This is a genomic window from Streptomyces sp. NPDC059832, assembly GCF_042731715.1.
In the GTDB taxonomy this organism is placed as follows: Bacteria; Actinomycetota; Actinomycetes; order Streptomycetales; family Streptomycetaceae; genus Streptomyces.
The window spans coordinates 323,342-379,774 of sequence record NZ_JBHWIY010000005.1; the positions used below are offsets into that span (position 1 = coordinate 323,342).

Annotated in this window: 51 protein-coding genes, 2 tRNA genes and 2 pseudogenes (2 of these 55 only partly in view); 41 read left to right on the forward strand and 14 right to left on the reverse strand. The window is 70.5% G+C overall.

Features of this window, described 5'->3' with window-relative positions; all coding sequences use genetic code 11:
- The 3 genes in view from ACFV8T_RS11660 to ACFV8T_RS11670 are tightly spaced (at most 42 nt apart) and all read left to right on the forward strand, a layout consistent with a single transcriptional unit that may run on beyond the window.
- Positions 1 to 659 carry the 3' portion of a chorismate-binding protein gene (locus tag ACFV8T_RS11660; RefSeq protein ID WP_385326829.1) on the forward strand. The gene continues 376 nt to the left of window position 1, outside the view, so only the last 659 of its 1,035 coding nucleotides appear in the window; its start codon lies beyond the left edge, outside the window; the stop codon is at positions 657 to 659.
- Positions 659 to 1,480, forward strand: a complete 822-nt coding sequence (locus ACFV8T_RS11665) for an aminotransferase class IV (protein ID WP_385326637.1) — start codon at positions 659 to 661, stop codon at positions 1,478 to 1,480. The genes ACFV8T_RS11660 and ACFV8T_RS11665 overlap by 1 nt, the downstream gene beginning before the upstream one ends.
- A 42-nt stretch (positions 1,481 to 1,522) precedes the next feature.
- On the forward strand, positions 1,523 to 2,359 hold the full coding sequence (locus ACFV8T_RS11670; RefSeq protein ID WP_385326638.1) for a GNAT family N-acetyltransferase: 837 nt from the start codon (positions 1,523 to 1,525) through the stop codon (positions 2,357 to 2,359).
- 12 nt (positions 2,360 to 2,371) lie between these two features.
- On the opposite strand, the gene ACFV8T_RS11675 is transcribed toward ACFV8T_RS11670, so the two are convergent.
- Positions 2,372 to 2,887 carry a DsbA family protein gene (locus ACFV8T_RS11675; protein ID WP_385326640.1) on the reverse strand — a complete coding sequence of 172 codons (516 nt, stop codon included), beginning with the start codon at positions 2,885 to 2,887 and terminating at the stop codon, positions 2,372 to 2,374.
- 202 nt (positions 2,888 to 3,089) lie between these two features.
- Between ACFV8T_RS11675 and ACFV8T_RS11680 the strand changes: the two genes are divergently transcribed.
- The 3 genes from ACFV8T_RS11680 to ACFV8T_RS11690 all read left to right on the forward strand — a co-directional run bounded on the left by ACFV8T_RS11680 (position 3,090) and on the right by ACFV8T_RS11690 (position 5,230).
- Positions 3,090 to 3,551, forward strand: a complete 462-nt coding sequence (locus ACFV8T_RS11680; RefSeq protein WP_385326642.1) for a hypothetical protein — start codon at positions 3,090 to 3,092, stop codon at positions 3,549 to 3,551.
- Positions 3,552 to 3,780: 229 nt separating this feature from the next.
- Positions 3,781 to 4,800, forward strand: coding sequence for a LacI family DNA-binding transcriptional regulator (locus ACFV8T_RS11685; protein ID WP_385326643.1), 1,020 nt, complete (start codon positions 3,781 to 3,783; stop codon positions 4,798 to 4,800).
- Positions 4,801 to 5,074: 274 nt separating this feature from the next.
- The gene (locus ACFV8T_RS11690; RefSeq protein ID WP_266421860.1) at positions 5,075 to 5,230 is read left to right on the forward strand and encodes a hypothetical protein; all 156 of its coding nucleotides are present in this window, start codon (positions 5,075 to 5,077) and stop codon (positions 5,228 to 5,230) included.
- Positions 5,231 to 5,234: 4 nt separating this feature from the next.
- Here the strand turns inward: ACFV8T_RS11690 and ACFV8T_RS11695 are convergent, their stop codons facing one another.
- Both ACFV8T_RS11695 and ACFV8T_RS11700 read right to left on the reverse strand, forming a co-directional pair.
- Complete coding sequence (locus ACFV8T_RS11695) at positions 5,235 to 5,822, reverse strand: CGNR zinc finger domain-containing protein (protein WP_385326645.1); 588 nt, start codon at positions 5,820 to 5,822, stop codon at positions 5,235 to 5,237.
- A gap of 310 nt (positions 5,823 to 6,132) precedes the next feature.
- Complete coding sequence (locus ACFV8T_RS11700) at positions 6,133 to 6,546, reverse strand: SsgA family sporulation/cell division regulator (RefSeq protein ID WP_003959770.1); 414 nt, start codon at positions 6,544 to 6,546, stop codon at positions 6,133 to 6,135.
- A gap of 190 nt (positions 6,547 to 6,736) precedes the next feature.
- Between ACFV8T_RS11700 and ACFV8T_RS11705 the strand changes: the two genes are divergently transcribed.
- On the forward strand, positions 6,737 to 7,225 hold the full coding sequence (locus ACFV8T_RS11705; protein ID WP_385326647.1) for a TIGR02611 family protein: 489 nt from the start codon (positions 6,737 to 6,739) through the stop codon (positions 7,223 to 7,225).
- Between the two features lie 55 nt (positions 7,226 to 7,280).
- Positions 7,281 to 7,352 (forward strand) — tRNA-Val (locus tag ACFV8T_RS11710).
- Positions 7,353 to 7,805: 453 nt separating this feature from the next.
- Here the strand turns inward: ACFV8T_RS11710 and ACFV8T_RS11715 are convergent.
- Complete coding sequence (locus ACFV8T_RS11715; RefSeq protein ID WP_385326649.1) at positions 7,806 to 10,364, reverse strand: SCO7613 C-terminal domain-containing membrane protein; 2,559 nt, start codon at positions 10,362 to 10,364, stop codon at positions 7,806 to 7,808.
- Between the two features lie 83 nt (positions 10,365 to 10,447).
- On the opposite strand from ACFV8T_RS11715, the gene ACFV8T_RS11720 reads away from it, so the two are divergent.
- Together ACFV8T_RS11720 and ACFV8T_RS11725 are read left to right on the forward strand one after the other, a co-directional pair.
- Positions 10,448 to 10,894: an SRPBCC family protein gene (locus ACFV8T_RS11720; RefSeq protein WP_385326651.1), complete on the forward strand. Its 447-nt coding sequence runs from the start codon at positions 10,448 to 10,450 to the stop codon at positions 10,892 to 10,894.
- Positions 10,895 to 10,933: 39 nt separating this feature from the next.
- Positions 10,934 to 11,005 (forward strand) — tRNA-Val (locus ACFV8T_RS11725).
- Positions 11,006 to 11,113: 108 nt separating this feature from the next.
- Here the strand turns inward: ACFV8T_RS11725 and ACFV8T_RS11730 are convergent.
- Positions 11,114 to 11,839, reverse strand: a complete 726-nt coding sequence (locus ACFV8T_RS11730) for a 3'-5' exonuclease (protein WP_385326653.1) — start codon at positions 11,837 to 11,839, stop codon at positions 11,114 to 11,116.
- 192 nt (positions 11,840 to 12,031) lie between these two features.
- Here ACFV8T_RS11730 and ACFV8T_RS11735 point away from each other — a divergent pair, with 192 nt between their 5' ends.
- From ACFV8T_RS11735 to thrS, 3 genes are all read left to right on the forward strand, one after another.
- Positions 12,032 to 12,598 (forward strand): DUF4365 domain-containing protein, encoded by a 567-nt coding sequence (locus ACFV8T_RS11735; RefSeq protein ID WP_385326655.1) that lies wholly within the window; start codon positions 12,032 to 12,034, stop codon positions 12,596 to 12,598.
- Entirely contained in the window at positions 12,598 to 13,863 is a 1,266-nt protein-coding gene (locus ACFV8T_RS11740; protein WP_385326656.1) for a hypothetical protein, read from the forward strand. The genes ACFV8T_RS11735 and ACFV8T_RS11740 overlap by 1 nt, the downstream gene beginning before the upstream one ends.
- A gap of 115 nt (positions 13,864 to 13,978) precedes the next feature.
- Complete coding sequence (gene thrS, locus ACFV8T_RS11745) at positions 13,979 to 15,955, forward strand: threonine--tRNA ligase (protein ID WP_385326658.1); 1,977 nt, start codon at positions 13,979 to 13,981, stop codon at positions 15,953 to 15,955.
- Positions 15,956 to 15,992: 37 nt separating this feature from the next.
- On the opposite strand, the gene ACFV8T_RS11750 is transcribed toward thrS, so the two are convergent.
- Positions 15,993 to 16,670 carry an ion channel gene (locus ACFV8T_RS11750; protein WP_385326660.1) on the reverse strand — a complete coding sequence of 226 codons (678 nt, stop codon included), beginning with the start codon at positions 16,668 to 16,670 and terminating at the stop codon, positions 15,993 to 15,995.
- A 66-nt stretch (positions 16,671 to 16,736) separates the two neighbouring features.
- On the opposite strand from ACFV8T_RS11750, the gene ACFV8T_RS11755 reads away from it, so the two are divergent.
- A complete protein-coding gene (locus tag ACFV8T_RS11755; protein ID WP_385326661.1) occupies positions 16,737 to 17,297 on the forward strand; it encodes an HIT family protein in 561 nt (186 codons plus the stop codon).
- 78 nt (positions 17,298 to 17,375) lie between these two features.
- On the opposite strand, the gene ACFV8T_RS11760 is transcribed toward ACFV8T_RS11755, so the two are convergent.
- Complete coding sequence (locus ACFV8T_RS11760) at positions 17,376 to 19,046, reverse strand: hypothetical protein (RefSeq protein ID WP_385326663.1); 1,671 nt, start codon at positions 19,044 to 19,046, stop codon at positions 17,376 to 17,378.
- A 147-nt stretch (positions 19,047 to 19,193) separates the two neighbouring features.
- Positions 19,194 to 21,419, reverse strand: a complete 2,226-nt coding sequence (locus ACFV8T_RS11765; RefSeq protein WP_385326664.1) for an elongation factor G-like protein EF-G2 — start codon at positions 21,417 to 21,419, stop codon at positions 19,194 to 19,196.
- Between the two features lie 265 nt (positions 21,420 to 21,684).
- Here ACFV8T_RS11765 and pgsA point away from each other — a divergent pair, with 265 nt between their 5' ends.
- The 15 genes from pgsA to ACFV8T_RS11840 all read left to right on the forward strand — a co-directional run bounded on the left by pgsA (position 21,685) and on the right by ACFV8T_RS11840 (position 37,010).
- A complete protein-coding gene (pgsA, locus tag ACFV8T_RS11770; protein WP_385326666.1) occupies positions 21,685 to 22,359 on the forward strand; it encodes a phosphatidylinositol phosphate synthase in 675 nt (224 codons plus the stop codon).
- Entirely contained in the window at positions 22,356 to 23,291 is a 936-nt protein-coding gene (locus ACFV8T_RS11775; protein ID WP_385326667.1) for a phosphatidylinositol mannoside acyltransferase, read from the forward strand. The genes pgsA and ACFV8T_RS11775 overlap by 4 nt, the downstream gene beginning before the upstream one ends.
- The gene (locus tag ACFV8T_RS11780; RefSeq protein ID WP_385326668.1) at positions 23,288 to 24,496 is read left to right on the forward strand and encodes a glycosyltransferase family 4 protein; all 1,209 of its coding nucleotides are present in this window, start codon (positions 23,288 to 23,290) and stop codon (positions 24,494 to 24,496) included. The genes ACFV8T_RS11775 and ACFV8T_RS11780 overlap by 4 nt, the downstream gene beginning before the upstream one ends.
- Before the next feature lie 61 nt (positions 24,497 to 24,557).
- Positions 24,558 to 25,103 carry a hypothetical protein gene (locus ACFV8T_RS11785; RefSeq protein ID WP_385326670.1) on the forward strand — a complete coding sequence of 182 codons (546 nt, stop codon included), beginning with the start codon at positions 24,558 to 24,560 and terminating at the stop codon, positions 25,101 to 25,103.
- Positions 25,104 to 25,272: 169 nt separating this feature from the next.
- Positions 25,273 to 26,193: a pyridoxal 5'-phosphate synthase lyase subunit PdxS gene (gene pdxS / locus ACFV8T_RS11790; RefSeq protein WP_266421896.1), complete on the forward strand. Its 921-nt coding sequence runs from the start codon at positions 25,273 to 25,275 to the stop codon at positions 26,191 to 26,193.
- Positions 26,194 to 26,199: 6 nt separating this feature from the next.
- On the forward strand, positions 26,200 to 26,793 hold the full coding sequence (gene pdxT, locus ACFV8T_RS11795) for a pyridoxal 5'-phosphate synthase glutaminase subunit PdxT (RefSeq protein WP_266421899.1): 594 nt from the start codon (positions 26,200 to 26,202) through the stop codon (positions 26,791 to 26,793).
- A 61-nt stretch (positions 26,794 to 26,854) separates the two neighbouring features.
- Entirely contained in the window at positions 26,855 to 27,607 is a 753-nt protein-coding gene (locus tag ACFV8T_RS11800) for a YebC/PmpR family DNA-binding transcriptional regulator (protein ID WP_072484508.1), read from the forward strand.
- 124 nt (positions 27,608 to 27,731) lie between these two features.
- Positions 27,732 to 28,304, forward strand: a complete 573-nt coding sequence (ruvC, locus tag ACFV8T_RS11805; protein WP_385326672.1) for a crossover junction endodeoxyribonuclease RuvC — start codon at positions 27,732 to 27,734, stop codon at positions 28,302 to 28,304.
- Positions 28,301 to 28,927, forward strand: a complete 627-nt coding sequence (ruvA, locus tag ACFV8T_RS11810; RefSeq protein ID WP_266421907.1) for a Holliday junction branch migration protein RuvA — start codon at positions 28,301 to 28,303, stop codon at positions 28,925 to 28,927. Before ruvC ends, ruvA begins: the two co-directional genes overlap by 4 nt.
- A gap of 84 nt (positions 28,928 to 29,011) precedes the next feature.
- Positions 29,012 to 30,085, forward strand: a complete 1,074-nt coding sequence (gene ruvB / locus ACFV8T_RS11815; RefSeq protein WP_385326673.1) for a Holliday junction branch migration DNA helicase RuvB — start codon at positions 29,012 to 29,014, stop codon at positions 30,083 to 30,085.
- 165 nt (positions 30,086 to 30,250) lie between these two features.
- The gene (yajC, locus tag ACFV8T_RS11820) at positions 30,251 to 30,730 is read left to right on the forward strand and encodes a preprotein translocase subunit YajC (protein WP_384755518.1); all 480 of its coding nucleotides are present in this window, start codon (positions 30,251 to 30,253) and stop codon (positions 30,728 to 30,730) included.
- A 145-nt stretch (positions 30,731 to 30,875) separates the two neighbouring features.
- Positions 30,876 to 32,615: a protein translocase subunit SecD gene (secD, locus tag ACFV8T_RS11825; RefSeq protein ID WP_385326674.1), complete on the forward strand. Its 1,740-nt coding sequence runs from the start codon at positions 30,876 to 30,878 to the stop codon at positions 32,613 to 32,615.
- Between the two features lies 1 nt (position 32,616).
- On the forward strand, positions 32,617 to 33,720 hold the full coding sequence (gene secF, locus ACFV8T_RS11830; protein ID WP_385326675.1) for a protein translocase subunit SecF: 1,104 nt from the start codon (positions 32,617 to 32,619) through the stop codon (positions 33,718 to 33,720).
- Positions 33,717 to 34,268, forward strand: coding sequence for an adenine phosphoribosyltransferase (locus ACFV8T_RS11835; protein ID WP_385326676.1), 552 nt, complete (start codon positions 33,717 to 33,719; stop codon positions 34,266 to 34,268). Before secF ends, ACFV8T_RS11835 begins: the two co-directional genes overlap by 4 nt.
- A gap of 168 nt (positions 34,269 to 34,436) precedes the next feature.
- Positions 34,437 to 37,010, forward strand: a complete 2,574-nt coding sequence (locus ACFV8T_RS11840; RefSeq protein WP_385326678.1) for a RelA/SpoT family protein — start codon at positions 34,437 to 34,439, stop codon at positions 37,008 to 37,010.
- Between the two features lie 76 nt (positions 37,011 to 37,086).
- Here ACFV8T_RS11840 and ACFV8T_RS11845 read toward each other — a convergent pair whose 3' ends face one another.
- Together ACFV8T_RS11845 and ACFV8T_RS11850 are read right to left on the reverse strand one after the other, a co-directional pair.
- Positions 37,087 to 38,316 (reverse strand): DUF349 domain-containing protein, encoded by a 1,230-nt coding sequence (locus ACFV8T_RS11845; RefSeq protein WP_385326680.1) that lies wholly within the window; start codon positions 38,314 to 38,316, stop codon positions 37,087 to 37,089.
- Positions 38,317 to 38,591: 275 nt separating this feature from the next.
- On the reverse strand, positions 38,592 to 39,386 hold the full coding sequence (locus tag ACFV8T_RS11850) for a peptidylprolyl isomerase (RefSeq protein WP_385326682.1): 795 nt from the start codon (positions 39,384 to 39,386) through the stop codon (positions 38,592 to 38,594).
- 150 nt (positions 39,387 to 39,536) lie between these two features.
- Here ACFV8T_RS11850 and ACFV8T_RS11855 point away from each other — a divergent pair, with 150 nt between their 5' ends.
- Both ACFV8T_RS11855 and hisS read left to right on the forward strand, forming a co-directional pair.
- Positions 39,537 to 40,223, forward strand: coding sequence for an MBL fold metallo-hydrolase (locus ACFV8T_RS11855; protein ID WP_385326683.1), 687 nt, complete (start codon positions 39,537 to 39,539; stop codon positions 40,221 to 40,223).
- Between the two features lie 13 nt (positions 40,224 to 40,236).
- On the forward strand, positions 40,237 to 41,499 hold the full coding sequence (hisS, locus tag ACFV8T_RS11860) for a histidine--tRNA ligase (protein ID WP_385326685.1): 1,263 nt from the start codon (positions 40,237 to 40,239) through the stop codon (positions 41,497 to 41,499).
- 93 nt (positions 41,500 to 41,592) lie between these two features.
- Here the strand turns inward: hisS and ACFV8T_RS11865 are convergent.
- Positions 41,593 to 41,856 (reverse strand): annotated as a pseudogene (locus ACFV8T_RS11865) (ABC transporter permease); the annotation flags it as partial.
- A pseudogene (locus ACFV8T_RS11870) lies at positions 41,853 to 42,708 on the reverse strand (ABC transporter ATP-binding protein). The pseudogenes ACFV8T_RS11865 and ACFV8T_RS11870, both read right to left, overlap by 4 nt.
- 148 nt (positions 42,709 to 42,856) lie before the next feature.
- Between ACFV8T_RS11870 and ACFV8T_RS11875 the strand changes: the two are divergent.
- Together ACFV8T_RS11875 and ACFV8T_RS11880 are read left to right on the forward strand one after the other, a co-directional pair.
- Positions 42,857 to 43,492 (forward strand): vitamin K epoxide reductase family protein, encoded by a 636-nt coding sequence (locus ACFV8T_RS11875; RefSeq protein WP_385326687.1) that lies wholly within the window; start codon positions 42,857 to 42,859, stop codon positions 43,490 to 43,492.
- A 70-nt stretch (positions 43,493 to 43,562) separates the two neighbouring features.
- A complete protein-coding gene (locus tag ACFV8T_RS11880) occupies positions 43,563 to 44,942 on the forward strand; it encodes a replication-associated recombination protein A (RefSeq protein ID WP_385326689.1) in 1,380 nt (459 codons plus the stop codon).
- Between the two features lie 24 nt (positions 44,943 to 44,966).
- Here ACFV8T_RS11880 and ACFV8T_RS11885 read toward each other — a convergent pair whose 3' ends face one another.
- On the reverse strand, positions 44,967 to 45,668 hold the full coding sequence (locus tag ACFV8T_RS11885; protein WP_385326690.1) for a DUF2470 domain-containing protein: 702 nt from the start codon (positions 45,666 to 45,668) through the stop codon (positions 44,967 to 44,969).
- A gap of 188 nt (positions 45,669 to 45,856) precedes the next feature.
- On the opposite strand from ACFV8T_RS11885, the gene rpsD reads away from it, so the two are divergent.
- Positions 45,857 to 46,471 carry a 30S ribosomal protein S4 gene (gene rpsD / locus ACFV8T_RS11890; protein ID WP_030918857.1) on the forward strand — a complete coding sequence of 205 codons (615 nt, stop codon included), beginning with the start codon at positions 45,857 to 45,859 and terminating at the stop codon, positions 46,469 to 46,471.
- Positions 46,472 to 46,488: 17 nt separating this feature from the next.
- On the opposite strand, the gene ACFV8T_RS11895 is transcribed toward rpsD, so the two are convergent.
- Complete coding sequence (locus ACFV8T_RS11895) at positions 46,489 to 48,690, reverse strand: ATP-binding protein (protein ID WP_385326692.1); 2,202 nt, start codon at positions 48,688 to 48,690, stop codon at positions 46,489 to 46,491.
- Between the two features lie 224 nt (positions 48,691 to 48,914).
- Between ACFV8T_RS11895 and ACFV8T_RS11900 the strand changes: the two genes are divergently transcribed.
- The 7 genes from ACFV8T_RS11900 to aroC form a co-directional block, all read left to right on the forward strand.
- Positions 48,915 to 49,352 carry a DUF948 domain-containing protein gene (locus ACFV8T_RS11900; protein ID WP_385326830.1) on the forward strand — a complete coding sequence of 146 codons (438 nt, stop codon included), beginning with the start codon at positions 48,915 to 48,917 and terminating at the stop codon, positions 49,350 to 49,352.
- A gap of 7 nt (positions 49,353 to 49,359) precedes the next feature.
- Positions 49,360 to 49,722, forward strand: coding sequence for a hypothetical protein (locus ACFV8T_RS11905; RefSeq protein WP_385326693.1), 363 nt, complete (start codon positions 49,360 to 49,362; stop codon positions 49,720 to 49,722).
- Positions 49,722 to 52,391: an alanine--tRNA ligase gene (alaS, locus tag ACFV8T_RS11910; protein ID WP_385326695.1), complete on the forward strand. Its 2,670-nt coding sequence runs from the start codon at positions 49,722 to 49,724 to the stop codon at positions 52,389 to 52,391. The genes ACFV8T_RS11905 and alaS overlap by 1 nt, the downstream gene beginning before the upstream one ends.
- Positions 52,388 to 52,873: a Holliday junction resolvase RuvX gene (gene ruvX / locus ACFV8T_RS11915; protein ID WP_385326696.1), complete on the forward strand. Its 486-nt coding sequence runs from the start codon at positions 52,388 to 52,390 to the stop codon at positions 52,871 to 52,873. The genes alaS and ruvX overlap by 4 nt, the downstream gene beginning before the upstream one ends.
- A 96-nt stretch (positions 52,874 to 52,969) precedes the next feature.
- Positions 52,970 to 54,736: an endolytic transglycosylase MltG gene (mltG, locus tag ACFV8T_RS11920; protein WP_385326698.1), complete on the forward strand. Its 1,767-nt coding sequence runs from the start codon at positions 52,970 to 52,972 to the stop codon at positions 54,734 to 54,736.
- Entirely contained in the window at positions 54,723 to 55,559 is an 837-nt protein-coding gene (locus tag ACFV8T_RS11925) for a shikimate dehydrogenase (protein WP_385326700.1), read from the forward strand. The genes mltG and ACFV8T_RS11925 overlap by 14 nt, the downstream gene beginning before the upstream one ends.
- 148 nt (positions 55,560 to 55,707) lie before the next feature.
- A protein-coding gene (gene aroC, locus ACFV8T_RS11930; RefSeq protein ID WP_385326701.1) for a chorismate synthase crosses the window boundary here: on the forward strand, positions 55,708 to 56,433 show its 5' portion. 459 nt of this gene lie beyond the right edge of the window; the window shows 726 of its 1,185 coding nt (coding positions 1–726); it begins with the start codon at positions 55,708 to 55,710; its stop codon lies beyond the right edge, outside the window.

The window sequence follows — 56,433 nt, forward strand, 5'->3', positions numbered from 1 at the left end:
CCCCGTACGCAGGAACGATTCGGCTTCCCGGGCACGGCGTGGAGATCGCCACCGCGTCCCCCGAACTCTTCCTGCGCCGCGACGGCCGGACCATCGAGTCGGGGCCGATCAAGGGCACCGGCCGCACCGAGGCCGATCTCCTGGAGAAGGACCACGCGGAGAACGTGATGATCGTCGACCTGGTCCGCAACGACCTGGGCCGGGTCTGCGCCACCGGATCGGTCACCGTCCCCGACCTCTGCGTGGTCGAGAAGCACCCCGGCCTGGTCCACCTCGTCTCCACCGTGCGCGGCGAGCTCGCCGAGGGCGCCGGCTGGCCCGAGCTCCTCGACGCCGCGTTTCCGCCCGGCTCCGTCACCGGGGCACCCAAGTCCAGCGCCCTGCGGATCATCGAGGAACTGGAGACCGCGCCGCGCGGGCCCTACTGCGGAGGCATCGGCTGGGTCGACGCCGACTGCCGCACCGCATCGCTTGCCGTCGGCATACGCACCTTCTGGATCGACCGGACCGGCACCGCCCCGGTCCTCCGCTTCGGTACCGGGGCCGGCATCACCTGGGGCTCGGACCCGGAGCGCGAGTGGGACGAGACCGAACTCAAGGCGTCCAGACTGCTCGCTGTAGCGTCGGGCGCTCACGAAGCAACCGGAAGGACCGCGTGATGAGGATTTGGGTCAACGGCGAACTGCGCGACGCCGAAGACGCCAGGGTGTCCGTGCTCGACCACGGACTCACCGTGGGGGACGGCATCTTCGAGACGGTCAAGACCGTCGGCGGCAGGCCCTTCGCCCTCACCCGCCACCTCGACCGGCTGACCCGCTCGGCCCGCGGCCTCGGACTCCCCGCCCCCGATGTCGACGAGGTCCGCCGTGCCTGCGCCGATGTCATCGAGGCCAACCCGATGGCACTGGGCAGGCTGCGCATCACCTACACCGGAGGACTCTCCCCGCTCGGCTCCGACCGCGGCGACGCCGGCCCCGGCCTGGTCGTCGCCCTCGGCGAGGCGGCCCGCCGTCCCGACACCACCGCCGTGATCACCGTCCCCTGGACGCGCAACGAACGCGGCGCGCTCACCGGGCTCAAGACCACTTCGTACGCCGAGAACGTCGTCGCCCTCGCCCGTGCCCACGAGCACGGTGCTTCGGAGGCGCTCTTCGCCAACACGGCCGGGCAGCTCTGCGAAGGAACCGGGTCCAATGTCTTCGTCGTCCTCGACGGTCAGCTGCACACCCCGCCGGTCGCCTCCGGCTGCCTGGCCGGGATCACCCGCGCGCTGGCCGTGGAGTGGACGGGCGCACAGGAGACCGAGCTGCCCTTCGACGTCCTGGAGCGGGCCGAGGAGATCTTCCTGACCTCGACCCTGCGCGATGTGCAGGCCGTCCACCGGGTGGACGGCCGCGAGCTGCCCGGCGGGCCCGGACCGGTGACCGCCAAGGCCATGCGGATCTTCGACGAGCGGGCCGGCGACGACCTCGACCCGTAAATCGGGGTGACGGGCCGGGCCCCAGCGGATAGAACATCTCCGATGACCACCACCCTCCGGCCGACCGGGCCGATCCAGCAAGGCACCGACGGTGCGAAGAACCGCGCGTACGACGTGTGCGACAACGGGCGGCCCGTCGGCTCCCTCGAGATCGGCACCGACGCCGCGTTCGGTACGGCCACCGGCGAGCTGCGCTCCCTGACCATCGACGAACCGAGCCGGCGCCGGGGCCGCGGCACCATCGCCGTGCTCGCCGCCGAGGAGGTGCTGCGCGGATGGGGCTGCGGCCAGGTGCACCTGTCGGTGCCGGAGGGCAACGAGGGGGCCGGGCGCCTGGCGGCCGCACTCGGGTACACCGAGCGCAGCCGCAACATGCTCAAGGGCCTCGGCCCGACGGCCCCCGTGCTCCCGGACGGTGCCGTGGCCAGGGAGATGACGGCCGAGGAGTTCGCGGCCTGGCAGCGCACCAGTGTCGACACGTACGCACAGTCCTGGATCGACCAGGGTGTTCCGGTCGAGCAGGCCAGGCACAAGTCCCGCTCCGACCACGCCCGCAACCTGCCGGCCGGAATGGACACCGAGGGCATGCACTTCCATGTCCTCGTCACCGGGGGAGTGGTCGCCGGCCATGTGTGGGTGTCGGTGCGCGAGGGTGAGGACGGCGAGGCGACCGGCTTCGTCTACGACGTGGAAGTGGACGAGGAGTACCGGGGCCGCGGCCACGGGCGTGCCCTGATGCAGCAGGCGGAGCACATCGCCCTGGCCGCGGGTGCCCGACGCCTCGGACTGCACGTGTTCGCCGCCAACACGCCCGCCCTGCGGCTGTACGAGTCGCTCGGATACCGGACGACTCAGTACAACCTGGCCAAGAACCTCTGAGGGCCGGGCCGCTCAGCCCCGCTCGGCGAGCAGCCGGTCGGCGATCTCCTCGATCCGTTCGCGCAGCCCGTCCTGGCTCCTGCCGCCGTCCAGCCGCTCGTCGCCGATCACATACGTCGGGGTGCCGGTGACTCCGATCGCCTTGCCCTCGGCCTGGTCGGCGTCGACGATCAGCATGTGGCGTCCGTCGATCAGCGCGGTGTCCATCTCCTCGGCGTCCAGGCCGAGTTCCCGCGCCACCTCGACCAGCAGCGGCTCGCCGGTGCGGGCGAGATCGGCGGTGCGGGCGAGCACCGCCTCGATGTACGGCCAGTCCTTGCCCTGGGCCGCCGCCTCCTCGGCGGCCTGCGCGGCGGCGTAGGCGTGCTTGTGCTTCTCCAGCGGGAAGTGCCGCAGCCGTACCTCCAGCCGGTCGCCGTACTTGGCCCGCAGGGCGTGCACATCGGAGAGGGCCTGGTGACAGTCGGGGCACTGGAGCTCGCACCAGATGTCGAGGACGACGGGGGCCGCAGGGGTGGTATTGCTCATGCGGCCAGTCTCCCAGGGCCCGCGCGAGCCTCCCAATCGGCACCCGGTCCGCCCCGGCTCCGTACGACCCGCGCACCGCCGATCGGCACCTGGGGAGGATCCCGGCCCTGAAATGTCCCTGATGCGGTCCCGGATCGTGGCCGCCGGGCCGGTCGCCGGTGCAGGATGGAAGGGACGTTTCCCCTTGCGCCTGGAGGCACCGATGCTTGCCGAGACCATCTGCTCCGCGGTGTCAGCGGCGGGCCTGGGCATCGCCGCCGTCACCGCGTGGCGAAAGCGCTTCCTCGCCGCGACCCGGATCGCCGCCTACTCCCTGGTCCCGATCGCACTGGTGCTGACCGGGGTCGTGGACTGGGTCGCCGGAATCGCCTTCAAGCCGAGCGTCTGGCTCGGTTTCGGGCTGCTCGCGGTGGCCTGGCTGCTGTTCACGACCACGCGCGCGATCGAGCGCCGGGGCGGCGGCACCCGCAAGGAGCGCAGGGCCGCCGCACGGGCGGCACAGGGCGAGGCGGTCGCCCCCGCGGCCTCGGCGCCCTCCCTGGGGGCGGGGCTCCCGGAGTCCCGACCCCAGGCGCGTCCGAAGGTGAGGTCCCGGCAGCAGTCCGACGCGCCGGGCGAGGACTTCAGCGACATCGAGGCCATCCTGAAGAAGCACGGCATCTGACCCCTGCCCCTGCCCCCGTCCCGGTCCGGGGGAGGGGGTGTCCATGGCGAGTGAATCGATTCATGGATGATTCTTGACGGTGCGTGGACGCAGGGCTAGCTTGTCCCGATCGGATTGAAACAATTCATTCCACGGGTGGGCGGCCCGGGAGGTCGGCCCGCAATGCCGTCCGTACGATGGGGGCACGTCGCGGACCGGTGCGGCCGAAGTCATCAGTGGGGCAGGGCAAGTGGCGCGTGTGGCAGGGATCAAGGATGTGGCCCGGCAGGCCGGAGTCTCCGTGGGCACCGTGTCCAACGTGATCAACCGGCCCGAGGCGGTGCTGCCGGAGACCCGTGCCCGGGTGCTCGCCGCCATCGAGGAACTCGGCTACGTGCGCAGCGAGTCGGCGCGCCAGCTCAGGGCGGGCCGCAGCCGGATCATGGCCCTGCTCGTCCTCGACATGGGCAACCCGTTCTTCGTGGACGTGGCCCGCGGCGCCGAGCGCGCCGCCCGTGCGGCCGGTCTCGGTGTCATGGTCTGCAACAGCGACCAGAGCCCGGCGGAGGAGGCCGAGTATCTCGGACTCTTCGCCGAGCAGCGGGTCTGCGGCGTCCTGGTCACCCCGGCCGACGCGACCGGCCGGAACCTGGAGACGTTCAGCCGCCACCGGATCCCCTTCGTGCTGGTGGACCGGGTGGCGTCCGGCACGGGGACCTGCGCGGTCTCCGTCGACGACGTCCGCGGCGGCGCGCTCGCCGTCGGTCATCTGGTCGCGGCCGGTCATCGCTCGGTGGCGTACGTGAGCGGACCGGGCGACCTCCATCAGATCAGGGACCGGCGCGAGGGCGCCCTGTCGGCCCTCGCCGACGCCGGGCTGCCGCCCGGGGCGCTCGTCGAGATCCCTTCCGACCGGCTGGACGTGGCGGCGGGCCGCGACGCCGGGGCCCGGCTGCTCGGCCTCGTGCCCCGGCCGACCGCGGTGTTCTGCGCCAACGACCTGCTCGCCCTGGGCGTGCTCCAGGCCCTGTACGCGGCGGGCGTCGGGGTGCCGCACGACATCGCCATCGTCGGCTACGACGACATCGAGTTCGCCGCCGCCGCTGCCGTCCCGCTCACCTCGGTCCGCCAGCCCGCGGTCGTGATGGGCAGGATGGCCGCGGAGCTCCTGCTGGAGGAGTCGGATGACGAGGACGGCACCCACGAGCACCGCAGTGTGGTGCTCCAGCCGGAGCTCGTGGTGCGGGCCTCCAGCTCGGCGCCACGCTGAGGCCGCGGCGCCGCATCCGGTCGCCTTCCTGCCCGTCGGATCCCGAATTCACCGTGTACGGGACGGTGTTGGCCGATCGGGTCGTTCGCGGTCGGCGTATCGGCCCTCGGCTCCGCGGAGTTGCGGCACGGGAGCGCTCCGGGCGCCGTACCGAATGTGTGGCGGCCGATCGGACGCCGGAGCGAATTATGACCGCTCGGGGTGGGTGAACTCCCGGTGCGAAAAGGCGTATTGATCGCCAACGGGGTCCCGAGTGAGTCATGATCGTCCCGAGATGGTGGACACCTCCCGGGGCGATGCCCCCGCACCCCCTGCCGAAGAGCCGCGCGGCTGCCTCTTCGCGCTTTCCCAGCCCCCTTTGATGATCTTCCTCACGGTGGTCGGCGGCCTGCTGCTGATGGCCGCGTTGCATGATCTCTTCATGCTGTGAGCGGTCAGCCGGCCGCTTCCTTGCGGCGTGCCCGGTACGCGGCCACATGCAGACGGTTGCCGCAGGTGCGGCTGGAGCAGTAGCGGCGGGAGCGGTTTCGGGACAGGTCGACGAAGGCGTGCCGGCAGTCCGGCGCCTCGCACCGACGCAGTCGTTCCTGCTCGCCCGCCACCACGATGAAGGCCAGTGCCATGCCGCAGTCGGCCGCGAGGTGGTCGGCGATCGACGCGTCGGGTGCGAAGTAGTGCACATGCCAGTCGTAGCCGTCGTGGTTGCTGAGCTGCGGCGTCGTGCCGGCGGCGGCGACGAGCGCGTTGACGAGGGAGGCGGCGGTCTGCGCGTCGTCCGTCGCGAAGATCTCGGCGAAGCGCGTCCGTACGTCCCGTACGGCCCGCAGGTCCTTCTCGTGGAGCTCGCCCACGCCGCTGATGCGATGGCGCCGCGCGAAGTCGTACAGCGCTGCGATGTGGGCGAGGCCGTCGCTCCGCTCGCCTTCCGGCTGCCCGCTCGACGGTGGTTCGCTCTCCGGTGCGGTGTTCACCAGGTCGACCACCGTGTCGAGGGCGATCCGGGTGTCGTGGGGGATCAGCACGCTTTCGCTCCCTGCCTCCGGCGGGCCGGTGTCCGCCGATGCGGGCTGACTCTACTGGCTCGGCCGCGGCGCACAGCGGCCCGAGAGGGCCCGCAGGGGGTGCGGGGAGCGGATACCGGCCATGGGCGGGTACCCATGGCCGATGGACGGCTGCCCGGGGCGTGAGGGGGCGCTACGGGCCCGGCACGCGCGCACCGGCGCCGTCACCACGGTGGATTCCGTGATGACGGCGCCGGTGTCAGCCGTATGAAGTTTTCCGCGCGGCGCCGTCGCCCCGAGTCGGACGGCGCCGTGCAGCTCTCGGTCTGGCTCAGCTCTCGGCCAGGATGTGTGAGAGCTCCGTATCGAGGTCGAAGTGACGATGCTCGGTGCCTGGCGGCACCGCGGCGTCGGTCCGCTTCAGGAACGACTCCAGGGCCCTCGCCGGGGCTTCGAGCAGTGCTTCGCCCTCTGGGGAGCTCAGCGCGATGCAGACGACGCCCTGGCCGTGACTACGGGATGGCCAGACGCGGACGTCTCCGGTGCCGGTGGGCCGGTGCAGCCCTTCGGCAAGGAGGTCGCGGGCGAATACCCATTCGACCGTTTCCTCCGCTCCGGTATGGAAGGTGGCGTGCACGGCATACGGATCGGCCGTGTCATACCGCAGGCCCGCGGGTACAGGCAGTGAGGACTCGCTCGACACAACGAGGCGCAGGTGCAGCTCGCAGCTGACCGTGGTGTTCATAAGCGCCAGGGCCTTTCGCTCAGTGTGCGCTCGGGGATTCGCACGTCGGCGAAATCGACATGCCACCTACGGTGGCGTTGTAAACCCCTCTGACCTTTTTGTGTTCCTTCAGGTAGCTCGTACGGCGGTGTGTAACTTTCGGTTATGCGGCCATTCCGGTGATGAAGGCCGTTCCGGTAGGTTGGCTCCTATGAATGCGGAGCGTGATGTGCGGGACGGGGACGCCGCATCGGCGGCACCGGTGTCCGCCGCGGGGGACAGGGCGGACAGCGTGACGGGCGAGGTCACGGAGGGTGTGACCAAGGAGCGGGAGCTCGGCTCCCGGGCGCCCGGGTTCATCAAGGCATCCAGGGCGCTGCACCTGAGCTGGCAGGTCGGCGTCTTCGTGGTCGGCTTCGCCGTGGTCGTGGCGGGCATCATCATGCTGCCGCTGCCCGGCCCCGGCTGGTTGGTGATCTTCGGGGGCATGGCGATCTGGGCGACCGAATTCGTCTGGGCGCAGCTGGTGCTCCGCTGGACCAGGCGGAAGGTCACCGAGGCCGCCCAGCGGGCGCTCGACCCCAAGGTCCGGCGGCGCAACATCATCCTCACGTCGATCGGTCTGGTGATCATCGTGGTGCTGGTGGGGATCTACGTCTGGAAGTTCGGCATCACCATGCCGTGGAAGATCCACGAGTGACCCGGGGGTGGTCATGGGGCGCCGCTGACATGGGGTAATGTTTGGCCTGCGCCCGGGGCGATTAGCTCAGTGGGAGAGCGCTTCGTTCACACCGAAGAGGTCACTGGTTCGAACCCAGTATCGCCCACCCCGGACAGAGGGCCCGTGAGACCGCAGAGTCTCACGGGCCCTCTGCGTTTCCCGCGTCCGGCCGGCCCGCCGGGTCCCGGCCGGTGTCTTTGAAGAAGATTCACAAGCGCTTTCGGGAACGATTCAATCCGGCTGGCGGTGGACGGGCGGGATCCGCTAATCGAGCAGTGGCATCCGGATATCGCGGCCGGACGCACTTCCGTGACTACAAGAATTCCTGGAAAGGGTGCGGCCGTCGGTATCCGAGGGCAATGCCCCCGACGATTTTGGAACTGCCGCCGAAAATTCCGAGGGGGCGACGACGGGAGCGACGACGGGTGCGAACTGCTCGATTTCACGGGTGAGTTCGCCGTGACCGCTCCCTCGTCCGGTACGCCTTCGGGGGCGGACCGGGGGCCGCCGGCCGGCCCGTGGCCCGTCAGGGCGCTCGGGCCGGCCGTGCGACGCACCGTCAGCGCATCCGGCCCACGGTCTCCTTCAGCCGCCGCGCATCGCGCAGCCGCTGCTCGTACGTCGCCCCGACCACCAGGAGCAGCACCCCGGCCAGGGCGGGCGGCAGCCAGCGGGGGAGCGCGCCGACGACCTGGACCACGTACGGCGCCAGTTCGTGCACGGCGTCCATGGCCAGCACCGCGCCACCGAGCAGCAGCAGCGCCTGCAGCCGCAGCCGGGCGCCCGCCAGCGTGATCGCCAGTGCCGCCACACCGAGCAGCAGCGGGCGCGGCCAGTGCGGATCGACCCAGGCCGCGAAGAGGCTCGGGACCAGCGTGGCCGCGAGACCCGCGCCGTACGCCGTCCATGACGACGCCTCCGGGTCGCGACGACGGCGCAGCACACCGACCGCCAGGGCGGGCACCGTCACCGGCAGCGTGTACGCCTCCGGGTCCGACACCCCCGAGGCCGAGAGCCGCACCCAGGTCGCCAGGACGAACAGCGCCACCGCCAGATACCCGGCCACCGGCCGCCGTTCGGCCCGTACGGCCGTGCCCGCCGCCAGTACCCCGCTCAGCGCCAGCACCAGTGCCAGGAACGGCCCCTCCGGCACCGCCATGACCAACGCCACCGCAGCCGACAAGGCCCCGGTCAGCTCGACCGGAAGGGTCACCGGGCGGTCCCGCAACCGGGCCCCGAGCAGCACCGTCACCCCGGGGACGACCAGCATGAGCGGCGCCGCCTGGTACCCGGCAAGCCCCAGCGACGCCCCGGCCGCACGGGCGAGCACCGTCCCGCACACCACGGCCCCGCACGCCGGCACCGCCTGCGCGATCCGCAGCGCCCGTACCGCGCGCACCGCGCGGGCGTCCGGCAGCGCCCGCGCAGCCTGGATCGCGCCGCCTTCGAAGAGCACCGCGGCCGCCCCGAGCACCACCAGCAGCACCGCGAACACCGCGTAGGTCGCACCCTCCGCCGCGAGCGAGAGGAACCCCGTGCTCGCCGCGCCGATCAGCCCGCACACCAGCGCGGTCGTCCCCACGGCACTCGTCCCGCGGCGCAGACCCCGTACCGCCACCGCGAACGCCCCGGCGACCAGCACCGACTGCACCGACACGGCCGCCGCGTACGACAGCCCCAGTACCGCGGGCAACGCGGTGAGCCCCGCCCAGCAGAGGGCCGACGCGGCGGCCCCTGCCGCACTCCGCCAGGCCGCACCCGGCGAGAGCACCGGCCCGGCCGCGCGTACCAGCCGGGCCCACGACCGGTGCGCAAGACCCAGCAGACCGGCCACCGTCAGCAACACCACCGGGGCCGCGGCCAGGTGGGACCAGGCCAGACCCTCCGTGCCCAGGGCGCCCCGGACACCGCCGTCGGGAGCGCCGGACCACACACGGGCCAGCTGCGACACCGTACCCATCAGCGACATGCCGACCGGCGGCGCCGCGGACACCACCGCGGCCGCGGTCACCGCCGACGAGGCCCACACCAGCCCCTGCCCGACCGGGCGCGGCAGCGGCGCGCGCAGCGCGGCCAACAGCACCACACCGCACAGCAGATACACCGGCACCGACCAGCCCCAGTCCATCCCGGCACGCAGCACACCGCCCACCGCGGCCACCCCGCACAACCCGGCCAGCGCGCCGCCGGCCACCGCGATACCCCTGGGCGCACGCCACGCCCCGAACAGCGCGACCGCCGCACCCGCGAGCAGCAGCGCGGCCGGCGCCACCGCGCCCGACGCCGCACCGGCGGACACCGACTGCGCCAGGGCCACCAGCAGTCCCAGCAGGCCCGTCGTCCAGCAGCCGACACAGGCCGTCACCCGGACCGCGACGCCCGGACCCCACACCGCGATCACACAGTCCAGCGCCGCCGTCAACAGCAGCGCCCAGCCGAACACCGAGGCGCCCGCGCCCGCCGACCAGGCCCACAGCAGCAGCGGCAGCTGAGCGCTCACCACGGCCAGGGGCAGCGGCAGTCTCAGCCGGCCGAGCAGCAGTCCGTACGCGCCCCACAGCAGTGCCAGCACCGCCGATGCGACCGCGGCGAATCCGGGACCGTCGGCGTCCGGCGCCGCCACCCGGTGCAGCGCGTAGGCATCGAGGATCATCAGCACGGACGCCAGGGCGCCGAGCGACTCGGCCGTCGCGGACAGCCCACGACGCAGCAGCACGGCGGGTGCGGCGAGCGCCGCGATCGTCACCACGGCGAGCACCGCCGAGCGGCCGGAGATCCCCATGTGACCCCAGCTGACCAGGGTGAACGCGATAGCCGCGATCGTCAGCAGCAGACCGCCCAGGGTGAGCAGCACATTCTGCGCACTGCGCGCCCCGGCCTGCGCGGCAGGCGGCCCGAAAGGAGCCGCGAACGGAGTCTGCGGCCGGGCCGGCGAGGGCGGCCCGAACGGGGCGGCGAACTGCGGCGCCGGCGGCGCGGCAGGAGGCCCGGCGGGTGGCGTCAGCACACTCAGCAGCCAGGTACGGCGAACCAGCAACTGGGACCGGCGGGCGTCCAGCCGGGCCAGTTCGCTATCGAGGAGCGCCAATTCCTCGGCGGGTGGCGGCACATGTTCCATGGACGCGAGTGTGGTGCGAGCCACAGACTCGGACATGCGCTCGGATACTCAGTTCCCCGGCTGAGTACGCGCAGACTGGGGTCATGGACTGGAGCCACTACCGATTTGTGAGTATCTGGGACCTTCCCGCCCTGCCCGACGCCGTGTACGAGGTCCTCGAACGCGCCGATGACTACCCGCGGTGGTGGCCGCAGGTCCGCGAGGTCACCTCGGTCGACGGGACCACCGGCACCACCCGTATCCGCTCCCTCCTCCCGTACGACCTCGTGATGACCGTCCGCGAACGCCGCCGCGATCCCCGGGCCAGGGTCATCGAGGCGACGCTCAGCGGCGATCTCGACGGTTGGGTCCGGTGGACGGTCACCCCGTACGGCGGTGGCTGCCGGGCCGTCTACGAGCAGGAGGTCGAGGTGCGCAGACGGCTGATGCGGCTCCTGGCGGTGCCCGGACGCCCGGTGTTCCGGGCCAATCACGCCCTGATGATGCGCGCCGGACGGCGGGGTCTCGCGGCCAGGCTGGAAGGAGTTTGAACAGGACCCGCCGAGCCCTGTATGGTTCAACCCGTTCCCGGGCGATTAGCTCAGTGGGAGAGCGCTTCGTTCACACCGAAGAGGTCACTGGTTCGAACCCAGTATCGCCCACCCGGAAGCAGCCGGTCCGTCAGCAGTATCGACGGACCGGCTTCTGCATGTCCAGGGCAGGTGCGGAAGTGGCGGCGGGCGCCGGGTCCACGGGCTCCGGGCACCCGGTCACGCCGCGGCGGGAAGATCCGGGCGCAGCGGCCACGCCGGATCCACCATCTCCGCCGTGCCGTTCTTCGCGAACCACGCCTGGAGTCCACGTGCCTGCGCCGCGTGCCACACGGCCTGCAGGGTGTGCAGCTCCGATGGGGTCAGCCGTTCCAGTCGGGACGAGAAGCGCCGCCCCACCGCCCGTACCAACTCCAGCGACGCCGTCGCGTCGGCCGCCGCGTCATGGGCGCCGTCGAGCACCACGCCGTACAGCTCGCAGAGATCGGTGAGGGTCCGCCGCCCCTTGCGATAGCGGTCCAGATGCTTGTCGAGCACGCGCGGATCCAGTACGCACAGTGGGGAGTTCTGCAGATACGCCCCGAGCGACGACGCGCGATGACGCTTCAGCTCGCGGTCCAGCAGCGTCAGGTCGAACGGCGCGTTCATCACGACCAGCGGACGCCCGGCTGCGCACTGCTCGGCCAGCGCACGGGCTATCTCCTCCACCACCGGCGCCGGCCAGCGCCCGTTGCGCTGGAGATGATCGTCGGTCAGACCGTGGATCTCGGTCGCCCCCACGGGCACCGGCACCCCCGGATTCACCAGCCAGCGGGTGATGCGCGTCCGCCCGCCCGCCGTGTCCTGGACGACCAGGGCGGCCGAGACGATCCGGTCCCCCTCGACGTCGACTCCTGTTGTCTCGGTGTCAAAAGCGGCCAGCGGCCCTTCGTACCAGTGCGTCATCCCCGAACTCCTCGTGCCCGAACGGCAGATGGTGTGATTCCCCTGCCCGGTTCGGTGATACCCGCGCCCTTTGCCTGATACGCCGTTTGCGGGCCGCCGTGTGCGGTGACAACACAGTTGAGGGGAACGGAAGTTGTCCGTCACCCCCGCACCGGAGAACCGATCGGCACAGCCCGGAAGGCACACGCAGCCATGGCGCTCGCGCAGCCCGAACCGAGCGGGCTGCTGTCCCAGCGGATCGAACCGCTGCGCGGCACACTCGCAACCACCGCCTGCATGGAGACCCTCCAGGTGGGCTATCTGCACGCGGTCGCGGCCGCGGCGGGGTGCTCCCTGTCGCAGCCCTTCCCCGACAACGGCATCGACTGGCACGTCAGCCACGGCGCCCCCGGCCATGCCGTGGACGACGAAGTGACCATAAAGGTGCAGCTCAAATGCACCTATCAGATCCCCCCGCACCCACCGGGACCGACGTTCGCCTTCACCCTCGACAACGCCCACCTCGTGAAGCTCGCCCGGACCCCCGTGTCGGTGCACAAGATCCTCGTCGTGATGATCGTGCCGCGCAGCCAGGACGACTGGCTCCACGCCGGACACGACCGGCTCGACCTGCGGCACTGCTGCTACTGGACCAACCTGGCCGGCCACGCGGTGACGGGCCGGCACCGGACCACCGTGCGGATCCCGACCTCGCGCATCTTCGACGACCGGGCGCTCTGCGAGATCATGACCCGCGTAGGGGCGGGAGGGAGACCCTGATGCACCGGCCGATGGACGAGTACGCCGACGAAACGATCCCGTCAGCCACCCGCCCGCACCCCGCCGAATCCGCGGGACCGTGGCCCGGCGCTCCCCGGCCGCCCGGGGACATCCCCGACCCCGCCCGTGTCGACCCCGCCGTCCTCGGCACCCTGCTCGGCCGGCACGGCTGGCAGCGCCGGGGCGGGGCTGCCGGGCGCTACAGCCGCTGGACCCCACCGGGACCACCCGGGGGCGGGACGAGCCTCCTGGTCCCCGACACCACCGCCTTCCCCGACAGCGAGGACCTCCTCGGCGAGGCACTGACCGCGCTCGCCCGCAGCGCCGCACCCTCCGCCCGCGAGGTCCTGATCTCTCTCGCCGTACCCAGCGACGAGATCCGCTGGTGGCGCGAGGTCCCCGAATCGGTCGTGGGAGCGGCGGGCGCGGCCGGCTGGACGGGGGCGGAGCACCTGCACACCGCCGCCCGGCAGATACTGCTCGCCGGAGCCCTCGCCGTACGCGGAAACGCCGGCTACCACGGCGCCCGCCACCGGCGCAGGGCCCGTGCGGCGCTCGAAGGCATCCTCGTCGGACCCGCTCCCGGTGGCCGTGAGCTCGCCGCGTTCGTGCCGGTCGAACCGGGCCGCGCTGTCGCCGTACGGCTCTACCGGGCCCTGCACGCCACCCGCGAGGCCGTGGACTACCAGCGGGCCACCGGCGGCTTCGAAGCCTTCGACACGGCCGTCGAGGCCGGCGTCAGCCGGGAACTGACCGAGGCCGTCGTCGCACTCGTCCGGGGCTCGGAAGGGGCGGGGATCGCCCTGGAGTGGGCGCCCGCCGCCGGTTCCCCCGAAGGCTGCCCGGCCCGTCCCGAGCCGGTGGAATTCTCACCGGGCGACCTGCCCGCACTGCGCCGTGCGGGCGCCCGCTACCTCCGGGACGAGCCGGCCGTGACGGTACGGATCACCGGCGCCGTCGTCCGCATGCGCCGCCCGGCACCGCGCGGCGCCGGGATCGTACGGCTGCGGGTGCTGGCGGGCGCCGAGGTGTCGCACGTACGGCTGGAGCTGGACGAGGAGGCGTACCGGATCGCCGGCCACGCCCACCTGGTGGGGCTGCCGATCCGGGTGGAGGGCAGGCTGGAGAGCCGTGGCGGCTTCCGGCGGCTGACCCGGACCTCGCACGTCGTGCCCGTGCAGGTCGACGAGGCCGAGCGGGACCGGCTGATGAAGTCCCTCCAGGAGAACGTCGACCAGTTCGAGGAGGCGTGCACGGGCGAGTAGCGGGGCGGAGGCCGCCGGGACCCGGCCCTTTCGCTAAGGGGGGCGTCGGCTCGGTACGATTCCCATTGTGCCCACCACAGGAATGTGGGTGCGCCCCCTGAGTCAGGAGAGACCGGTGTCAGACGTCCGTGTGATCATCCAACGCGATTCCGAGCGGGAAGAGCGCGTGGTGACGACGGGCACTACGGCAGCCGAGCTCTTCCCCGGCGAGCGCACCGTCGTCGCCGCCCGGGTCGCCGGTGAGCTGAAGGACCTCGCGTACGTCGTCGCCGACGGCGAGGTCGTCGAGCCCGTCGAGATCTCCTCCGAGGACGGCCTGAACATCCTGCGGCACTCCACCGCGCACGTGATGGCGCAGGCCGTGCAGCAGCTCTTCCCCGAGGCCAAGCTCGGCATCGGTCCGCCGGTCAAGGACGGCTTCTACTACGACTTCGACGTCGAGAAGCCGTTCACTCCCGAGGACCTCAAGGCCATCGAGAAGAAGATGCAGGAGATCCAGAAGCGGGGGCAGAAGTTCTCCCGCCGGGTCGTGACGGACGAGGCCGCCCGCGAGGAGCTGGCCGAGGAGCCGTACAAGCTGGAGCTCATCGGCATCAAGGGCTCCGCGTCCACGGACGACGGCGCGGACGTCGAGGTGGGCGGCGGCGAGCTGACCATCTACGACAACCTCGACCCGAAGACCGGCGACCTGTGCTGGAAGGACCTCTGCCGGGGCCCGCACCTGCCGACCACCCGGTTCATTCCGGCGTTCAAGCTGATGCGCAACGCCGCGGCGTACTGGCGGGGCAGCGAGAAGAACCCGATGCTCCAGCGCATCTACGGCACCGCCTGGCCCACCAAGGACGAGCTGAAGGCGCACCTGGAGTTCCTGGAGGAGGCTGCCAAGCGCGACCACCGCAAGCTCGGCAACGAGCTGGACCTCTTCTCCTTCCCGGACGAGATCGGCCCCGGTCTCGCGGTCTTCCACCCCAAGGGCGGCATCATCCGCCGCGCCATGGAGGACTACTCGCGCCGGCGCCACGAGGAGGAGGGCTACGAGTTCGTCTACTCCCCGCACGCCACCAAGGGCAAGCTCTTCGAGAAGTCCGGCCACCTGGACTGGTACGCCGACGGCATGTACCCGCCCATGCAGCTCGACGACGGGGTGGACTACTACCTCAAGCCGATGAACTGCCCGATGCACAACCTGATCTTCGACGCGCGCGGCCGCTCCTACCGTGAACTGCCGCTGCGCCTCTTCGAGTTCGGCACGGTGTACCGGTACGAGAAGTCCGGCGTGGTGCACGGCCTGACCCGCTCGCGCGGCTTCACGCAGGACGACGCGCACATCTACTGCACCAAGGAGCAGATGGCGGAGGAGCTCGACCGTACGCTCACCTTCGTCCTGAACCTGCTCCGCGACTACGGTCTGACCGACTTCTACCTGGAGCTCTCCACCAAGGACCCGGAGAAGTTCGTCGGCTCCGACGAGATCTGGGAAGAGGCCACCGAGACACTGCGCCAGGTCGCCGAGAAGCAGGGCCTGCCGCTGGTCCCGGACCCGGGCGGCGCCGCCTTCTACGGCCCGAAGATCTCGGTGCAGTGCAAGGACGCCATCGGCCGCACCTGGCAGATGTCGACCGTGCAGCTCGACTTCAACCTCCCGGAGCGCTTCGACCTGGAGTACACCGGCCCGGACGGCACCAAGCAGCGCCCGGTCATGATCCACCGTGCTCTGTTCGGCTCCATCGAGCGCTTCTTCGCGGTGCTCCTGGAGCACTATGCGGGTGCGTTCCCGGTGTGGCTGGCGCCGGTCCAGGCGGTCGGCATCCCGATCGGCGACGCGCACATCCCGTACCTCCAGGAGTTCGCGGCCAAGGCCCGGAAGAAGGGGTTGCGGGTCGAGGTGGACGCTTCCTCGGACCGGATGCAGAAGAAGATCAGGAACCAGCAGAAGGCCAAGGTGCCCTTCATGATCATCGCGGGTGATGAGGACATGGCCAACGGTGCCGTCTCCTTCCGCTACCGCGACGGATCGCAGGAGAACGGCATCCCGGTCGAGGACGCCATCGCCAAGATCCAGAAGGTCGTCGAGGACCGAGTCCAGGTCTGACGGTCCGACGGGCACGTGAGGAGAGGCCCCCGGAGAGCTACCCGCCCTCCGGGGGCCTCTTCTCGTCCTCCCGGGTGAACACCTGCAGCAGCCACGACGAGAACGAGCCCGTCACCGCCCCCAGCAGCCCCAGCCCGCAGACCATCAGGCCCGCGGCGACCACCCGGCCGCCCGGCGTGACCGGCACCGCGTCCCCGTACCCCACCGTGGTGAGCGTCGCGCACGCCCACCACACCGCGTCACCGAAGGTACGGATCGAGGCGTCCGGGACCGTGTGTTCCTGGTGGAAGACCGCGAGCGCCGAGGAGAAGCCGAGCAGCAGGGCGGTCGCGCCGGCGTAGGCGATCACACGGGCGTACAGGCTCAGCCGCGGCTGCTCCCGGCGCCGCTGGACCGCGCTGTAGACCCGGATCAGACGCAGCGGCCGCAGCAGCGGAAGCAGCAGCACCACCGTGTCCAGCCAGTGCACCCGGACGAAGCGGTGGCCGAGGCCGCTCAGCCGGAGCCGTACGACGTAGTCCGCCGCGAAGACCAGCCAGGTGACGCCGACCAGGGCGAGGGCGAGGTCCCGCCAGGCTCCGGCGTCCTCGGGGGCGAGGACGCGGACCGCGTAGCCGAGCAGGAAGAGCAGCGAGGCGCCGAAGAGCGGCACTTCCGTGCGTTGCTCCCAGCGCCGGAAGCGAACGGGGGCGGAGCCGGCGGACTGGTCGCTCATCGCCTCAGCATCGCCGTACGCCGACCGGTGCGGCCCCGGCGACACGCACCCCGGGAGTGAAGCAATATGCTGATCGCCATGACGAGTGAGCCGGAGCAGCAGATCGGAGTGGGGACGCCCGACGCGTTCCAGCGCCTGTGGACGCCCCACCGGATGGCGTACATCCAGGGTGAGAACAAGCCGACCGGTCCGGAGGCCGGCGACGGCTGTCCGTTCTGCGGGATCCCGTCGAATTCGGACGAGGACGGGCTCGTCGTCGCGCGTGGCAAGCATGTCTATGCCGTGCTGAATCTGTATCCGTACAACGGCGGGCATCTGATGGTGGTGCCGTACCGGCATGTCGCCGACTACACGGAGCTGGACGGCCCGGAGACCATGGAGCTGGCCGATTTCACCAAGCGGGCGATGGTGGCTCTGCGGACGGCCTCGGGGGCGCACGGATTCAACATCGGCATGAACCAGGGTTCGGTGGCGGGGGCCGGCATCGCCGCCCATCTGCACCAGCACCTGGTGCCGCGCTGGGGCGGCGACACCAACTTCATGCCGGTGGTCGGGCACACGAAGGTGCTGCCGCAGCTGCTCGCCGATACGCGCAAGATGCTGGCCGACGCCTGGCCGGCCGGCTGATCCGGGCTGCCGCTTCCGGGTGGGCCGCCCCGGCATCCGTCATCTGCCGGGGCGGCCTTCGTCCGTCCGGACGTCCGTCTACGCGTCGTACAGGTCGGCCTTGCGCGGGGTCGGGTCCTGTACCAGGCCGCTCAGTATCATCGAGCGGTTGTCGAAGCGCTCGATGTTGACGCCGTTCTCCTGGAGGACGCGCAGGGCGGCGCTGTGGACGGCGCGCAGGACGGGCGTCGCCGCGCGCATCGCGTCGTCCGCCATGAAGCGGTGGCGCCAGGGCTTCTCGGCCCAGGCATGGCGCAGGCCGAACGGCTCGGGCAGGGCGATCTTGCCGCCCAGGTAGTCCAGGAGCGGCGGGTACCAGGTGAACGGGGCGCGCAGGGCGAGGCGGACGACCTCGCTGGATTCGACCAGCGGAAGGGTGATGTCGCGGGTCTCCCAGAACCGGACGGTCTTGTTGACCGTCTTGGTCTTGGCCGCGGGCTTGCTGGTGAAGAGCGAGTGCACCGGACCGAGCGCGTGCCCGGTGACTTCGATGCGCAGGGTTTCGTGGAGCACCGTCACCGTGATCATCATCGTGATGATCAACTGGCCTTCCCAGAGGGTGAACTGGACGCCCAGATAGTGCCGGTCACCGCTGCCGAACTGCTGGTGGTTGCAGATCCGCTGTATCTCGTGCGGTTTGACCTGGAAGGTGGCGACGTCCTCGCCGTCGGGGCGGGAGACCGAGTCGGCGTTCTCCCCGACGGGGGACACGATCCAGTGGGTGACCGACGGAGTGGGGAACCCCCCGGTGTTCAGCGGGCCGCGCTCCAGCACCTTGAGCTGGTCGTGGATGGCCCGTATCAGGTCCCAGCTGCGGAACTGGTGGAATTCCTTGCCGGGCTCCTTGGGAACGAGCTCCTCGGCGAGCTGCCAGCTGCCCCAGCGGGTGCCCATGCCGAGGATGCCCTTGGGGCCCGCGTAGAAGACCGAGTTGGACTGCTGCTCGGCGGAGAGCTTCTCCAGGCCCTGGCGGAGCGCCTCGCGGGAGGTCTCGTTGGGGTTCTTCGGCACGGCCTCGGGGATCTTGGCGATGACACCGCCGCCGGAGAGCAGCCCCTCCCAGCGGGCGCGCATGTCCTTGGCGGAGGACTCGGCGATCCGTTTGGCGATGAGCCAGCCGATGACGGGGGCGATGATCATCAGGCGGACGTAGAGCGCCAGGAATCCGTCGAGCGGCTGCCTGACCAGGAAGATCAGCGCCACGATGCCGATGATCGGGAGCAGCGCGCTGCCCAGGGCGGAGAGCGCCTTGTCCTTGGTCCTGCCGAGGAAGTCGCGCAGGCGGAACGCGAGGACCCACAGGATCATGCCGGGCAGGAAGAGGAAGCCGAACAGGGCGGTGACGGCGGTGAGTTTGGTGTCGCGGCTCTTGCGGAGACGGCTCGCGGACAGGCAGTGCTCGACGACCGTCTGCGGATCGGTCCCGAAGGACTGGATGAGGGCCTTCCGGGCGCCGCCCAGCATGCGCTCCTGGACGGCTCGGGAGAACGCCTCGCCGAGATTGGGCTTGAAGTAGTCGGACTTGAAGAGCTTGGAACGGCCCACCTTGACTTCGGACTTGTGCCACTCGCTGTTGGCGTCAAGGATTTTCTCCACCGGGCTGTCCCGGTACGCGGCGGAGGCGAGGGCGTTCGTCGCCACCGCCTGTCCGCCCGAACCCTGGAGCGGGATCTGCGCTCCGGGAGAGAAATCGAATCCGTCGCTGGCCACTGTCGCCCCCACTCACCGCCGAGGAACTGCTCCTGCGGCTGTTTCCCAACTGCCGTGCCCGGCACACCTTCTGAGCTGGGACCAAAGCGTATCGTCCGGATCGCTGCGCCGCCCGCCCCTGTGGACAAAGGCGGGCGGCATGGCTGGTCATGAGTCGTTCGGGTTGTTCTCCTGCTGCTCCCGGAGGCGTTCGGCGAGCTGCGGGGGCATGGCTTCGTGCCGGGCGTACGCCCGGTCGAAGCGACCGGCGCCATGGGAGAGGGAGCGCAGGTCGACCGCGTATCTGCCGATCTCCAGTTCGGGCACCTCGGCCCGTACGAGGGTGCGGCCGGGGCCGGACTGCTCGGTTCCGATCACTCTGCCGCGCCGCCCGGACAGATCGCTCATCACCGGCCCGACATAGTCGTCGGGGACCAGGACCTGGATCTCGGCGACGGGTTCGAGGAGCTGGATGCGGGTGTCCGCGGCGGCTTCGCGCAGGGCCAGCGCGCCCGCGGTCTGGAACGCGGCGTCGGAGGAGTCCACCGAGTGGGACTTGCCGTCCCGCAGGGTGACGCGCACGTCGACGAGCGGGTGGCCGGCCGCGACCCCGCGGGCGGCCTGGGCGCGCACGCCCTTCTCGACGGACGGGATGAACTGGCGGGGTACCGATCCGCCGACCACCTTGTCGACGAATTCGATGCCCGAGCCCGGAGGCAGCGGCTCCACGTCGATCTCGCAGATGGCGTACTGGCCGTGGCCGCCGGACTGTTTCACATGCCGGCCGCGCCCGGTGGACGGGGCGGCGAAGGTCTCGCGGAGCGACACCTTGTGCGGTACGGCGTCGACCTGGACGCCGTAGCGGCTGCGCAGCCGGTCCAGCGCCACGTCCTGGTGGGCCTCGCCCAGGCACCACAGGACCACCTGGTGGGTGTCCTGATTCTGTTCGAGGCGCATGGTCGGGTCCTCGGCGACCAGCCGGGAGAGTCCCTGGGAGAGCTTGTCCTCGTCCGCCTTGCTGTGTGCCTCGATGGCGAGCGGCAGCAGCGGGTCCGGGGTGGTCCAGGGGTCCATCAGCAGTGGTCGGTCCCGGTCGGACAGGGTGTCCCCGGTCTCGGCGCTGCCCAGCTTGGCGACGCAGGCCAGATCTCCCGCGATGCACGAGGTGAGGGGGCGCTGCTGCTTGCCGAAGGGGGAGGAGAGCGCGCCGACACGTACCTCGGCCTCGTGGAAGGGGCGGGTCTCGTGGCCGGGGTCGGTGAGGCCGTGGCCGAACACATGGACGGTCTCGTCGGGACGCAGGGTGCCGGAGAAGACGCGCACGAGCGAGACCCGGCCCACGTACGGGTCGGAAGCCGTCTTGACCACCTCGGCGACGAGCGGGCCCTCCGGGTCGCAGGTCAGGACCGGTCGCGACGCCCCGTGCAGGGGGGTGACACCGGGGAGCGGGCGCTCCAGCGGGGTCGGGAAGCCGCGGGTGATCAGGTCCAGCAGCTCCACGGTGCCGATGCCCTGGCGGGCACCCGCGGCGGCGGGGGACGCGGTGAGGACCGGGTGGAAGGCGCCCCGGGCGACGGCACGCTCGAGATCGTCGACGAGTGTCCTGATATCGACCTCGGCGCCGCCGAGGTAGCGGTCCATCAGGGTCTCGTCCTCGCTCTCGGCGATGATCCCCTCGATGAGCCGGTTGCGGGCCTCCTGGAGCGTCGCCCGCTGGGTCTCCGCAGGCGGGTTCTCCTGCCGCTCGCCCGAGGAGTAGTCGAGGATCCGCTGGGTGAGGAGGCCGGTGAGCCCGGTGAGCGGGGCGTGTCCGTCGGCGCCCTCGGGGCCGAGGACGGGCAGGTAGAGGGGGAGCACGGCGTCGGGGTCGTCGCCGCCGAAGATCTCGCCGCAGATCCGGGTCATCTCGTCGAACGAGGTGCGTGCCGTGTCCAGGTGGGTGACGACGATGGCGCGCGGCATGCCGACGGCCGCGCACTCCTCCCACACGGCGCGGGTGGCGCCCGCCACCGCGTCGGCATCCTGGGCCGCGGACACGACGAACAGGGCCGCGTCCGCGGCCCGCAGACCGGCCCTGAGCTCCCCGACGAAATCGGCGTATCCGGGGGTGTCCAGCAGATTGATCCGGTACCCGTCCCATTCGACGGGGACCAGGGAGAGCTGTACGGAACGCTGCTGGCGGTGCTCGATCTCGTCGTAGTCGGAGACGGTCGCGCCGTCCTCGACCCGGCCGGCCCGGTTGACCGCGCCCGCGGTCAGCGCGAGGGCCTCGACGAGCGTGGTCTTTCCGGAGCCGCTGTGGCCGACCAGCACCACATTCCGTACGGATGAGGGCCGGTCGGCCGTCGTTGCCCTGCCGGCGGCCCCGGTGTGTGCGTGTGTCTTGTCGCCCATGATGCGTGCCTCCCAGGTAGTGGCGCGGAGCTGAGGAGATACCGACGCGATGCGGGGAGTGATGCACGGGCACCGGGGAGCCGCCGCGGCGGCTACGGCGACGCCCGCGGTAATTCGAGCTTTCCACTCGGGCCAGGCCGCGTCCATACATGGCACGCCGCCGCGCGAGGCCGGGTGCCCGGACGGTGGAGTCCGGCGGGCGTGACTACGATGGGCCAGCCGGTGGCCGATGGGGCCGCTCGGCCCACCGACCCTCGGGAAGGCCATGCTGAACAAGTACGCGCGTGCATTTTTTACGCGTGTCCTCACACCGTTCGCCGCGCTGTTGCTCCGTCTCGGCGTGAGCCCTGACGCGGTCACTCTGATCGGTACGGCCGGGGTGATGGCAGGTGCGCTGGTCTTCTTCCCGATGGGGGAGTTCTTCTGGGGCACGATCGTCATCACGATCTTCGTCTTCTCCGACCTCGTCGACGGCAACATGGCCCGGCAGGCCGGTATCTCCAGCCGCTGGGGCGCGTTCCTGGACTCGACCCTGGACCGGGTCGCCGACGGGGCGATCTTCGGAGGGTTCGCGCTCTGGTACGCGGGCAAGGGCGACGACAACGTGCTCTGCGCCGTCGCGATCTTCTGTCTGGCCAGCGGCCAGGTGGTCTCGTACACGAAGGCGCGCGGCGAGTCGATCGGGTTGCCGGTCGCGGTCAACGGTCTCGTGGAGCGTGCCGAGCGCCTGGTGATCTCGCTGGTCGCGGCCGGATTGGCCGGCCTGCACAAGTTCGGTGTGCCCGGGATCCAGGTCCTGCTGCCGATCGCGCTGTGGATCGTCGCCGTGGGCAGCCTGATCACCCTCGTGCAGCGGGTCGTGACCGTGCGCCGCGAGTCCGCGGAGGCCGACGCGGCCGAGGCCGCCGCTGCCCGCCCGGGGAGCGGGACCGCACAGTGAGCGACGACCCCGGGGAGGCGCGGACCGGCCTGCGGGACCGGCTGACCGACGGGCTGTACGGACTCGGCTGGACCGCCGTCAAGAAGCTCCCCGAACCGGTCGCCCGAGCGCTCTTCCGCACCATCGCCGACCAGGCGTGGAAGCGGCGCGGCAAGAGCGTGCTGCGGCTGGAGTCGAATCTGGCACGGGTCGTACCCGGGGCGTCACCGGCCCGGCTGGCCGAGCTCTCCAAGGCCGGGATGCGCTCGTACATGCGCTACTGGATGGAGTCGTTCCGGCTGCCCACCTGGAGCCCGGCGCGGATCAAGGCGTCCATAGAGGTGGCCGACGCGCACCGGCTGACCGACGGCCTCGACACCGGCCGCGGTGTCATCCTCGCCCTGCCGCACCTGGGGAACTGGGACCTGGCGGGAGCCTGGGTCACCACCGATCTCAAGGTGCCCTTCACCACGGTCGCCGAGCGGCTCAAGCCCGAGACGCTGTACGACCGGTTCGTGGCCTACCGCGAGGGGCTCGGCATGGAGGTCCTGCCGCACAGCGGCGGCGCGGCCTTCGGCACCCTGGCGCGGCGGCTGCGCGCGGGCGGGCTGATCTGTCTGGTCGCCGACCGGGATCTGTCCGCCTCCGGTGTCGAGGTGGAATTCTTCGGCGACACCGCGCGGATGCCCGCCGGGCCCGCGCTGCTGGCGCAGCAGACCGGGGCGCTGCTGCTGCCCGTGACGCTCGGCTACGACGAGACGCCCGTGATGAAGGCACGTATCCATCCGCCGGTCGAGACGCCCGAGTCAGGCAGCCGCACGGAGAAGACGTCCTCGATGACACAGGCGCTGGCCGATGCCTTCGCCGTCGGGATCGCCGACCATCCGGAGGACTGGCACATGCTGCAACGGCTCTGGCTCGCCGATCTGGAGACCCGGGAGGACAGGACGTGAAGATCGGCATCGTCTGCCCGTACTCCTGGGACGTACCGGGCGGTGTGCAGTTCCACATCCGCGACCTGGCCGAGCACCTGATCCGGCTGGGCCACCAGGTGTCGGTGCTGGCGCCCGCCGACGACGAGACACCGCTGCCGCCGTACGTGGTGTCGGCGGGCCGTGCCGTGCCCGTCCCGTACAACGGTTCCGTCGCCCGGCTGAACTTCGGCTTCCTCTCGGCCGCCCGGGTGCGCCGATGGCTGCACGACGGCACCTTCGACGTCATCCACATCCACGAGCCGACCTCGCCCTCGCTGGGGCTGCTCGCCTGCTGGGCCGCGCAGGGACCGATCGTCGCCACGTTCCACACGTCCAACCCGCGCTCCCGGGCCATGATCGCGGCGTACCCGATCCTCCAGCCGGCGCTGGAGAAGATCAGCGCGCGCATCGCGGTGAGCGAGTACGCCCGCCGCACCCTGGTCGAGCACCTGGGCGGCGACGCGGTCGTCATCCCGAACGGGGTCGACGTCGGCTTCTTCGCCGCAGCCGAGCCCAGGGCCGAGTGGCAATCGGGAGGGGCGCGAAGCACGGTCGAGGGCAGTGGTGGGGGACCGGAGGGCGGGACGATCGGCTTCATCGGGCGCATCGACGAGCCCCGCAAGGGCCTGCCCGTCCTGATGCGGGCGCTGCCCGCGATCCTCGCCGCCCGCCCGGACGCCAGGCTGCTGGTTGCCGGCCGGGGCGACGAGGAGGAGGCCGTCTCCTCGCTGCCCAGGGCGATGCGCGAACGCGTCGAGTTCCTCGGCATGGTGAGCGACGAGGACAAGGCGCGGCTGCTTCGCAGCGTCGATGTGTATGTCGCGCCCAACACGGGCGGCGAGAGCTTCGGGATCATCCTGGTCGAGGCCATGTCGGCCGGCGCCCCGGTCCTCGCCAGCGATCTGGACGCCTTCGCGCAGGTGCTGGACCAGGGCGCGGCGGGCGAACTCTTCGCCAACGAGGACGCGGACGCGCTGGCCGCGGCGGCGATCCGGCTGCTCGGCGACCCGGAGCGGCGTGCGGAGCTGCGCGAGCGGGGCGCCGCGCATGTGCGGCGGTTCGACTGGTCGACGGTCGGGGCGGACATCCTCGCGGTGTACGAGACGGTGACGGACGGCGCGGCCTCGGTGGCGGCCGACGAACGCACGGGCCTGCGCGCGCGGTTCGGGCTGGCACGGGAGTAGGGGCCGGGGGGCGGGCCCGGACCGTCACGCCGTCGGCGCCTCGACGGTAGCCTTGCCGCCCGTGATCGAAACCCTCATCTGGATCGCTGTCGCGGTCGTCGCGACCGGCATGTACCTCAGCTGGACTGCCGGACGGCTGGACCGGCTGCACACCCGCATCGACGCCGCACGGGCCGCGCTCGACGCGCAACTTCTGCGCCGTGCGTCGGTCACCCAGGAACTGGCCACGTCCGGTGTCCTCGACCCGGCCGCGTCCATCGTCCTGTACGAGGCCGCGCACGCCGCCCGCCAGGCGGAGGAGGAGCACCGCGAGGTCGCGGAGAGCGAGCTGAGTGCCGCCCTGCGGGCGGTGTTCGGCGAGACGGCACAGGTGGAGGCCGTGAAGGAGATCCCCGGCGGAGAGGAAGCGGCGTCCGAGCTCGCCGCCGCTGTGCGCCGCGTCCCGATGGCCCGGCGGTTCCACAACGACGCGGTGCGCGCGGCGCGCGCGCTGCGCCGGCACCGCAAGGTGCGGTGGTTCCGGCTGGCCGGTCACGCCCCGTTCCCGCTGGCCTTCGAGATGGACGACGAGCCCCCGGTGGCCCTGGCGGACCGCCCCGTCAGCTGAGCGGACGGCCGCGGGCGCGCGTGACGGGGGCCACATCTCGTCCCGTACGCGTGCAAAACGATCCACCGGCCTTCCATTGGCCCTTGCAGTGGACTGTTCCCGGAGAGTTTGCTCAGCACTGCACCGACCAGTGCTTTTCAGCAACTTTTTCTCCGAGTGAGGTCGATCCATGTCCACGCTTCCCACCACCCCGCAGTCCGCCGACTCCCCGGCCACCGGCACCGCGCGCGTCAAGCGCGGCATGGCCGAGCAGCTCAAGGGCGGCGTGATCATGGACGTCGTCGACGCCGAACAGGCGAAGATCGCCGAGGACGCGGGCGCCGTGGCCGTCATGGCCCTGGAGCGGGTGCCGGCCGACATCCGCAAGGACGGCGGCGTGGCCCGGATGTCGGACCCGAACATGATCGAGGAGATCATCGAGGCCGTCTCCATCCCGGTGATGGCGAAGTCGCGTATCGGCCACTTCGTCGAGGCCCAGGTCCTCCAGTCCCTCGGAGTCGACTACATCGACGAGTCCGAGGTCCTCACCCCGGCCGACGAGGTCAACCACAGCGACAAGTTCGCCTTCACCACCCCGTTCGTCTGCGGTGCCACCAACCTGGGCGAGGCGCTGCGCCGGATCGCCGAGGGTGCGGCCATGATCCGCTCGAAGGGCGAGGCCGGCACCGGGAACGTCGTCGAGGCGGTCCGCCACCTGCGCCAGATCAAGAACGAGATCGCCCGCCTGCGCGGCTACGACAACAACGAGCTGTACGCCGCCGCCAAGGAGCTCCGCGCCCCGTACGAGCTGGTCAAGGAGGTCGCGGAGCTCGGCAAGCTGCCCGTCGTGCTGTTCTCCGCGGGCGGTGTCGCCACCCCCGCCGACGCCGCGCTGATGCGCCAGCTCGGCGCCGAGGGCGTCTTCGTCGGCTCCGGAATCTTCAAGTCCGGCGACCCGGCCAAGCGCGCCGCCGCGATCGTGAAGGCCACCACCTTCTACGACGACCCGAAGATCATCGCGGACGCTTCCCGGAACCTGGGCGAGGCCATGGTCGGCATCAACTGCGACACCCTGCCCGAGGCCGAGCGCTACGCCAACCGTGGCTGGTAATCACTGATGAGCGACACCCCTGTGATCGGAGTCCTGGCCCTCCAGGGCGACGTACGGGAACACCTGATCGCCCTGGCCTCGGCTGATGCCCTGGCCAGGCCGGTCCGGCGTCCCGAGGAACTTGCCGAGGTCGACGGCCTGGTCATCCCCGGTGGCGAGTCCACCACGATGTCCAAGCTGGCTTCTCTCTTCGGCATGCTGGAACCGCTGCGCGAGCGGGTACGGGACGGAATGCCCGTCTACGGCACCTGCGCCGGAATGATTCTGCTCGCCGACAAGATCCTCGACCCGCGCTCGGGCCAGGAGACGGTCGGCGGGATCGACATGATCGTGCGCCGCAATGCCTTCGGGCGGCAGAACGAGTCCTTCGAGGCGGCCGTCGAGGTCGCCGGCATCGAGAGCGGCCCCGTGGAGGGCGTGTTCATCCGCGCCCCCTGGGTGGAGTCGGTCGGCGCGCAGGCCAAGGTCGTGGCGGAGCACGGCGGCCACATCGTCGCCGTACGTCAGGGAAACGCCCTGGCTACGTCGTTCCACCCGGAATTGACCGGAGACCATCGCGTTCACGCGCTGTTCGTGGACATGGTGCGCGCAGTCGGCTGACTCGATCCCGGTAGGATCTCTCGGGTTCGAATCGTTTTTGGTGACGCGAAGGAGAAGGCAGATGTCCGGCCACTCTAAATGGGCTACGACGAAGCACAAGAAGGCCGTGATTGACGCCAAGCGCGGCAAGCTCTTCGCGAAGCTGATCAAGAACATCGAGGTCGCGGCCCGCACCGGAGGTGTGGACCCCGAGGGAAACCCGACCCTCGTGGATGCGATCCAGAAGGCGAAGAAGAGCTCCGTACCGAACAAGAACATCGACTCCGCGGTCAAGCGCGGCGGCGGTCTCGAAGCGGGCGGCGTCGACTACCAGACGATCATGTACGAGGGTTACGGCCCGAACGGTGTCGCGGTGCTCATCGAGTGCCTCACCGACAACCGCAACCGTGCCGCCTCCGACGTGCGTGTCGCGATGACCCGCAACGGGGGTTCGATGGCCGACCCGGGTTCGGTCTCGTACCTCTTCAACCGCAAGGGCGTCGTCATCGTCCCCAAGGGCGAGCTGACCGAGGACGACGTCCTGGGTGCCGTGCTCGACGCGGGTGCCGAGGAAGTGAACGACCTCGGTGACACGTACGAGGTCGTCAGCGAGGCCACCGACATGGTCGCGGTCCGCACCGCGCTCCAGGAGGCCGGTATCGACTACGACTCCGCCGAGGCCAACTTCCTGCCCACCATGCAGGTCGAGCTGGACGAGGAAGGCGCGCGCAAGATCTTCAAGCTGATCGACGCGCTGGAGGACAGTGACGACGTGCAGAACGTCTTCGCCAACTTCGATGTCTCGGACGAGGTCATGGAGAAGGTCGACGCCTGAGCCGCGCCCAGCGCAGCCTTCATGGACGGGCCGACGGGGACACACCCCGTCGGCCCGTCGCATTGTCAGTGCGAGCCGATAGCCTGCGGGAACAGTTGACCGATCGGTACGGAGGGGGCGTCCCATGCGGGTACTGGGTGTGGACCCGGGGCTGACCCGGTGCGGTGTCGGCGTCGTCGAAGGCGTCGCCGGCCGCCCCCTGACGATGCTCGGTGTGGGCGTCGTCCGCACCCCGCCCGACGCGGAGCTCGGTCACCGGCTGGTCGCCATCGAGCGCGGCATCGAGGAATGGCTCGACGAGCACCGGCCCGAATTCGTCGCCGTGGAGCGGGTGTTCAGCCAGCACAACGTCCGTACGGTCATGGGCACCGCCCAGGCCAGCGCCGTCGCCATGCTCTGCGCGTCGCGCCGCGGCATTCCCGTCGCCCTGCACACCCCCAGCGAGGTCAAGGCGGCCGTCACCGGCACCGGCCGTGCGGACAAGGCACAGGTCGGCGCGATGGTCACCCGGCTGCTGCGGCTCGACGCCCCGCCGAAGCCGGCCGACGCCGCCGACGCCCTCGCCCTCGCCATCTGTCACATATGGCGCGCCCCCGCCGTCAACCGCCTCCAGCAGGCACACGCGGCAGCTGCCGCGGCCCGCGCCGGGCGCGTTCCCCGTACACCCGCAGTCCCCGTCCGGAAGGTCCCCCGATGATCGCCTTCGTCAGCGGCCCCGTGGCCGCACTCGCCCCGACCACGGCCGTGATCGAGGTCGGCGGCATCGGTATGGCCGTCCAGTGCACGCCGAACACCCTCGCCGGCCTCCGGATCGGCAAGGAGGCCAGGCTCGCCACCTCCCTCGTCGTACGGGAGGACTCGCTCACCCTCTACGGCTTCGCCGACGACGACGAGCGGCAGGTCTTCGAGCTGCTCCAGACCGCCAGCGGAGTCGGGCCCCGGCTCGCCCAGGCGATGCTCGCCACCCACAGCCCGGACGCCCTGCGCACCGCGGTCGCCACCGGCGACGAGAAGGCGCTCACCGCCGTTTCCGGCATCGGCAAGAAGGGCGCACAGAAACTCCTCCTCGAACTGAAGGACAGACTCGGCGAGCCCGTCGGCGCCCACATCGGCCGGCAGGGCATCGGCACCGCCGTCACCTCGTCCTGGCGCGATCAGCTGCAGGCCGCCCTGATCGGCCTCGGCTACGCCACCCGCGAGGCCGACGAAGCGGTCACCGCCGTCGCCCCCCAGGCCGAGGCAGCCCTCGCCGAGGGCGGGCAGGCCCCCGTGCCGCAGTTGCTGCGTGCCGCACTGCAGACCCTCAACCGCGCGCGCTGACCGGAGCGCGACACCCCCGGGGAACACCCCGACGCCGGGCCGGGCACCGCACGGCACCGAAACACCCGAGGCGGGACAGACTGAATGAACTGGGACGAGACCGGACCCGACACCGACGAGCGGCTCGACGAGCGCCTCGTCCAGGCCGACGCGGACGGCGAGGACACCGCGGTCGAAGCGGCGCTCCGGCCGAAGGATCTCGATGAATTCGTCGGCCAGGAGAAGGTGCGCGAACAGCTCGACCTGGTCCTCAAGGCGGCTCGGGCCCGCGGCGCCACCGCCGACCACGTCCTGCTCTCCGGCGCCCCCGGCCTCGGCAAGACCACCCTCTCCATGATCATCGCGGCCGAGATGGGCGCGCCGATCCGGATCACCTCCGGCCCCGCCATCCAGCACGCGGGTGATCTTGCCGCGATCCTCTCCTCCCTCCAGGAGGGTGAAGTCCTGTTCCTCGACGAGATCCACCGCATGTCGCGGCCGGCCGAGGAAATGCTCTACATGGCGATGGAGGACTTCCGGGTCGACGTCATCGTCGGCAAGGGCCCCGGCGCCACCGCCATCCCGCTGGAACTGCCGCCCTTCACCCTGGTCGGCGCCACCACCAGGGCCGGACTGCTGCCGCCGCCGCTGCGCGACCGCTTCGGCTTCACCGGCCACATGGAGTTCTACGCACCCACCGAGCTGGAACGCGTCATCCACCGCTCCGCCCGCCTCCTCGACGTGGAGATAGACGCGGACGGCGCCGCCGAGATCGCCGGCCGCTCCCGCGGCACCCCCCGGATCGCCAACCGGCTGCTGCGCCGCGTCCGGGACTACGCCCAGGTCAAGGCCGACGGACGGATCGACCGCCCGGTCGCCGCCACCGCCCTCGGGGTCTACGAGGTCGATGCCCGCGGTCTCGACCGGCTCGACCGCGCGGTGCTCGGCGCCCTGCTCAAGCTCTTCGGCGGCGGGCCCGTCGGGCTGTCCACCCTGGCGGTCGCCGTGGGGGAGGAGCGCGAGACCGTCGAGGAGGTCGCGGAGCCCTTCCTGGTACGGGAGGGTCTGCTGGCCAGGACGCCGCGGGGACGGGTCGCGACGCCCGCGGCCTGGGCCCATCTGGGGCTCGTACCTCCACAGCAAGGCGGAAAGGGACAACAGGGCCTGTTCGGGGCGTGATCTGTCACAGCTTGACCGGAGCAGGAACCACAGGGCGGCGTTGGGCGTTGTTCCATCGATGCGGACTCGCTTAGACTCCGCCGATGCCGCCCTTAAAGGTCGGTGTACCCACCCCCGTAGATACAGGCCGCCTTCGAGCGCGGTCGTGCGAAGGAAACTCGTCCCGTGAATCCCGTGACTCTCCTCCCCTTCATCGTGCTCATCGGGGCCATGTTCCTGATGACGCGGTCCGCCAAGAAGAAGCAGGCGGCCGCCGCCCAGATGCGCAACGAGATGCAGCCCGGCACCGGCGTCCGGACGATCGGGGGCATGTACGCCACCGTCAAGGAGTTGCACGACGACACGGTTCTCCTTGAGATCGCGCCCGGCGTCCACGCCATCTACGCCAAGAACGCCATCGGCGCCGTCCTCGACGACGCGGAGTACAACCGCATCGTCCACGGCGACGACGAGAGCGGCCTCGACCTCGACGGCACCGTCGTCCCCGACGACGCCTCCTCGCTGACCGAGGACGACGCCGACAAGGACGCCTCGGACGACGCCCGGATCGACCTCGGCAAGAAGGCCGAGGACGCCGAGCCGAAGGACGACGAGTCCGGCAAGAAGTCCGAGGGCAAGGACGACGGCGAGGCCGACGCGAAGTAACCCACGCCCGGGGATGCCGTGAGCCCACCGGCATCCGGCATTCCCGGGACCGTGCGGTCTTCTGCGGGGACGGGTCCCCACTACACTTCGTGGCCGCTCGGGCGCGTACCCGGCGCGGGGCGGTTGGACAGGGAGAAACGAGAAGGTGGCAGCACCGAAGAAGAGGCGAGCGCCGGCAGGCGGTCAGGGCAGGCCGGGGCGTTCCCTGGCTCTGATCCTGATCGCCATGGTCGCGCTCACCGGCGGGATGTTCCTGGCCGATCAGCCGACCCCACGGCTCGGTATCGACCTGGCGGGCGGCACCTCGATCACGCTTGAGGCGAAGAGCGAGCCGGGCCAGGAATCGGCGATCAACAAGACCAACATGGACACGGCGGTCCAGATCATGGAACGCCGTGTCAATGGTCTTGGCGTCTCCGAGGCCGAGGTCCAGACGCAGGGCAAGAGCAACATCATCGTCAACATCCCCAAGGGCACGAACTCGGCCCAGGCCCGGGAGCAGGTCGGTACCACGGCCAAGCTCTACTTCCGGCCGGTGCTGACCGTCGCCCAGGGCACGCCCACCCCGGAGCCCAGCGCCTCGTCGTCCGGCAAGCCCACCCCGTCCGGCAGCCCCAGCGCCCCCACCGCCGACAAGGGCAAGACGTCGGCGACGCCGAACGCGAGCGCCACCACCCAGGGCCGTGCGGTCACCGGCGCCCTCAAGGCCGACTCCACGCCGACGCCCAAGGCGAGCACCACGCCGAAGGCCGACGCCACGCCGTCCGCGTCCGCCGCCGACGAGGCCGCCGCGGCCAAGCTGCAGAAGCAGTTCGCGGCGCTGGACTGCTCCAGCAAGGCGTCCCGCGCCGAGGCCGCACGGGGGGCCAAGCCCACCGACATGGTCGTCGCGTGCAGCTCCGAGGGGGACGCGAAGTACGTCCTGGGCCCGGCCCAGGTGTCCGGCACGGACGTGGACAGCGCCAAGGCGGGGATCGACCAGACAAGCGGTCAGTGGATCGTTCAGATGGAGTTCACCAAGAGCGGCGCCAAGAAGTTCCAGAAGATCACGGGCCAGCTCGCTCAGCAGCAGCCGCCGCAGAATCAGTTCGCGATCGCGCTCGATGGTGAAGTCGTCTCGGCGCCCTCAGTGCGCACGGCACTGAGTGCCAACGCAGAGATCTCCGGCAGCTTCACCCAGCAGTCCGCCGACGACCTGGCCAACGTGCTCTCCTACGGTGCGCTCCCGCTCTCGTTCAAGGAGCAGAGCGTCACCACGGTCACCGCCGCGCTCGGCGGTGAGCAGCTCAAGGCCGGTCTGATCGCCGGTGCCATCGGTCTGGCCCTGGTGGTCATCTACCTGGTGGCCTACTACCGGGGCCTCGCGGTCATCGCGCTCCTGAGCCTCCTGGTCTCCGGCATCCTGACCTACACGCTCATGTCGCTGCTCGGCCCGGCCATCGGCTTCGCGCTGAACCTCCCGGCGGTCTGCGGCGCCATCGTGGCCATCGGTATCACCGCGGACTCCTTCATCGTGTACTTCGAACGCGTCCGCGACGAGATCCGCGAGGGCCGCACGCTCCGCCCGGCCGTCGAGCGGGCCTGGCCGCGCGCCCGGCGCACCATCCTGGTTTCCGACTTCGTGTCGTTCCTCGCCGCCGCGGTGCTCTTCGTGGTCACCGTCGGCAAGGTCCAGGGCTTCGCGTTCACGCTGGGTCTCACCACCCTGCTCGACGTGGTCGTGGTGTTCCTCTTCACCAAGCCGGTCATGACGCTGATGGCCCGTACGAAGTTCTTCGCCAGCGGTCACCCGTGGTCCGGCCTGGACCCGAAGCGGCTCGGCGCCAAGCCGCCGCTGCGCCGCTCGCGCCGTGTCAACGCCCCCACTGACCCGAAGGAGGCGTGAGATGTCGCGACTCGGCACTCTCGGCGCCCGTCTCTACCGAGGCGAGGTCGGCTACGACTTCATCGGCAAGCGCAAGATCTGGTACGGGATCTCGATCCTGATCACCATCACGGCCATCGTCGGCCTGGCGGTCAGCGGCCTGAACATGGGCATCGAGTTCAAGGGCGGCGCGGTCTTCACCACTCCGAAGACCAGCGTCACCGTCGCCAAGGCGGAGGACCTGGCCACGGAGGCCTCCGGCCACCAGGCGATTGTCCAGAAGCTCGGCAACGGTGGTCTGCGCATCCAGATCACCGAGGTCGACACCGCGAAGTCCGACGAGATCAAGAACACGCTCTCCAAGGACCTCGACGTTCCCGCGGAGAAGATCGCCGCAGACCTGGTCGGCCCCAGCTGGGGTGAGCAGATCGCCAACAAGGCCTGGACCGGCCTCGGTATCTTCATGGTCCTCGTGGTGATCTACCTGGCCATCGCCTTCGAATGGCGCATGGCCATCGCGGCCCTCGTCGCGCTGATCCACGACATCACCATCACGGTCGGTGTCTACGCCCTGGTCGGCTTCGAGGTCACCCCGGGCACCGTGATCGGTCTGCTGACCATCCTCGGTTACTCCCTCTACGACACGGTCGTCGTCTTCGACAGCCTCAAGGAGGGCACGCAGGAGATCACCAAGCAGACCCGGTGGACGTACAGCGAAATCGCCAACCGCTCCATCAACGGCACGCTGGTCCGCTCCATCAACACCACCGTGGTGGCCCTGCTGCCGGTCGCCGGTCTGCTGTTCATCGGTGGCGGCGTCCTCGGCGCCGGCATGCTGAACGACATCTCCCTGGCGCTCTTCGTCGGCCTCGCCGCCGGTGCGTACTCCTCGATCTTCATCGCCACGCCGCTCGTCGCCGACCTCAAGGAACGCGACCCGCAGATGCAGGCTCTGAAGAAGCGGATCCTCGCCAAGCGCGCGGCTGCCGCCGCCAAGGGCGAGTCCGCCGAGGACGAGCAGTCGGACGGCGACCACCCGCAGGACGCCGCACCCGCCGCCGCGGTCGTCGGCCAGCGCCAGCAGCCCCCCAAGGGCCACGGCCGGACCCCGGGGAATCGTCGATGACCAGCACCACCGAGGGCACCCGCGAGCTCCTGCTCAGCCGGATCCGCGACGTCAAGGACTACCCGAAGCCGGGCGTGCTGTTCAAGGACATCACCCCGCTGCTCGCGGACCCGCTCGCGTTCGCAGCCCTCACCGAATCCCTCGCGGAGCTGTGCGTACAGCACGGCGCCACGAAAATCGTCGGCCTCGAGGCGCGCGGCTTCATCCTGGCCGCCCCGGTCGCGGTCCGGGCCGGTCTCGGCTTCGTACCCGTCCGCAAGGCGGGGAAGCTGCCCGGAGCCACGCTCAGCCAGGCCTACGAGCTGGAGTACGGCACCGCCGAGATCGAGATCCACGCGGAGGACCTGTCCACCGACGACCGGATCATGGTCATCGACGACATCCTCGCGACCGGTGGCACCGCCGAGGCCTCGCTGGAGCTGATCCGGCGGGCCGGTGCCGAGGTCGCGGGCGTCGCGGTCCTCATGGAGCTCGGCTTCCTGCCCGGACGGGCCCGACTGGAGCAGGGGCTGCGAGGCGCTCCGCTGGAGGTTCTGATCACGGTCTGAGCAGTACCGACCGTATGTGGCAACGGCATATGCGAGCAGGACGGGCACCCGGGAACAAGCGGGTGCCCGTTCCGCGTTGTCAGGAGTCTCACGGTCCCCGGGGGAGGACCGGCCGCAGGGTCGATACGATGGCCTCTCCGGGTACCCGGATCCGCACGAGGAGCGCTCTTGCCAGACGAGGCCCAGCCAGTCGCCGCCCCGCAGCCCGACAAGCCCGCGGCGGCCCCAGCCACGCCCGGGAAGACGCAGCCCGCGGACAAGCCGAAGCCCCCGGCCCCCGAGCCCGGCAAGGGCCCGGACCGGGCGAGTGCTCCGGCGCCCGGGGCCGCGCCCGCTTCACCCGCACAGCCGGCCGCACCCGCCTCCCCGGCCGCGTCCGCCCCGAAGCCTCCCGCGAAGCCCGCGGCCAGGCCGGTGCCGTCGGCCGCCCCCACGACCCGCTCCGGCGGCTCGTCCAACCGGGTGAGGGCCAGGCTGGCCCGGCTCGGCGTGCAGCGCTCCAGCCCGTACAACCCGGTGCTCGAACCGCTGCTGCGCATCGTCCGCGGCAACGACCCCAAGATCGAGACGGCCACGCTGCGCCAGATCGAGCGCGCCTACCAGGTCGCCGAGCGCTGGCACCGCGGCCAGAAGCGCAAGAGCGGCGACCCGTACATCACGCATCCGCTCGCCGTCACGACGATCCTCGCCGAGCTGGGCATGGACCCGGCCACGCTGATGGCCGGACTGCTGCACGACACGGTCGAGGACACCGAGTACGGCCTGGACACCCTGCGCCGCGACTTCGGCGACCAGGTCGCCCTGCTCGTCGACGGCGTCACCAAGCTGGACAAGGTCAAGTTCGGCGAGGCCGCCCAGGCCGAGACCGTACGCAAGATGGTCGTCGCCATGGCCAAGGACCCCCGGGTCCTCGTCATCAAGCTCGCCGACCGGCTGCACAACATGCGCACCATGCGCTACCTCAAGCGGGAGAAGCAGGAGAAGAAGGCCCGCGAGACCCTTGAGATCTACGCCCCGCTGGCACACCGCCTGGGCATGAACACCATCAAGTGGGAGCTGGAGGACCTCGCCTTCGCGATCCTCTACCCCAAGATGTACGACGAGATCGTGCGTCTGGTCGCCGAGCGGGCCCCCAAGCGCGACGAATACCTCGCCATAGTGACCGACGAGGTCCAGGCCGACCTGCGCGCCGCCCGGATCAAGGCCACCGTCACGGGCCGGCCGAAGCACTACTACAGCGTCTACCAGAAGATGATCGTGCGGGGCCGGGACTTCGCCGAGATCTACGACCTGGTGGGCATCAGGGTCCTCGTCGACACCGTGCGCGACTGCTACGCGGCGCTCGGTACCGTCCACGCGCGATGGAATCCGGTCCCCGGCCGGTTCAAGGACTACATCGCGATGCCCAAGTTCAACATGTATCAGTCGCTGCACACCACGGTGATCGGTCCCAGCGGCAAGCCCGTCGAGCTGCAGATCCGCACCTTCGACATGCACCGCCGCGCCGAGTACGGCATCGCCGCGCACTGGAAGTACAAGCAGGAGGCCGTCGCGGGTGCCTCCAAGGTGCGTACCGACGTCCCCAAGAACACCGGCCGCGGCCAGGACACCGTCAACGACATGGCGTGGCTGCGCCAGCTCCTGGACTGGCAGAAGGAGACCGAGGACCCCAGCGAGTTCCTGGAGTCGCTGCGCTTCGACCTCTCCCGCAACGAGGTCTTCGTCTTCACGCCCAAGGGCGACGTCATAGCGCTGCCCGCGGGCGCGACCCCGGTCGACTTCGCGTACGCGGTGCATACGGAGGTCGGCCACCGGACCATAGGAGCACGGGTCAACGGGCGGCTCGTACCGCTCGAATCGACGCTCGACAACGGCGATCTGGTGGAGGTCTTCACCTCCAAGGCGGCCGGCGCCGGCCCCTCCCGGGACTGGCTGGGTTTCGTCAAGTCGCCCCGCGCCCGCAACAAGATCCGCGCCTGGTTCTCCAAGGAGCGCCGCGACGAGGCGATCGAGCAGGGCAAGGACGCCATCGCGCGGGCCATGCGCAAGCAGAACCTGCCGATCCAGCGCATCCTGACCGGCGACTCCCTGGTCACCCTCGCCCACGAGATGCGCTACCCCGACATCTCGTCGCTGTACGCGGCGATCGGCGAGGGACATGTCGCGGCCGCCGGAGTCGTGCAGAAGCTGGTCCAGGCGCTCGGCGGCGAGGACGAGGCCAACGAGGACATCGCGGAGAGCTCACCGCCCTCGCGCAGCCGCAACAAGCGCCGCTCCAACGCCGATCCGGGTGTGGTCGTCAAGGGCGTCGAGGACGTCTGGGTCAAACTGGCCCGCTGTTGCACGCCCGTCCCCGGCGACCCGATCATCGGCTTCGTCACCCGTGGCAGCGGCGTCTCCGTGCACCGCGCCGACTGCGTCAACGTCGACTCGCTCTCGCAGCAGCCGGAACGGATCCTGGAGGTCGAGTGGGCGCCGACCCAGTCCTCGGTCTTCCTGGTCGCCATCCAGGTCGAGGCCCTCGACCGGTCCCGGCTGCTCTCGGACGTCACCCGCGTCCTGTCCGACCAGCACGTCAACATCCTGTCGGCGGCCGTCCAGACCTCCCGGGACCGGGTGGCCACCTCACGCTTCACCTTCGAGATGGGCGACCCGAAGCACCTCGGCCACGTACTGAAGGCGGTCCGGGGCGTGGAGGGCGTCTACGACGTCTACCGGGTGACCTCGGCCCGCAGGCCGTAACGGCGTAACACGACCGCACACGAGGAAGGGGCTCCCGTACGTGACGTACGGGAGCCCCTTCCTCGTGGTGCGACTGTCAGCCGCCGAACTCCTCCAGGCCCTTGAGCGCCTGGTCCAGCAGCGCCTGCCGGCCCTCGAGCTCCTTGGCCAGCTTGTCGGCACGGGCGTTGTTGCCCGAGGCGCGGGCCGTGTCGATCTGCGTACGCAGCTTGTCCACGGCCGCCTGGAGCTGGCCGGTCAGACCCGCGGCGCGCGCACGCGCCTCAGGGTTCGTCCGCCGCCACTCCGACTCCTCGGCCTCCTGGAGCGCCCGCTCCACCGCGTGCATCCGCCCCTCGACCTTCGGGCGGGCGTCACGCGGAACGTGGCCGATGGCCTCCCAGCGCTCGTTGACGGCCCGGAACGCGGCCCTGGCCGCCTTCAGGTCCTTCACCGGCACCAGCTTCTCGGCCTCGACCGCGAGCTCCTCCTTGAGCTTGAGGTTCTCGCCCTGCTCCGCGTCCCGCTCGGCGAAGACCCCACTGCGGGCGGCGAAGAAGACGTCCTGAGCACCGCGGAAGCGGTTCCACAGATCGTCCTCGGCCTCGCGCTGGGCGCGGCCCGCCGCCTTCCACTCCGTCATCAGGTCGCGGTAGCGGGCGGCCGTGGCCCCCCAGTCGGTGGAACCGGAGAGCGATTCCGCCTCGACGACCAGCTTCTCCTTGGCCTTGCGGGCCTCCTCGCGCTGGGCGTCCAGCGATGCGAAGTGGGCCTTGCGGCGCTTGGAGAACGCCGAGCGGGCGTGCGAGAAGCGGTGCCACAGCTCGTCGTCGGACTTGCGGTCGAGCCGCGGCAGGCCCTTCCACGTGTCGACGAGCGCACGGAGCCGCTCGCCCGCGGAGCGCCACTGCTCGCTCTGCGCCAGCTCCTCGGCCTCGGCGACCAGGGCCTCCTTGGCGTGCTTCGCCTCGTCGGTCTGCTTCGCCTTCTGGGCCTTGCGCTCCTCGCGCCGCGAGTCGACCGTCGCGACGAGCGCGTCGAGCCGCTTGCGCAGCGCGTCGAGGTCACCGACGGCGTGATGCTCGTCCACCTGCAGACGCAGATGCTCGATGGCGGTCGTCGCGTCCTTCGCCGACAGATCGGTGGTCTTCACCCGCCGTTCGAGGAGGCCGATCTCGACCACAATGCCCTCGTACTTGCGCTCGAAGTAGGCCAGAGCCTCCTCGGGGGAACCCGCCTGCCACGATCCGACGACCTGCTCGCCGTCGGCTGTCCGCACGTACACGGTGCCGGTCTCATCGACACGGCCCCACGGGTCGCTGCTCACAGCGCCTCCTCCACCTGATGCCCGCGAGGGGGTTCGCCCCCCTGGCATCGTCCACAGTTTCCTGGGGCGGGCAGCGCCCGCCCTGCACAACGCCAATCTAGGCGACCGGCCGCCCGGCTGTCCGCACTCAGCGCGGCCGAAAAAAATCCGGCCCGCGCCAGGGCCCCTCGTTCGGATCGTGCGGGGCCCGTGTGCCCCGGTGCCTGATACCGGCCCGATCCGAACGAGAGACCCCGGTCGCCACCGGCCGGTCCGGTCCGGCCGCCCCGAGCCGGTCACGACTTGTCGACAGCGGCCTTCGAGATCTTCACGGCCTTCTTCGGCGCACCGTCGGGCGCACCGCCGGCCGCGCCCGCCGCGCCGATGTCCTTGACGGCCTTCAGCGAGGCGTCGTCCATGGTGCCGAACGGGGTGTAGGTGGGCGGCAGTTTGCTGTCCTTGTACACCAGGAAGAACTGGCTGCCACCGGTGTGCGCCTGGCCGGTGTTCGCCATCGCCACCGTGCCCGCCGGATAGGTCACCTTGCCGTCCTTGCCCGCCTTGCCCAGCGCGGTCAGGTTCTCGTCCGGGATCGTGTAGCCGGGACCGCCCGTGCCGTTGCCCTTGGGATCGCCGCACTGCAGGACGAAGATGCCCTGCGTGGTCAGCCGGTGACACTTGGTGCCGTCGAAGAAGCCCTTGTCGGCCAGTGACTTGAAGGAGTTCGTGGTGTGCGGGGTCTTCGCCGCGTCCATCGTGAACGCGATGTCGCCCTGGCTCGTACTGAGCGACATCTTGTACCCGGCCTTCTTGTCGATCTTCATCGCGGGCTCGGGCGCCTTGCTCTCGCTCGGCGACGGCGACGCGGGGTCCGACGGGGTCGAACTGGCGGCGGCGTCCGCCGTGTCCTTCTTGTCGTCGCCGTCGAGGGCGAGGTAGGAGCCCACACCCACGACCGCCACCACGGCCACCGCGGACGCGATGACGACCGTCAGCCGCCTCGTCCTGCGGCGGGCCTCCTCCCGGCGCTGCTGCTGCCGCTCGAACTTCTCCCTGGCGAGCTGCCGCCGCCGCTGATCGCTGCTGACCACCGGGTGATCTCCTTGATAGGTCGTGTGATGGGGCCTTGGCTGCCCCGTACCGTATATGGGTTAGCTGTGGAATGAGGAGCGCCGGTAGGCTCTGAACTGCCGCGACCTTCTCAGTCGCAATCCGCCGTCGGACGACCATTAAGGACGATCGTGCTCATTGCCGGGTTCCCCGCAGGGGCCTGGGGGACCAACTGTTATCTGGTCGCCCCGGCCGCAGGCGAGGAGTGCGTGATCATCGACCCGGGCCACCAGGCCGCGGCCGGAGTCGAGGAAGCACTGGAGAAGCATCGGCTGAAGCCCGTCGCCGTCGTACTGACCCACGGCCACATCGACCATGTCGCCTCGGTCGTCCCGGTGTGCGGCGCGCACGACGTCCCCGCCTGGATCCACCCGGAGGACCGGTACATGATGAGCGACCCGGAGAAGGCCCTCGGCCGCTCCATCGGGATGCCGCTCATGGGCGAGCTGACGATCGGGGAGCCGGACGACGTCAAGGAGCTGAGCGACGGCGCCCGGCTGGAGCTGGCCGGTCTGGAGTTCGGTGTCGCGCATGCGCCCGGCCATACCAAGGGGTCGGTGACGTTCAGGATGCCCGAGGCCGCGGATGTTCCGCAGATCCTCTTCTCGGGCGACCTGCTCTTCGCCGGCTCCGTCGGACGCACCGACCTGCCCGGTGGCGACCACGCCGAGCTGCTTGAGTCGCTGGCCCGTGTGTGCCTGCCGCTCGACGACTCGACCGTGGTGCTGTCCGGCCACGGCCCCCAGACGACCATCGGCCGCGAGCGCGCCTCGAATCCGTATCTGCACGGTATGGACGCGCCCCGACGAGGAATGTGACGAGAGACATCCCGTGAGCACTTTCAAGGCCCCCAAGGGCACGTACGACCTGACCCCGCCCGACTCCGCCAAGTACCTCGCGGTGCGCGAGGCCATCTCCGCCCCCCTGAAGAACTCCGGCTACGGCTACATCGAGACACCCGGCTTCGAGGACGTCGCCCTCTTCTCGCGCGGAGTCGGTGAGTCCACCGACATCGTGACCAAGGAGATGTACACCCTCACCACCAAGGGCGGCTCCCAGCTGGCACTGCGCCCCGAGGGCACCGCTTCCGTGCTCCGCGCCGCACTGGAGGCCAACCTCCACAAGCTCGGCAACCTGCCCGTGAAGCTCTGGTACTCCGGCTCGTACTACCGCTACGAGCGCCCGCAGAAGGGCCGCTACCGCCACTTCTCGCAGGTCGGTGCCGAGGCGATCGGGGCCGAGGACCCGGCGCTGGACGCCGAGTTGATCATCCTGGCCGACCAGGCGTACCGCGCGCTGGGCCTGCGGAACTTCCGCATCCTGCTCAACTCGCTGGGCGACAAGGAGTGCCGCCCCGTCTACCGGGACGCGCTCCAGGGCTTCCTGCGCGAGCTCGACCTGGACGAGGAGACCCGCCGCCGCATCGAGATCAACCCGCTCCGGGTTCTCGACGACAAGCGGCCCGAGGTGCAGAAGCAGCTGACCGGCGCCCCGGTGCTGCGCGACTATCTCTGCGACGCCTGCAAGGCGTACCACGAGGAGGTGCGCGACCTGCTCTCCGCGGCAGGTGTGGTGTACGAGGACGACGAGAAGCTCGTCCGCGGCCTCGACTACTACACCCGCACCACCTTCGAGTTCGTCCACGACGGGCTCGGCTCGCAGTCCGCGGTGGGCGGCGGCGGCCGCTACGACGGCCTGTCCGAGATGATCGGCGGACCGGCGCTCCCGTCGGTCGGCTGGGCGCTCGGCGTGGACCGTACGGTGCTCGCGCTGGAGGCGGAGGGCATCGAGCTCGAACTGCCCGCGGCCACCAGCGTCTTCGCGGTGCCGCTCGGCGAGGAGGCCCGCCGGGTGCTCTTCGGCATCGTCACGCAGCTGCGCCGCGAGGGCGTGGCGGCGGACTTCGCGTATGGGAACCGGGGCCTCAAGGGCGCGATGAAGAGCGCGAACCGTTCGGGAGCCCGCTTCACCGTCGTCGCGGGCGAGCGGGACCTGGCCGAGGGCGTCGTCCAGCTCAAGGACATGGAGTCCGGCGAGCAGACGCCCGTTCCCCTGACCGATGTGGCCGAGGCGATCCGCGAGCGCCTGGCCTAGGGCGTCCGGGGCGGCCGGCGGGCGGAATCCCGTCCCGCCGGTCGCCCTGGGGCGCGCGCATCCCGGTCAGCCCTCGCGCCGGTCCTTCCGCCTGGTCGACATGATGCCCGCGGCGAGCATCGCGGCTACGTACAGCTGGGACGCCGTGATGCCCGCGCCCTTCACGTCGTCGCTGAAGATCGACGCGAACAGCGCCAGGAACACCACGGGGAACGCGAAGGTGAAGACGACCTGTTCGCGCCGGCGGAAGAACTGCCTGAGTTCCAGGGCGCCGCGCCGCAGGCCGATGCTCCAGGCCCCCGGCAGCGAGGCCGGCCCGTTCGTGTCCGCCGGCCGCCGGGGCGTGTGCGCGGTCATCGGGCCCGATCCTGTCCGGTGAGCCGGAGACAGACGTCCTCCAGCGTCGGGCGGCTGACCCGCAGCCCGGGTATCTCGCCGTCGAAACGGCCGATCAGGCCGGCGACGGTACGGGTCGGGCGGTCGTGCGTTCCGAGCGCGGGGTGCCGTCCGGCTCCGTCCGCTCGACGGTGGTGTGGGTGCCGAACCGCTCGCGCAGGGCGGCGGGTTCGTCCTCGGCGACCACCTGCCCCGCGGAGATGACGGTGAGCCGGCCGGTCGGCGCCTCGGCCTCCTCCAGATAGTGCGTCGTGAGTACGATCGTCGTGCCCTCCCGGGCCAGGAGCCGGATCAACTCCCGGAAGCGGCGGCGGACCCCCCGGGGCGAAACCGGTGGTGGGCCCGTCCAGCAGCAGGAGTTCGGGGGAGCCGATCACGCCGAGCGCCACATCGAGACGGCGCCGCCGGCCGCCGGAGGGTTCCTTGATGCGGGCGCCGGCCTTCTGCTCCGGACCGACGAGAGCGATGACGTCCTCGCAGTCGCGCGGCCTCGGGCAGTAGCGGGCGAAGTGCGCCACCGTCTCGCGCGCCGTCAACTCGGCGGGGCGCGGATTCATCCTGCCGGACGATGCCGACCCGGGAACGCCAACGGCGGCCGGCGCGGGCCGGGTCGACGCCGAGCACCGAAACGGTCCCCTCGTCGCGGCTGCGACGACGGTGCAGGATCTCCACGGTCGTGCTCTTCCCCGCCCCGTTCGGCCCGAGGATCCCGAACACCTCGCCCTGCCGGATCCCCAGGTCCAGACCGTCGACGGCGGTGAGTTCGCCGTAACGTTTCCTGAGGCCGCGTACTTCCACCGCGAGTTCGGCCATGGTGCCGAGCTTCCCCCGGACCCCTGAGTACCGTGCCGGTCGTGCGCAGACCTTTGAGTACACCTTTATGTCCATCGAACAGAGGATCGGCGCCGTGGTGCGGCACAATGACCGTGCCCAGCAGGCCACTCACTGATGGAACGGCGATATGACGACTGCAGCGGTTGACCATCCCTCCTCCGAACAGGACGAGGACGGCGGGAAGAGGACCATCGGCGGCAGTCGGGCGCTCGCACTGCTGCTGGTGATCACCGGCGCTGCCGGACTCCTTGCCGCCTGGGTCATCACGATCGACAAGTTCAAGCTGCTGGAGGACCCCAACTTCACACCGGGGTGCAGCCTCAACCCGGTTGTCGCGTGCGGCAACATCATGAAGAGCGAGCAGGCGGCCGCCTTCGGCTTCCCGAACCCGATGCTCGGCATGGCGACCTACCCCGTGATCATCGGCATCGGGCTGGCGCTGCTCGCGGGCGCCCGCTTCCGCAGCTGGTACTGGCTCGGGATGAACGCCGGCGCGCTGTTCGGCGTCGGCTTCTGCACCTGGCTCCAGTACCAGTCGCTCTACAACATCAACTCGCTCTGCCTCTGGTGCTGCCTGGCCTGGGTCGCCACGATCTTCATGTTCTGCTACATCACCACGCACAACATCGAGCACCGGATCATTCCCGCGCCGAACTGGCTGCGCAACGGCCTGACGGAGTTCCACTGGGTGCCGCCGGTCCTGTGGGTCGGCATCATCGGCATGTTGATCCTGACCCGCTGGTGGGACTTCTGGACCAGCTGACCGGCCCGCTCATCCCTCCCGGGCGACCGGCCCGGTGGGGATGTCAGTGCCGTGACATAGGCTTCAAAACGTGGAGCCCGACCTCTTTACCGCAGCAGCCGAAGACCGCCAGGAGAAGGACCCGTCCAGCAGCCCACTGGCTGTCCGGATGCGCCCCCGCACCCTCGACGAGGTCGTCGGCCAGCAGCATCTGCTCAAGCCGGGCTCGCCGCTGCGCCGCCTCGTGGGCGAGGGGAACGGCGGGCCGGCGGGCCCGTCCTCGGTGATCCTCTGGGGTCCGCCCGGCATCGGGAAGACGACTCTGGCGTACGTGGTCAGCAAGGCCACCAACAAGCGCTTCGTCGAGCTCTCCGCGATCACCGCGGGCGTCAAGGAGGTGCGCGCAGTCATCGAGGGAGCCCGCCGCGCCACCGGCGGCTACGGCAAGGAGACCGTCCTCTTCCTCGACGAGATCCACCGCTTCTCCAAGGCGCAGCAGGACTCCCTGCTCCCGGCCGTGGAGAACCGCTGGGTGACGCTGATCGCGGCGACCACCGAGAATCCGTATTTCTCGATCATCTCGCCCTTGCTGTCCCGCTCGCTGCTGCTCACCCTGGAATCGCTCACCGACGACGATCTGCGCGGGCTGCTCGGGCGCGCGCTGGCCGACGAGCGCGGGCTCGGCGGCGCGGTGACGCTGCCGGAGGAGGCCGAGGCGCATCTGCTGCGGATCGCGGGCGGCGACGCCCGCCGGGCGCTGACGGCGCTGGAGGCCGCGGCCGGTGCCGCGCTGTCCAAGCAGGAGAAGGAGATCAGCCTCCTGACCCTGGAGGAGACGGTCGACCGCGCGGCCGTCAAGTACGACCGGGACGGCGACCAGCACTACGACGTGACGAGCGCGCTCATCAAGTCGATCCGCGGCTCCGACGTGGATGCCGCGCTGCACTACCTGGCCCGGATGATCGAGGCGGGGGAGGACCCCCGGTTCATCGCCAGGCGGCTGATGATCTCGGCCAGCGAGGACATCGGTCTCGCCGACCCCACGGCGCTGCCCACCGCCGTCGCGGCCGCCCAGGCGGTCGCCATGATCGGTTTCCCGGAGGCGGCGCTCACCCTCAGCCATGCCACGATCGCGCTGGCCCTCGCCCCCAAGTCCAACGCGGCGACGCTGGCGATCTCCGCCGCCCAGGAGGACGTGCGCAGGGGTCTCGCGGGCCCTGTTCCGGCCCATCTGCGCGACGGTCACTACAAGGGCGCCGCCAAGCTGGGCCATGCCCAGGGCTATGTGTATCCGCACGATGTCCCCGGCGGCATCGCCACCCAGCAGTACGCCCCGGACGCCGTGCGCGACAAGCACTACTACCAGCCCACGCGCTACGGCGCGGAGGCGCGCTACGCGGATGTGGTGGAGCGGGTCCGCGAGCGGCTCGGCCGCACCGCCGGTGACGGCACCGGCCCGTCCGCGGGCTGAGGGAGCGCGGGGCAGCGCTCCCGTTCAGCGCGCCGCCGCCTCGAAGAGCGTGTACATCGCGTCGCGCAGTTCATTGACGTCCCGCACCGGAGCGGGGAATTCGAAGCGGGCGTCGTAGCACTGCCCCCGGTCCTCGCGCAGACGCAGACGCAGCCCGTGCCGGTCCAGCGCGAGCGGCACGACGGAAGGCAGATGGGCGGCGCAGCGGCCCTCCGCCCGCCCGCCCAGCAGCCCGCACAGCGTCGCCAACTGCTCGCCGTGCGCCGCGTGCAGATGCTGCAGCAGCTCCGCCTCGTGTCCGATCAGCGGATCGGGTGCCGCGTCCCGGAGTTCCTCCGGTTCCACCTCCTGCGCGCCCCACAGATCGTCGACGTACGCCTCGCCCGTCTCCAGCCGGAGCGTCATCCGGCCGGGCCCCGACATGCCGGGTACGGTGGTGAGCCGGCCCGAGACCCACGCCCGGCCGCGGATGCGGTGCGGGACGGAGACCGGGGCGACGTCCGTGATCTCCAGCACAGCCGTCAGTTCGTCGTCCTCGGCGTGCGTCGCGGCCCGTACGGCCGGGGAATCAGCGGGGAGTTCGAGGAACAGGTCCCCGTCGGGCCCCACGCATCTGGTCAGCGGCATCACCTGGTCCGAGCCGGCCACGTCCAGCCCGGGGATGAGCAGCACCGCCGAACAGGTACTCTGTACGAGAGTTCGTGTGCGCTCGGCTGCTGACGGCATCCGAGTGTTTTCAAGCCCGCCGGGACGCGGCTGACCACGATCTGATCGGTCCTCCGTCGTATCGGCACCCCGAGGGGTGTCGACGCTGTCAGTGCTGTCCGTGATGTGACTGGTGTTCCCCGGGCGAGACATGCGATCTCCTCAAGTAAGGTGAGCCTAACCTAACCTACAACGGAGGTCTGGAGAACGTGCCTAACCAGTCGCGTCCCAAGGTCAAGAAGAGCCGCGCGCTCGGCATCGCGCTGACGCCGAAGGCCGTCAAGTACTTCGAGGCCCGCCCCTACCCGCCGGGCGAGCACGGCCGTGGCCGCAAGCAGAACTCGGACTACAAGGTCCGTCTGCTGGAGAAGCAGCGTCTGCGTGCCCAGTACGACATCAGCGAGCGCCAGATGGCGCGTGCCTACGACCGCGCCAAGAAGGCCGAGGGCAAGACGGGCGAGGCGCTCGTCGTCGAGCTCGAGCGCCGTCTCGACGCGCTGGTCCTGCGTTCGGGCATCGCCCGCACCATCTACCAGGCCCGCCAGATGGTCGTGCACGGTCACATCGAGGTCGACGGCCGCAAGGTCGACAAGCCGTCCTTCCGTGTCCGTCCCGACAACATCGTGATGGTCCGCGAGCGCAGCCGCGACAAGCACCCCTTCCAGGTGGCCCGCGAGGGTGGTTACGCCCCCGACGGCGAGACCCCGCGCTACCTGCAGGTGAACCTGAAGGCCCTGGCCTTCCGCCTTGACCGGGACCCGAACCGCAAGGAAATCCCCGTGATCTGCGACGAGCAGCTCGTCGTCGAGTACTACGCCCGCTGATCCAGGCGTAGCCGCTCTCACCAGCGCTCTGGCCCGCCCCTCCCGGATGTACGGGAGGCGGCGGGCCTCCGCGTTCTCCCGGGGCCCGCCGGCGTCCCGGGCAGCCGTGCCGGAGTCTCCGGGCGGTCCGCGGGGCCGCTCGCCAGAGCCCTGGCCACCGCCGCGTCCGGATCCAGCTCTCCGCCCGCGCGCAGCCCCGATTCGTAGCGGACGTCGCCCAGCTCGCGGCGGGCCAGCTCCTCGCAGCGGATCCGGGGCTGCCCGTAGTGCGCCGATCCGAACAGCGGCAGTCCCACCGACGGCCAGATCCGGTCGGCGGCCCCCTGGAGCACCGCCGCCTCCGCCGCATCGCCCTCGACGGCCGTGATCAGCGCCAGCAGCTCCAGGGCGAGCACCGAGCCGAGCAGATCGTGGAAGGTGTGGCTGATCGCCAGCGACTGCCCGAGCAGTTCCCGGGCCCGGTCCGGCCGGCCGCGCTGCGATGCCGCGAAGGCCAGCACGTACAGCGCGTACGACAGGGTCCACCGCTCCCCGTGGTCCTCGCAGATCTCCTTCACCTCTTCGCAGATCGCGGCCGCCCCGTCCAGATCCCCGTGGAATCCGACCGCCATCGCGAGCTCGACCTGGGCCATCAGGACATTGCTGTTCAGCTCGCCGAGCTCCCGGTAGCGGCGCAGCGCGTCGTCCAGCAGCTCCTGGGCCCTGGCCATGTCGTCGGTGACGAGCGCCAGACATCCCATCCGGTGCACCGCGTACGCGAGCGCCGTGGAGTCGTCGGCCCGGTCCGCCTCGTCCCGGCACTCCTGCAGCGCGGAGACCGCGCCGACCGGGTCGCCCTGGAGCACCGCCACGTACCCGAGCACCCACAGCGCCTTCAGCCGCGAGGAGTCGTACGGGGTGTCCTCCTCCAGCACATGGTCCAGCCAGTGCCGGCCTTCCGAGAGCCGCCCGCAGCCCACCCAGAGGAACCACAGGGTGCCCGCCAGATACTGCGCGAGATGGGCCTCGCCCGGAATCTCCAGCGAACTCTCCATCGCCCGCCGCAGATTCGGCAGCTCGCTCTCGACCCGGGCGGCCACCTCGCGCTGCCGCGGGCTGAACCAGTCGAGCTCGCACCAGGTCGCGAGCCCCAGGAACCAGTCCCGGTGGCGGCGCCGCAGCCGGTCCGTGTCATCGGTGGCCGCCAGCCACTCGGCGCCGTACTCCCGCACCGTGTCCAGCATCCGGTAGCGGGTGCCCTGTGCCGAGTCCTCGCGCAGCACGACGGACTGCGCCAGCAGCCCGGAGAGCACATCGAGCACCGAATCGGCCGGCAGATCGGCGCCGCTGCAGATGTATTCGACGGCCTCCAGGTCGAACTGCCCGGCGAACACCGAGAGCCGCGCCCAGAGCAGCCGCTGCTCCGGAGCGCAGAGTTCATGGCTCCAGCCGATGGCCGTACGGAGCGTCTGGTGGCGTGCCAGCGCGCTGCGGCTCGAACCGGTCAGCAGCCGGAAGCGGTCGTCCAGACGCTGCAGTACCTGGCCGGTGGACAGGGCGCGCAGCCGCCCGGCGGCCAGTTCCAGTGCGAGCGGGATTCCGTCCAGGCGGCGGCACAGCTCCAGGGCGGTCGAGCGGTTCTCGTCGGTCAGCCGGAAATCCGGCCGTACGGCGGCGGCCCGCTCCGCGAAGAGCAGCATCGCGTCCTCGTCCGTCATCGGCGCGAGCGGGTAGGTGAGTTCCCCGTCCAGTTCCAGCGGCAGTCGCCCGACGGCCAGCACCCGCAGCCCCGGGGCCCGGCGCAGCAGTTCCCGCACCAGTTCGGCGCAGGCGTCGACGAGGTGCTCGAAGCCGTCGACCACCAGCAGGAGCCGGCGCCCGGCCAGATGCTCGACGAGGGTCGTGCGCGGCGGTCTGCTGGTGTGGTCGGTGAGCCCCAGGGCGTCGACCAGGGCGTGTTCCAGCAGCTCGGGGTCGTGGATGTCGGAGAGCTCGGCCATCCGGACGCCGTCGCAGTACCGTTTCTCCAGAAGCGCGGCGAGCCGGGCGGCACAGCGGGTCTTGCCCACGCCACCCACTCCGACCATGGTGACGAGCCTGGACTCGTCCAGGAGTTGGGCGAGGCGGACGAGTTCGTTCTCCCGTCCCACGAATCTGTTCAGTTCCGCCGGGAGATTTCCGAGGGCGGTGGGGGCGCTCGGATCGTGGGGGGACGGAAAGGGGCGGTGGGGGCGTCGCATGAAACACGCAGAGTACTGGCACGAAAGCTCTCCGTACAATCTCCTTATGGGAACGCTCGTCTTTCCCGCCCGTAATGCGGTACGGGGCGCGACCACCGGCGCGATAGGCTCGGGGGACGACGATCGGCTGTTGCGACGGCCGTCGCCGGACCGAGCAGAGACAGACAGAGACAGTACAGAGACAGCGACAAGCTAGAGAGCGGTGCACTGTGTCCGGTGGAGAGGTGGCCGGGATCCTGGTGGCCGTCTTCTGGGCGATCCTGGTTTCGTTCCTCGCCGTCGTGCTGGTGAGGCTGGCCCAGACGCTCAGGGCGACCACCAAGCTCGTGGCGGACGTGACCGAGCAGGCGGTCCCGCTGCTCGCCGACGCCTCCGCCACCGTGCGTTCCGCGCAGACCCAGCTCGACAAGGTCGACGCGATCGCGACGGACGTCCAGGAAGTCACCTCGAACGCCTCCGCGCTCTCCACCACCGTCGCCTCGACCTTCGGTGGCCCGCTCGTCAAGGTCGCCGCGTTCGGCTACGGGGTGCGGCGGGCCATCGGCCGCAAGACCGATCCCGAACCGGAACCCGCCCGCCGTTCGGTGCTGGTCGGCCGCACCGTGCCGTCCGCGCGCGGCAGGAAGCGCAACGGCAGAAACCCCCGCGGACCGAAGGACTGACGCAGCCATGTTCCGCCGTACGTTCTGGTTCACCGCCGGTGCCGCCGCCGGTGTCTGGGCCACCGCCAAGGTCAACCGGAAGCTCAAGCAGCTCACTCCCGAGAGCCTTGCGGCGCAGGCCGCGGACAAGGCGATCGAGACGGGGCACAAGCTCAAGGACTTCGCGCTGGACGTCCGTGAGTCCATGGTCCGGCGCGAAGCCGAACTGGGCGAGGCGCTGGGCCTGGCAGCACCGGTCGACCGGGAACTGCCGGTCCGGCCGCACTTCGTCGTCGAGGCGTCCGAGCCCGTCGGGCCCGACAGGTCTCTTGAGACCGCCAAGTACCGCAAGCTCCCCTACACGTCGTACAACCGGAATGAGGACCACTGATGGAGTCGGCTGAAATTCGTCGCCGCTGGCTGAGCTTCTTCGAGGAGCGCGGTCACACCGTCGTCCCTTCGGCGTCGCTCATCGCGGACGACCCGACTCTGCTGCTCGTTCCCGCGGGCATGGTCCCCTTCAAGCCGTACTTCCTCGGCGAGGTCAAGCCGCCCGCCCCGCGCGTCACCAGCGTGCAGAAGTGTGTCCGTACGCCGGACATCGAAGAGGTCGGCAAGACCACCCGGCACGGCACGTTCTTCCAGATGTGCGGCAACTTCTCCTTCGGCGACTACTTCAAGGAAGGCGCCATCTCCTACGCCTGGGAGGCTCTGACGAGCTCCGTGGCGGACGGCGGCTTCGGCCTCGACCCCGAGCGGCTGTGGATCACGGTCTACCTCGACGACGACGAGGCCGAACAGATCTGGCGCGACAAGATCGGCGTACCGGCCGAGCGCATCCAGCGCCTGGGCAAGAAGGACAACTTCTGGTCCATGGGCGTCCCCGGCCCCTGCGGCCCCTGCTCCGAGATCAACTACGACCGCGGCCCCGAGTTCGGCGTCGAGGGCGGCCCGGCCGTCAACGACGAGCGGTACGTGGAGATCTGGAACCTGGTCTTCATGCAGTACGAGCGCGGCGCCGGTGACGGCAAGGAGGACTTCCCGATCCTCGGCGACCTGCCGTCGAAGAACATCGACACGGGTCTGGGCCTGGAACGCCTCGCCATGATCCTGCAGGGCGTACAGAACATGTACGAGACGGACACCCTGCGCGTCGTCATGGACAGGGCCACCGGGCTGACCGGCGTCCGGTACGGCACCGACCACGGTTCGGACGTCTCGCTCCGCGTGGTCGCCGACCACATCCGTACCTCCGTGATGCTCATCGGTGACGGCGTCACGCCGGGCAACGAGGGCCGCGGCTACGTCCTGCGCCGGATCATGCGCCGGGCCATCCGCAACATGCGGCTGCTGGGTGCCACCGGACCGGTCGTCAAGGACCTGGTCGACGTCGTGATCGAGACGATGGGGCAGCAGTACCCGGAGCTGATCACCGACCGCAAGCGCATCGAGACCGTCGCCCTCGCCGAGGAGGCCGCCTTCCTCAAGGCGCTCAAGGGCGGCACCAACATCCTCGACACCGCCGTCACCGAGACCAAGGCCGCCGGCGGCAAGGTCCTCGCCGGCGACAAGGCGTTCCTGCTCCACGACACCTGGGGCTTCCCGATCGACCTCACCCTGGAGATGGCCGCCGAACAGGGCCTCTCGGTGGACGAGGACGGCTTCCGCCGCCTGATGAAGGAGCAGCGGGAGCGCGCCAAGGCCGACGCCCGCGCCAAGAAGACCGGTCATGCCGACCTGTCCGCCTACCGCGAGGTCGCCGACAACTCCGGCGCCACCGACTTCACCGGCTACACCGCCACCGAGGGGGAGTCCACCATCGTCGGCCTCCTCGTCGACGGAGTGTCCTCCCCGGCTGCCTCCGAGGGCGACGAGGTCGAGGTCGTCCTCGACCGCACCCCGTTCTACGCCGAGGGCGGCGGCCAGATCGCCGACCAGGGCCGGATCAGGCTCGACACCGGCGCCGTCATCGAGGTCCGCGACGTCCAGAAGCCGGTCCCCGGCGTCCACGTCCACAAGGGCGTCGTCCAGGTCGGCGAGGTCACCGTCGGCGCTCCGGTCCTCGCCTCGATCGACGTCAAGCGCCGCCGCGCCATCGCCCGCGCCCACTCCGCCACGCACCTCACGCACCAGGCCCTGCGCGACGCGCTCGGCCCGACGGCCGCCCAGGCCGGTTCCGAGAACCAGCCCGGCCGCTTCCGCTTCGACTTCGGCTCGCCGAACGCCGTCCCCGGCTCGGTCATGACCGATGTCGAGCAGAAGATCAACGACGTGCTCTCGCGCGAACTCGACGTCCAGGCCGAGGTCATGTCGATCGACGAGGCCAAGAAGCAGGGCGCCATCGCCGAGTTCGGCGAGAAGTACGGCGAGCGGGTCCGGGTCGTCACCATCGGCGACTTCTCCAAGGAGCTCTGCGGCGGTACGCACGTCCACAACACCGCCCAGCTCGGTCTGGTGAAGCTGCTCGGCGAGTCGTCCATCGGTTCCGGTGTGCGGCGTATCGAGGCCCTCGTCGGCGTCGACGCGTACAACTTCCTCGCCAAGGAGCACACGGTCGTCGCCCAGCTCCAGGAGCTGGTCAAGGGGCGTCCCGAGGAGCTCCCGGAGAAGATCGCCGGAATGCTCGGCAAGCTGAAGGACGCCGAGAAGGAGATCGAGAAGTTCCGCGCGGAGAAGGTCCTCCAGGCCGCCGCCGGACTGGTCGAGTCCGCCAAGGACGTACGCGGCGTCGCCCTGGTCACCGGCCAGGTCCCCGACGGCACGTCGGCCGACGACCTGCGCAAGCTCGTCCTCGACGTCCGCGGCCGCATCCAGGGCGGCCGGCCGGCCGTCGTGGCCCTGTTCACCACCGCCAACGGCCGCCCGCTGACCGTCATCGCCACCAACGAGTCCGCCCGCGAGCGCGGTCTCAAGGCCGGCGACCTGGTCCGGGCCGCGGCCAAGACCCTCGGCGGCGGTGGCGGCGGCAAGCCGGACGTCGCCCAGGGCGGCGGCCAGAACCCCGAGGCCATCGGCGCCGCGGTGGCCGCTGTCGAACACCTCGTCACCGAGACGGCGTGACGGCGGGAATGACGCAGATGCGCCGCGGTCGCCGTCTCGCGATCGATGTCGGGGACGCCCGGATCGGGGTCGCCTCGTGCGACCCCGACGGGATCCTCGCCACGCCGGTGGAGACCGTTCCGGGACGTGATGTCCCGGCGGCCCACCGGCGGCTCGGACAGATCGTCGAGGAGTACGAGCCGATCGAGATCATCATCGGCCTGCCGCGGTCCCTCGGCGGCGGTGAGGGACCCGCCGCCGCCAAGATCCGGGTCTTCGCGCAGGAGGTCGCCCGCGCGGTCGCGCCCATTCCGGTGCGGTTGGTGGACGAGAGGATGACCACAGTGACGGCCAGTCAAGGGCTGCGCGCTTCGGGCGTGAAGTCCAAGAAAGGCCGATCCGTCATCGACCAAGCTGCCGCTGTGGTGATCCTTCAGAACGCTCTGGAGTCCGAACGGGCGTCGGGCCGGGCCCCCGGCGAAGGCGTCGAAGTGGTTGGCTGATCGCGATACGGTAACGTTCCGCGCGATGCGGCGGTGTTTCGAACAAACACCGCACAGCAAAGAGACGGAATGTCGTCTCGCGGCTCTAGGGGATCGATGACTGAGTATGGCCGGGGCCCCGGCTCCGAACCGTGGCATCCCGAGGATCCCTTGTACGGGGAGCAGGGATGGGGAGGACAGCAGTCTGCCCACGGCCAGAGCCAGTACGGCGACCAGCAGCAGCCCTACCCGCACGATCCGTACGCGCAGCAGCAGCCGCAGCAGCACGACCCGTACGTTCAGCAGCAGCAGCAACAACAACAGCAGCCGCACGACCCGTACGCCCAGCAGCACTACCAGCAGCAGCCCGACTACGGAGTCCCGCAGGACCCGTACGCGCAGCAGCCCCAGCAACCGCAGCAGCCCCAGCAACCGCAGCAGCCCCAGCAGCCGCAGTACGACAACGGCGGCTGGGACACCGGGCAGCAGACCACCGCGATGCCGTACGACGCCCAGCCGGCCGACCCGTACGGCGGCGGGCAGGGCGGCTACGGCGAGACGCACGACTACTACGGCACGCCGGAGGCCTACCCGCCGCCGCAGCCCCCGGGCCGTCGTGAGGCCGCTCCCCAGCAGGCCCCGGCGGAGAGTCCGGACTGGGACCCGGAGGTCCAGCCGGAGGAGACCCACCCCTTCTTCACGGGTGCCGACGACCGTGACGACGACGGCGACGAGCACGACGACGATCCGCGTGAGTCACGTCGCGGCAGCCGTGGCGGCAACGAGCGCCGCGGCAAGGGCAAGAAGAAGAGCCGCAGCGGCTTCGCCTGCCTGGTCGTCTCGGTGGTCCTGGTCGGTGGCCTCGGCGGGGTGAGCTACTTCGGCTACACGTACTGGAAGGACAAGTTCGGCTCGGCGCCGGACTATGCGGGCAGTGGCTCGGGGTCGGTCGAGGTGGAGATCCCCAAGGGCGCCTTCGGCTACGACATCGGCAACATCCTGAAGAAGCAGGGCGTCGTCAAGAGCGTCGACGCGTTCGTCTCCGCGCAGAACGAGAACCCCAAGGGGAAGGCGATCCAGGCCGGGGTCTACCTCCTCCACGAGAAGATGTCCGCGGCCGAGGCCGTGAAGATGATGGTCGACCCGAAGAGCCAGAATCTTCTGGTGATTCCCGAGGGTTCCCGCGATGTCGCCATCTACGGGATGGTCGACAAGAAACTGGGCCTCAAAAAGGGAACGACCAAGGAAATCGCCACGTCCAAGAGGTCCGAGCTCGGTCTGCCCGGCTGGGCGGTCAACGGCAAGGACGTCAAGGACCCGCTGGAAGGGTTCCTCTACCCGGCCGCCTATCCGGTCACCAAGGAGACCAAGCCGGAGACCCTTCTGAAGAAGATGGTCTCCCGCGCCAACGAGGAATACGACAAGCTCGATCTTGAGGGAACGGCCAAGAAGTACAAGCTGGACGGCCCGTGGCAGGTGCTCACCGTCGCCAGCCTGGTCCAGGCGGAAGGCCTCACGCACGACGACTTCCGCAAGATGGCCGAAGTCGCCTACAACCGCTTGAAGCCCGACAACGTCGCCACGAATCGCAAGCTCCAATTCGACTCCGCGTTCAATTACCTCAAGAATCAGAGCAAGATCAAGATCGGGTCGAACGAGATCCTGACCAACCCGGACCCGTACAACACCTATTACCACCCGGGCCTTCCGCCGGGCCCGATCAGCAACCCGGGCGACGAAGCCCTGCGGGCCACGCTCAATCCCACCAGCGACGGGTGGATGTACTTCATCTCGCTCGACGGCAAGAAGACCCAGTTCACCAAGACGGCCGCGGAGCACGAGAAGCTCAACGACAAGTTCAAGGAACAGCATGGCCTCCAATGACGGGCGCCACCGGGCGGCCGTTCTGGGTTCGCCCATCACGCACTCGCTCTCCCCGGTGCTGCACCGGGCCGCGTACGCCGAACTCGGCCTCACCCACTGGACGTACGACCGGTTCGAGGTCGACGAGGCCGCGCTGCCCGGCTTCGTCGAGGGGCTCGACTCCACCTGGGCGGGGCTCTCGCTGACCATGCCGCTCAAGCGTGCGATCATTCCGCTGCTGGACTCCATCAGTGAGACCGCGTCGTCGGTGGAGGCCGTCAACACGGTCGTGCTCACCGAGGACGGCCGGCGGACCGGTGACAACACCGACATCCCCGGGATGATCGCCGCGCTGCGTGAACGCGGGGTGGAGAAGACCGAGTCCGCCGCCGTCCTCGGCGCCGGGGCGACCGCGTCATCGGCGCTCGCCGCGCTGTCCGAGATCTGCACCGGTCCGGTCACGGCATACGTCCGCAGCCGAGAACGGGGCCAGGAGATGCGCGGCTGGGGCGAACGCCTCGGCGTGGACGTCCGGATCGCCGACTGGGCGGAGGCCGAGCAGGCGCTGAGCGCCCCGCTGGTCGTCGCCACCACCCCGGCCGGCGCCACGGACGCCCTGGCCGCTGCCGTACCGGAGCGACCCGGCACCCTCTTCGATGTGCTGTACGAGCCCTGGCCCACCCGGCTTGCCGCCGCGTGGACGGCCCGAAGCGGCGCAGTCGTCGGAGGTCTCGACCTTCTGGTGCACCAGGCCGTCCTCCAGGTCGAGCAGATGACGGGCCGTGCGCCCGCGCCGCTCGCGGCCATGCGGCGGGCCGGGGAAGCGGCGCTCGCCGCCCGCTGAAACCCTCGCGCCCGCCGGTGCGATCCGTCCGTCTGCTGGACCGGCGACCGGTTCGGGCTGCCGGTCGTGGGAGGATCAGAGGTGGCGGGCCAGGGCCGCGCACCCGGTCGCGCCGTTGCAGTTCCAGGCGCGAGCATGAGGAGCACCGTTGAGCAGGTTGCGCTGGCTGACCGCGGGGGAGTCGCACGGCCCCGCACTCGTGGCGACGCTGGAGGGTCTTCCCGCCGGCGTCCCGATCACCACGGAGATGGTGGCGGACGCACTCGCCCGGCGGCGGCTCGGGTATGGCCGCGGTGCGCGGATGAAGTTCGAGAAGGACGAGGTCACCTTCCTCGGCGGGGTGCGGCACGGTCTCACCATGGGCTCCCCGGTCGCCGTGATGGTGGGCAACACCGAGTGGCCCAAGTGGGAGCAGGTCATGTCGGCCGACCCGGTCGACCCCGACGAGCTGGCCGCGCTGGCCCGCAACGCCCCGCTGACCCGCCCGAGGCCCGGCCACGCCGACCTCGCGGGCATGCAGAAGTACGGCTTCGACGAGGCCCGGCCGATCCTGGAGCGCGCCAGCGCCCGGGAGACGGCGGCCCGCGTCGCGCTCGGCGCCGTCGCCCGGTCGTACCTCAAGGAGACCGCCGGCATCGAGATCGTCAGCCATGTCGTCGAGCTGGCCGCGGCCAAGGCGCCCTACGGCGTCTACCCCACGCCCGCCGATGTCGAGAAGCTCGACGCCGACCCGGTGCGCTGCCTGGACGCCGACGCGAGCAAGGCGATGGTCGCGGAGATCGACCAGGCCCACAAGGACGGCGACACCCTCGGCGGCGTCGTCGAGGTGCTGGCGTACGGGGTGCCCGTCGGCCTGGGCTCGCACGTCCACTGG

Bases quoted from the DNA above. Each gene is read 5' to 3' on its own strand.
- ACFV8T_RS11665 (WP_385326637.1), top strand. From the start codon at position 659: ATGAGGATTTGGGTCAACGGCGAACTGCGCGACGCCGAAGACGCCAGG.
- ACFV8T_RS11670 (WP_385326638.1), top strand. From the start codon at position 1,523: ATGACCACCACCCTCCGGCCGACCGGGCCGATCCAGCAAGGCACCGAC.
- ACFV8T_RS11675 (WP_385326640.1), bottom strand. From the start codon at position 2,887: ATGAGCAATACCACCCCTGCGGCCCCCGTCGTCCTCGACATCTGGTGC.
- ACFV8T_RS11680 (WP_385326642.1), top strand. From the start codon at position 3,090: ATGCTTGCCGAGACCATCTGCTCCGCGGTGTCAGCGGCGGGCCTGGGC.
- ACFV8T_RS11690 (WP_266421860.1), top strand. From the start codon at position 5,075: ATGGTGGACACCTCCCGGGGCGATGCCCCCGCACCCCCTGCCGAAGAG.
- ACFV8T_RS11700 (WP_003959770.1), bottom strand. From the start codon at position 6,546: ATGAACACCACGGTCAGCTGCGAGCTGCACCTGCGCCTCGTTGTGTCG.
- ACFV8T_RS11705 (WP_385326647.1), top strand. From the start codon at position 6,737: ATGAATGCGGAGCGTGATGTGCGGGACGGGGACGCCGCATCGGCGGCA.
- ACFV8T_RS11715 (WP_385326649.1), bottom strand. From the start codon at position 10,364: ATGGAACATGTGCCGCCACCCGCCGAGGAATTGGCGCTCCTCGATAGC.
- ACFV8T_RS11720 (WP_385326651.1), top strand. From the start codon at position 10,448: ATGGACTGGAGCCACTACCGATTTGTGAGTATCTGGGACCTTCCCGCC.
- ACFV8T_RS11730 (WP_385326653.1), bottom strand. From the start codon at position 11,839: ATGACGCACTGGTACGAAGGGCCGCTGGCCGCTTTTGACACCGAGACA.
- ACFV8T_RS11735 (WP_385326655.1), top strand. From the start codon at position 12,032: ATGGCGCTCGCGCAGCCCGAACCGAGCGGGCTGCTGTCCCAGCGGATC.
- ACFV8T_RS11740 (WP_385326656.1), top strand. From the start codon at position 12,598: ATGCACCGGCCGATGGACGAGTACGCCGACGAAACGATCCCGTCAGCC.
- ACFV8T_RS11750 (WP_385326660.1), bottom strand. From the start codon at position 16,670: ATGAGCGACCAGTCCGCCGGCTCCGCCCCCGTTCGCTTCCGGCGCTGG.
- ACFV8T_RS11755 (WP_385326661.1), top strand. From the start codon at position 16,737: ATGCTGATCGCCATGACGAGTGAGCCGGAGCAGCAGATCGGAGTGGGG.
- ACFV8T_RS11765 (WP_385326664.1), bottom strand. From the start codon at position 21,419: ATGGGCGACAAGACACACGCACACACCGGGGCCGCCGGCAGGGCAACG.
- pgsA (WP_385326666.1), top strand. From the start codon at position 21,685: ATGCTGAACAAGTACGCGCGTGCATTTTTTACGCGTGTCCTCACACCG.
- pdxS (WP_266421896.1), top strand. From the start codon at position 25,273: ATGTCCACGCTTCCCACCACCCCGCAGTCCGCCGACTCCCCGGCCACC.
- pdxT (WP_266421899.1), top strand. From the start codon at position 26,200: ATGAGCGACACCCCTGTGATCGGAGTCCTGGCCCTCCAGGGCGACGTA.
- ACFV8T_RS11800 (WP_072484508.1), top strand. From the start codon at position 26,855: ATGTCCGGCCACTCTAAATGGGCTACGACGAAGCACAAGAAGGCCGTG.
- ruvC (WP_385326672.1), top strand. From the start codon at position 27,732: ATGCGGGTACTGGGTGTGGACCCGGGGCTGACCCGGTGCGGTGTCGGC.
- ruvA (WP_266421907.1), top strand. From the start codon at position 28,301: ATGATCGCCTTCGTCAGCGGCCCCGTGGCCGCACTCGCCCCGACCACG.
- ruvB (WP_385326673.1), top strand. From the start codon at position 29,012: ATGAACTGGGACGAGACCGGACCCGACACCGACGAGCGGCTCGACGAG.
- secF (WP_385326675.1), top strand. From the start codon at position 32,617: ATGTCGCGACTCGGCACTCTCGGCGCCCGTCTCTACCGAGGCGAGGTC.
- ACFV8T_RS11835 (WP_385326676.1), top strand. From the start codon at position 33,717: ATGACCAGCACCACCGAGGGCACCCGCGAGCTCCTGCTCAGCCGGATC.
- ACFV8T_RS11875 (WP_385326687.1), top strand. From the start codon at position 42,857: ATGACGACTGCAGCGGTTGACCATCCCTCCTCCGAACAGGACGAGGAC.
- ACFV8T_RS11885 (WP_385326690.1), bottom strand. From the start codon at position 45,668: ATGCCGTCAGCAGCCGAGCGCACACGAACTCTCGTACAGAGTACCTGT.
- ACFV8T_RS11895 (WP_385326692.1), bottom strand. From the start codon at position 48,690: ATGCGACGCCCCCACCGCCCCTTTCCGTCCCCCCACGATCCGAGCGCC.
- ACFV8T_RS11905 (WP_385326693.1), top strand. From the start codon at position 49,360: ATGTTCCGCCGTACGTTCTGGTTCACCGCCGGTGCCGCCGCCGGTGTC.
- alaS (WP_385326695.1), top strand. From the start codon at position 49,722: ATGGAGTCGGCTGAAATTCGTCGCCGCTGGCTGAGCTTCTTCGAGGAG.
- mltG (WP_385326698.1), top strand. From the start codon at position 52,970: ATGACTGAGTATGGCCGGGGCCCCGGCTCCGAACCGTGGCATCCCGAG.
- ACFV8T_RS11925 (WP_385326700.1), top strand. From the start codon at position 54,723: ATGGCCTCCAATGACGGGCGCCACCGGGCGGCCGTTCTGGGTTCGCCC.